39 protein-coding genes and 1 pseudogene (2 of these 40 cut by a window edge) are annotated in these 57671 nt (G+C 68.1%); 27 read left to right on the top strand and 13 right to left on the bottom strand.

Annotation, left to right across the window (positions count from 1 at the left end; translation table 11 throughout):
* Positions 1-834, bottom strand: partial view of a hypothetical protein gene (locus Q0654_RS03525; protein ID WP_298850523.1) — the 5' portion only. 159 nt of this gene lie to the left of the window's left edge; only the first 834 of its 993 coding nucleotides appear in the window; it begins with the start codon at positions 832-834; its stop codon lies beyond the left edge, outside the window.
* A gap of 201 nt (positions 835-1035) precedes the next feature.
* Here Q0654_RS03525 and Q0654_RS03520 point away from each other — a divergent pair, with 201 nt between their 5' ends.
* Positions 1036-1593 carry a glutathione peroxidase gene (locus Q0654_RS03520; RefSeq protein WP_298850521.1) on the top strand — a complete coding sequence of 186 codons (558 nt, stop codon included), beginning with the start codon at positions 1036-1038 and terminating at the stop codon, positions 1591-1593.
* 39 nt (positions 1594-1632) lie between these two features.
* On the opposite strand, the gene Q0654_RS03515 is transcribed toward Q0654_RS03520, so the two are convergent.
* Complete coding sequence (locus tag Q0654_RS03515) at positions 1633-2133, bottom strand: nuclear transport factor 2 family protein (protein WP_298850519.1); 501 nt, start codon at positions 2131-2133, stop codon at positions 1633-1635.
* 60 nt (positions 2134-2193) lie between these two features.
* Here Q0654_RS03515 and Q0654_RS03510 point away from each other — a divergent pair, with 60 nt between their 5' ends.
* The 6 genes from Q0654_RS03510 to Q0654_RS03485 all read left to right on the top strand — a co-directional run bounded on the left by Q0654_RS03510 (position 2194) and on the right by Q0654_RS03485 (position 6674).
* On the top strand, positions 2194-2619 hold the full coding sequence (locus Q0654_RS03510) for a DUF3429 domain-containing protein (RefSeq protein WP_298850517.1): 426 nt from the start codon (positions 2194-2196) through the stop codon (positions 2617-2619).
* A 134-nt stretch (positions 2620-2753) separates the two neighbouring features.
* Positions 2754-3464 carry an FKBP-type peptidyl-prolyl cis-trans isomerase gene (locus Q0654_RS03505; RefSeq protein WP_298850515.1) on the top strand — a complete coding sequence of 237 codons (711 nt, stop codon included), beginning with the start codon at positions 2754-2756 and terminating at the stop codon, positions 3462-3464.
* A gap of 208 nt (positions 3465-3672) precedes the next feature.
* A complete protein-coding gene (locus Q0654_RS03500) occupies positions 3673-5025 on the top strand; it encodes a UDP-glucose/GDP-mannose dehydrogenase family protein (RefSeq protein ID WP_298850513.1) in 1353 nt (450 codons plus the stop codon).
* Entirely contained in the window at positions 5018-5230 is a 213-nt protein-coding gene (locus Q0654_RS03495; protein WP_298850511.1) for a SlyX family protein, read from the top strand. Before Q0654_RS03500 ends, Q0654_RS03495 begins: the two co-directional genes overlap by 8 nt.
* Positions 5231-5261: 31 nt before the next feature.
* Positions 5262-5918 carry a DUF2058 family protein gene (locus tag Q0654_RS03490; protein ID WP_298850509.1) on the top strand — a complete coding sequence of 219 codons (657 nt, stop codon included), beginning with the start codon at positions 5262-5264 and terminating at the stop codon, positions 5916-5918.
* A 114-nt stretch (positions 5919-6032) separates the two neighbouring features.
* Positions 6033-6674, top strand: coding sequence for a response regulator (locus Q0654_RS03485; RefSeq protein ID WP_298850508.1), 642 nt, complete (start codon positions 6033-6035; stop codon positions 6672-6674).
* 92 nt (positions 6675-6766) lie between these two features.
* On the opposite strand, the gene Q0654_RS03480 is transcribed toward Q0654_RS03485, so the two are convergent.
* The gene (locus tag Q0654_RS03480; RefSeq protein WP_298850506.1) at positions 6767-10159 is read right to left on the bottom strand and encodes an Rne/Rng family ribonuclease; all 3393 of its coding nucleotides are present in this window, start codon (positions 10157-10159) and stop codon (positions 6767-6769) included.
* Between the two features lie 690 nt (positions 10160-10849).
* Between Q0654_RS03480 and Q0654_RS03475 the strand changes: the two genes are divergently transcribed.
* Complete coding sequence (locus Q0654_RS03475) at positions 10850-11773, top strand: RluA family pseudouridine synthase (RefSeq protein WP_298850720.1); 924 nt, start codon at positions 10850-10852, stop codon at positions 11771-11773.
* Between the two features lie 6 nt (positions 11774-11779).
* On the opposite strand, the gene Q0654_RS03470 is transcribed toward Q0654_RS03475, so the two are convergent.
* Both Q0654_RS03470 and Q0654_RS03465 read right to left on the bottom strand, forming a co-directional pair.
* The gene (locus Q0654_RS03470) at positions 11780-13369 is read right to left on the bottom strand and encodes a CPBP family glutamic-type intramembrane protease (RefSeq protein ID WP_298850504.1); all 1590 of its coding nucleotides are present in this window, start codon (positions 13367-13369) and stop codon (positions 11780-11782) included.
* A 3-nt stretch (positions 13370-13372) separates the two neighbouring features.
* Positions 13373-13720 (bottom strand): 4a-hydroxytetrahydrobiopterin dehydratase, encoded by a 348-nt coding sequence (locus Q0654_RS03465; protein WP_298850502.1) that lies wholly within the window; start codon positions 13718-13720, stop codon positions 13373-13375.
* A 187-nt stretch (positions 13721-13907) separates the two neighbouring features.
* On the opposite strand from Q0654_RS03465, the gene Q0654_RS03460 reads away from it, so the two are divergent.
* From Q0654_RS03460 to Q0654_RS03435, 6 genes are all read left to right on the top strand, one after another.
* Complete coding sequence (locus Q0654_RS03460) at positions 13908-14489, top strand: NfuA family Fe-S biogenesis protein (protein WP_298850500.1); 582 nt, start codon at positions 13908-13910, stop codon at positions 14487-14489.
* Between the two features lie 731 nt (positions 14490-15220).
* Positions 15221-27655, top strand: a complete 12435-nt coding sequence (locus Q0654_RS03455; RefSeq protein ID WP_298850495.1) for an Ig-like domain-containing protein — start codon at positions 15221-15223, stop codon at positions 27653-27655.
* Positions 27652-28149: a hypothetical protein gene (locus Q0654_RS03450; RefSeq protein ID WP_298850493.1), complete on the top strand. Its 498-nt coding sequence runs from the start codon at positions 27652-27654 to the stop codon at positions 28147-28149. Before Q0654_RS03455 ends, Q0654_RS03450 begins: the two co-directional genes overlap by 4 nt.
* Positions 28150-28753: 604 nt before the next feature.
* Entirely contained in the window at positions 28754-31063 is a 2310-nt protein-coding gene (locus tag Q0654_RS03445) for an RHS repeat-associated core domain-containing protein (protein ID WP_298850491.1), read from the top strand.
* The gene (locus Q0654_RS03440) at positions 31064-31603 is read left to right on the top strand and encodes a hypothetical protein (protein WP_298850489.1); all 540 of its coding nucleotides are present in this window, start codon (positions 31064-31066) and stop codon (positions 31601-31603) included.
* A gap of 157 nt (positions 31604-31760) precedes the next feature.
* A complete protein-coding gene (locus Q0654_RS03435; protein WP_298850488.1) occupies positions 31761-32639 on the top strand; it encodes a hypothetical protein in 879 nt (292 codons plus the stop codon).
* Between the two features lie 174 nt (positions 32640-32813).
* On the opposite strand, the gene Q0654_RS03430 is transcribed toward Q0654_RS03435, so the two are convergent.
* Complete coding sequence (locus tag Q0654_RS03430) at positions 32814-33458, bottom strand: response regulator transcription factor (RefSeq protein WP_298850487.1); 645 nt, start codon at positions 33456-33458, stop codon at positions 32814-32816.
* A gap of 275 nt (positions 33459-33733) precedes the next feature.
* On the opposite strand from Q0654_RS03430, the gene Q0654_RS03425 reads away from it, so the two are divergent.
* The 7 genes from Q0654_RS03425 to Q0654_RS03395 all read left to right on the top strand — a co-directional run bounded on the left by Q0654_RS03425 (position 33734) and on the right by Q0654_RS03395 (position 44299).
* Positions 33734-34072: a P-II family nitrogen regulator gene (locus Q0654_RS03425; RefSeq protein WP_298850485.1), complete on the top strand. Its 339-nt coding sequence runs from the start codon at positions 33734-33736 to the stop codon at positions 34070-34072.
* A 202-nt stretch (positions 34073-34274) separates the two neighbouring features.
* A complete protein-coding gene (locus tag Q0654_RS03420; protein WP_298850718.1) occupies positions 34275-35555 on the top strand; it encodes an ammonium transporter in 1281 nt (426 codons plus the stop codon).
* A 322-nt stretch (positions 35556-35877) separates the two neighbouring features.
* Positions 35878-37743 (top strand): 3-hydroxybutyrate oligomer hydrolase family protein, encoded by a 1866-nt coding sequence (locus tag Q0654_RS03415; RefSeq protein ID WP_343230115.1) that lies wholly within the window; start codon positions 35878-35880, stop codon positions 37741-37743.
* A gap of 504 nt (positions 37744-38247) precedes the next feature.
* Positions 38248-39372: a class III poly(R)-hydroxyalkanoic acid synthase subunit PhaE gene (gene phaE / locus Q0654_RS03410; protein ID WP_298850481.1), complete on the top strand. Its 1125-nt coding sequence runs from the start codon at positions 38248-38250 to the stop codon at positions 39370-39372.
* A gap of 27 nt (positions 39373-39399) precedes the next feature.
* Complete coding sequence (locus tag Q0654_RS03405; protein ID WP_298850716.1) at positions 39400-40464, top strand: class III poly(R)-hydroxyalkanoic acid synthase subunit PhaC; 1065 nt, start codon at positions 39400-39402, stop codon at positions 40462-40464.
* Between the two features lie 18 nt (positions 40465-40482).
* Positions 40483-41040 (top strand): hypothetical protein, encoded by a 558-nt coding sequence (locus Q0654_RS03400; RefSeq protein ID WP_298850477.1) that lies wholly within the window; start codon positions 40483-40485, stop codon positions 41038-41040.
* Between the two features lie 241 nt (positions 41041-41281).
* Positions 41282-44299 (top strand): ligand-binding sensor domain-containing diguanylate cyclase, encoded by a 3018-nt coding sequence (locus tag Q0654_RS03395; RefSeq protein WP_298850475.1) that lies wholly within the window; start codon positions 41282-41284, stop codon positions 44297-44299.
* 46 nt (positions 44300-44345) lie between these two features.
* Here the strand turns inward: Q0654_RS03395 and Q0654_RS03390 are convergent, their stop codons facing one another.
* The gene (locus Q0654_RS03390; protein WP_298850473.1) at positions 44346-44942 is read right to left on the bottom strand and encodes an ACP phosphodiesterase; all 597 of its coding nucleotides are present in this window, start codon (positions 44940-44942) and stop codon (positions 44346-44348) included.
* Positions 44943-45263: 321 nt separating this feature from the next.
* Between Q0654_RS03390 and Q0654_RS03385 the strand changes: the two genes are divergently transcribed.
* Positions 45264-46514 (top strand): M12 family metallo-peptidase, encoded by a 1251-nt coding sequence (locus Q0654_RS03385; protein ID WP_298850471.1) that lies wholly within the window; start codon positions 45264-45266, stop codon positions 46512-46514.
* 32 nt (positions 46515-46546) lie between these two features.
* On the top strand, positions 46547-47659 hold the full coding sequence (locus Q0654_RS03380; RefSeq protein WP_298850714.1) for a DUF1615 domain-containing protein: 1113 nt from the start codon (positions 46547-46549) through the stop codon (positions 47657-47659).
* Positions 47660-47671: 12 nt separating this feature from the next.
* Here Q0654_RS03380 and phbB (Q0654_RS03375) read toward each other — a convergent pair whose 3' ends face one another.
* The 4 genes and pseudogenes from phbB (Q0654_RS03375) to gluQRS all read right to left on the bottom strand — a co-directional run bounded on the left by phbB (Q0654_RS03375) (position 47672) and on the right by gluQRS (position 51029).
* A complete protein-coding gene (phbB, locus tag Q0654_RS03375; RefSeq protein WP_298850469.1) occupies positions 47672-48424 on the bottom strand; it encodes an acetoacetyl-CoA reductase in 753 nt (250 codons plus the stop codon).
* A gap of 212 nt (positions 48425-48636) precedes the next feature.
* Positions 48637-49053 (bottom strand): annotated as a pseudogene (gene phaR / locus Q0654_RS03370) (polyhydroxyalkanoate synthesis repressor PhaR); the annotation flags it as partial.
* 228 nt (positions 49054-49281) lie between these two features.
* Positions 49282-50022, bottom strand: coding sequence for an acetoacetyl-CoA reductase (gene phbB / locus Q0654_RS03365; protein ID WP_298850467.1), 741 nt, complete (start codon positions 50020-50022; stop codon positions 49282-49284).
* A gap of 74 nt (positions 50023-50096) precedes the next feature.
* Entirely contained in the window at positions 50097-51029 is a 933-nt protein-coding gene (gene gluQRS / locus Q0654_RS03360; protein ID WP_298850465.1) for a tRNA glutamyl-Q(34) synthetase GluQRS, read from the bottom strand.
* A gap of 65 nt (positions 51030-51094) precedes the next feature.
* On the opposite strand from gluQRS, the gene htpX reads away from it, so the two are divergent.
* Complete coding sequence (htpX, locus tag Q0654_RS03355) at positions 51095-51973, top strand: protease HtpX (RefSeq protein WP_298850463.1); 879 nt, start codon at positions 51095-51097, stop codon at positions 51971-51973.
* A 78-nt stretch (positions 51974-52051) separates the two neighbouring features.
* On the opposite strand, the gene Q0654_RS03350 is transcribed toward htpX, so the two are convergent.
* Together Q0654_RS03350 and epmB are read right to left on the bottom strand one after the other, a co-directional pair.
* A complete protein-coding gene (locus Q0654_RS03350; protein ID WP_298850460.1) occupies positions 52052-54118 on the bottom strand; it encodes an EAL domain-containing protein in 2067 nt (688 codons plus the stop codon).
* A 250-nt stretch (positions 54119-54368) separates the two neighbouring features.
* Positions 54369-55409, bottom strand: coding sequence for an EF-P beta-lysylation protein EpmB (epmB, locus tag Q0654_RS03345; protein ID WP_298850457.1), 1041 nt, complete (start codon positions 55407-55409; stop codon positions 54369-54371).
* A 94-nt stretch (positions 55410-55503) separates the two neighbouring features.
* On the opposite strand from epmB, the gene efp reads away from it, so the two are divergent.
* The 3 genes from efp to ubiG form a co-directional block, all read left to right on the top strand.
* Complete coding sequence (efp, locus tag Q0654_RS03340; protein WP_091237484.1) at positions 55504-56070, top strand: elongation factor P; 567 nt, start codon at positions 55504-55506, stop codon at positions 56068-56070.
* A gap of 64 nt (positions 56071-56134) precedes the next feature.
* Positions 56135-57472 (top strand): TRZ/ATZ family hydrolase, encoded by a 1338-nt coding sequence (locus Q0654_RS03335; RefSeq protein ID WP_343230114.1) that lies wholly within the window; start codon positions 56135-56137, stop codon positions 57470-57472.
* A gap of 55 nt (positions 57473-57527) precedes the next feature.
* Positions 57528-57671, top strand: partial view of a bifunctional 2-polyprenyl-6-hydroxyphenol methylase/3-demethylubiquinol 3-O-methyltransferase UbiG gene (gene ubiG / locus Q0654_RS03330; RefSeq protein WP_298850451.1) — the 5' portion only. 600 nt of this gene lie beyond the right edge of the window; the window shows 144 of its 744 coding nt (coding positions 1-144); its start codon is at positions 57528-57530; the stop codon falls past the right edge of the window.

The following is a 57671-nucleotide window of genomic DNA, read 5'->3' as shown; positions in this document are numbered from 1 at the left end:
GAAGAAGACCTGCATCAGCGCGGCCATGGCCAGCGGATCCACCAGTGCCGCCTTGAGGCAGATCGCGGTGACGATGGCCAGCGCGAACGTCCAGAAGCCGGCGAGGCCTGGAAAGAAGCTGGCGATCAGCGCCACCGGTCCGATTACCAGCAGGAAGATCACGAGCGTCAGTGCCCAGATCACGATGGTCAGCCAGACCGCGTTCTTCAGCATGGTCTTGTAGTTCTGCGCGTACAGCACCACGGCATCGCGGGCCGAGGCCCAGGCGTTCGTGCTGCCGGTGCGGATGGCGTGCGCGAGGATCACCTCGTCGACATAGGTCAGCGAGGTGTTGATCACGGTGTTGGCGAACTTGACCAGGCCGTCCAGGCCGGGAATCGGCAGGAAGTTCGCGATCATCAGCATGGTGCGGTTGAACACCCGCAGGATGCCCTTGATCAGCTGGTCGACACCGAACAGCACCGAGCTTTCGACGAAGCGTTCCTTGACAACGGCCGAGGCGTGCTCGATCTGGCCGCGGCCGCCGGGAATCTCCTTGCCCTGCAGCAGCTCGGCCAGCACGGCGATGTGCCCGGCCTTGACCAGGTAGAGAAGGTACTCGCGGGCCCAGTACAGCACGCCGCTGATGACACCGAAGCCGATGAAGGCGCCCCAGGCGCTGCCGGCGCCAGGGTCGGCGGCCACCTTGCCGAACAGATAGCCGATGCCGGCGCCACCGCCGGTGGCGACCACATAGGCGAGCGTGATGCCGAGGTACACCGCGAGGCGCAGCAGGAGGAAGGGCAGGGTGCGCAGCAGCAGGCCGAGGATCTGGCCGAGGCTGAAGTCCATCATTGCGGGTGTCTCCGGTGGGCGGGCTGGGGTCGGGCGGGTCAGCGCAGGCGCGCCAACCCTGGTGCAGTGCGGCGCTGCACGCGCGGTTCGGGAGATATACGCAGAGCCGCGGCGCAAAGCGACATCGAGGGCGTTTCACCTCACCCTGACGCCGCCGGCGTAGCCTCTTCGGCGACTTCAGCCACCCGCGGAAAACCGACCATGCGCCCGATGTCCCCGAAAGCCCTCCTGTTGGCGCTTCTCTGCGCTGCACCCGTTCCTGCGCTCGCGGCCTGCGGTCTGCTGGAGGGAGAGAGCTTCCGTCCGCTGGCCGGCAAGGAGCCGGTGAGCCTGTGCGAGCGCTACGAGGGCCAGGTGCTGCTGGTCGTCAACACCGCCAGCAAGTGCGGCTTCACGCCCCAGTACGAGGGGCTGGAAGCCCTGCATCAGGAGCTCGCCGGCCGGGGCTTCGCGGTCGTCGGCTTTCCCTCCGGTGACTTCATGGGCCAGGAGTTCGAGGACGAACAGCAGATCGCCGAGTTCTGCACGAACACCTACGCGGTGAAGTTCCCGATGTTCGAGCGCGTGTCGGTCAAGGGCGAGCAGGCCGTGCCCTTCTACCGCGAGCTGGCGGAGGCGGCCGGCGAGGCGCCAGGCTGGAACTTCCACAAGTACCTCTTGAATCGCGAGGGCCAGGTGGTGGCCAGCTTCGGCAGTCGTACCCGTCCCGACGACCCCGCGCTGCGCGCGGAGATCGACAAGCTGCTCGGCGGCTCCTGACTAGCGCTGCCGGCCCGCGAGCGGGCCGGCAGGTGCCGGCTACAGGCGTCGCTTGATCAGCCGGATCAGGCCGCCGAGCACCGGGATGTGCTCGTACAGCCCGTCGGCGGCGTTCCAGTAGTCCTGCTGGTAGACCACGCGTCCCTCGGCGTCGAAGCGCAGGTGCGACAGGCCGACCGTTTCGGTATCGATGCCGCGGCGGAAGCGCTTGAAGCGGATGCTCATGCGCCAGCGGATCAGGTGCTCGCCTTCGGCGGTGCGGGTGGTTTCCAGCAGCTGCACGCGACAGTCCTCGACCGCTTCGGCGCTGTCGCGCAGGTAGTGCTGCAGGGCGGCGCGCCCTCGCAGCGTCTTCAGGGTGTCGTTGAAGTAGACATCCTCGGCATAGGTGTCCGGCACCAGGCGTTCGATCCGGTCGGGGCTGAAGCTCTGGAAGAATGCGGCGAAGCGGGCGATCGCATCCGCCTCTCCCGGGCTGCCGGCGATCGGCGGCGCTGGATGTCGGCTGCGGATCCGTTCAAGCTCGGAAAGAGTTTCCACTGAATGGGCACCAGGGCAGGGCAGGGTGTCCAGCATGGACCAGACACAGGGAGTATCGAAGTGAAGGTGCGCCGATCGGAGCGGGTCGCGGTGTGGTTGGGGCTGGCAGGGCTGCTGCCCTTCGTGGTGCTGTCGGTGTCGGTCTGGTCGCCGGACTGGCGCGCGTTGGCGCTGCCGGCGCTGCTGGGCTATTCGGCGCTGATCCTGTCTTTCCTGGGCGGTGTGCGCTGGGGGCGCGGGCTGTCGACGGATCGACCAGTCGAATACGTCTGGGCGGTGCTGCCCAGTCTCTGGGCCCTGGCAGCGCTGCAGCTCCCGCAGACCGCGGGCCTGCTGCTGCTCGCCGCCGGCTTCGTGGGCCAATGGTGGCTGGATGGTCCCGGCGACCGGATGCCGGCGCCCGCCTGGTTCCGCCGCCTGCGCAGCCTGTTGAGCGCAGTGGTGCTGGCCTGCCACGTGCTGGCGGTCAGCGCGCTGCTCGGCTGATGCCCGGCCACCGGGGAACCTTTCGCGCCGGCAGCCGTCAATGGCTCCGGCGTTGCGCCCCTGCGGGGGCCACCCCACAATACCGCGCCCCGTCGCCGTCGGACTTACGGCGCCCCATCCGTGTTGGAGAACCCATGAAGCATTCCCTGCGCACCACCCTGCTCGCCGCGGCCACCGCCGCCGCCGTGGGGTTTTCGTCCTTCGCGGTCGCGAACGACAAGCTGGAAACCGAGAAGGACAAGATCAGCTACGTGATCGGCCTGCAGATCGCTGGCTCGCTGGTGCAGATCAAGGATGAGGTCGACCTGAAGGTGCTGATGCGCGGCATCGAGACCGGCCTGTCGGGCGAAGAGCCGGCGATCAGCCAGGAAGAAGCGATGGCCGTGCAGCAGGCCTTCGGCCAGAAGCTGCAGGCCAAGCGCGAAGGCGAGATGCAGGCGGCCGCCGCGAAGAACCGCGCCGACGGCGAGGCCTTCCTGGCCGAGAACAAGACCAAGCCGGGCGTGAAGACCACCGAGTCCGGCCTGCAGTACAAGGTCGTGACCGAGGGCAGCGGCGAGCGCCCGGCGGCCACTGACACGGTCAAGGTCCACTACACCGGCACCCTGCTGGACGGCACCAAGTTCGACAGCTCGGTCGATCGCGGCGAGCCGGCCCAGTTCGCGCTGAACCAGGTCATCCCCGGCTGGACCGAAGCCCTGCAGCTGATGCCGGTGGGCAGCAAGTACACGCTGTGGCTGCCCTCCGAGCTGGCCTATGGCGAGAACGGCACGCCCGGCCCGATCGGCCCGAATGCCACCCTGATGTTCGAAGTCGAGCTGATCGAGATCGTCAAGGCCCAGTAAGCCGCGCAGGCTGCGACAGCACGGACGGCCGGCGGATGCGATCCGCCGGCCGTCTTCGTTTCGGTCGCCACACATGCCGATGAAATGAGAATTTCATCACAATCTGCTACCGTGCCGCCCCCGTCCGCCGCGGCCTGACGGCCACCGCGATCGGCCCGGCGCCCCGCGCAGGGTGCTGTCCCGCCCCATCTGGATCCGGAGTTCGAGCATGAATGTCACCGTTTTCGGCACCGGCTATGTCGGTCTGGTCACCGGCACCTGCCTCGCTGAAGTGGGCAACACGGTCACCTGCGTCGACATCGACGCCGCCAAGGTCGAGGGCCTGCGCGCCGGCCGGGTGCCGATCTTCGAGCCTGGCCTGGAGCCGATGGTGATCGACAACAGTCGGGCCGGACGCCTTCTGTTCACCACCGATGCCGCTGGCGCGCTGGCGGATGCCGACATCATCTTCATCGCTGTGGGCACCCCGCCCGACGAGGACGGCAGCGCCGACCTGCGCCATGTGCTGGCGGTCGCGCGGACGATTGGCCATCACCTGCAGCGCGAGGCCCTGGTGGTCACCAAGTCGACGGTGCCGGTGGGCACCGCGGATCGCGTGCGCACAGCGATCGCTGAGGCCCTGGCGGCGCGCGGGTCGGACCTGCCCTTCGAGGTCGCATCGAATCCGGAATTCCTGAAGGAGGGCGATGCGGTCAAGGACTGCATGCGCCCGGACCGTATCGTCATCGGCTGCGAAAGCCAGAAGGCCGTGGACGTGCTGCGCGCGCTGTATGCGCCCTTCAACCGCAACCACGAGCGCATCGTGGCCATGGACCTGCGTTCGGCGGAGCTGACCAAGTACGCCGCCAACGCCATGCTGGCCACCAAGATCAGCTTCATGAACGAAATGGCGAACCTGGCCGAACAGCTCGGCGCCGACATCGAGAAAGTGCGCATCGGCATCGGCTCCGACCCGCGTATCGGCTTCTCGTTCATCTACCCCGGCGCCGGCTACGGCGGCAGCTGTTTTCCCAAGGACGTGCAGGCCCTGCACCGCACGGCGGCCGCGCGCGGCTTCGACGCCCGCATCCTGCAGGCAGTGGAAGCCGTCAACCATGCCCAGAAGGACAAGCTGCATGCGCTGCTCGTGCGCCATTTCGGTGATCTGCGCGGCCGCCGCATCGCCCTCTGGGGTCTGGCCTTCAAGCCGAACACCGACGACATGCGCGAAGCCCCGAGCCGGCGCCTGATGGAGCAGCTGTGGGCCGACGGCGCCAGCGTCGCCGCCTACGATCCCGAAGCCCGCGCCGAAGCCGGCAGGCTCTACGGCAATCGCGCCGACCTCGCACTGGTCGAGCAGCCCTACGATGCACTGGAGGGCGCCGATGCGCTGGTCGTGGTGACCGAATGGAAGGCGTTCTGGAGCCCGGACTTCCGCCGCATCGCGCGCAGCCTGAAGTCGCCCGTGGTGTTCGACGGCCGCAACATCTGGGATCCCAACCTGGTCGAGGCTGCCGGTCTCGCCTACTACGGTATCGGCCGCGGTCGCAGCGTGGTCCGTGCGGGAGCAGAACATGCGTGAACTCGTCGAGCGTGTCGTCGAGCTGGAGATGCGGGTCGCCTTCCAGGACGATACGATGCAGCGCTTGAACGCGGTGATCACCGACCAGAGCCTGCGCATCGAGCAGCTTGAGCGGCGCCTGGAGCTGATGCTCACCGACCTGAAGTCCCTGCGCGGCCTGCTGTATGCCGACCCCGTGCAGGAACCGCCGCCCCCGCACTACTGATTCTGCGGCGTACCCGATCCGTGACTGACCGATGACCTCTTCCCTGCGCGACCAGTTGACCCAGCTGGGTTTCAAGCCTCCCGAACCCGTCAAGCCGCGCGAGCCGGCGCACAAGGCGCGTCCGCATTCCGGCACGCCGGGCGGCAAGGGCCGTCCCGAGCAGGGCCGCAGCGAGCAGGACAGGCGAGCAGGCGCGGACAAGCCCGGAAGGGCTGGCGCGCCCTCGGCTGCCAAGGGCCGCAGCGGCGATATCCGCAGCCAGGAAGAGATCGATCTCGCCAAGGCCTATGCCCTGCGCCAGCGGGTCGAGCGCGAAGAGCAGCAGCGTCTGGAGCGCGAGCGCCAGGCCGAGGCCGCGCGCCGGCGCGAGGCCAGGCAGAAGCTGCACACCCTGCTGCAGTCGGCGACGCTGAACCAGCCGGCCGCCGAGCTGCCGCGGCACTTCGAGCATGCCGGCAAGATCCGCCGCATCTACGTCACGCCCGAGCAGCTGAAGGCCCTGAACGCGGGCGAGCTCGCCATCGTTGCCGCCGGCGGCCGCTACCACCTAGTCGGACTCGAACATGCCGAGCAGGCGCGTGTGCTCATGCCCGACTGCATCGCCTTGAGGGTGGATCCGAGCGCTGGCGAAGGCGGTGACGATTACGCCGATCCGCGTTTCGTGGTGCCCGACGATCTGGTCTGGTAGCGCCTCGCCGCGCCGGGGGCGCTGACGCCGCGCCCGCGGTGGGACTCGCGCCGCGCGGCCGACTCCTGCAGGGACTCGTGCAAACGCGGCATCGCCCTGGGAGGGGCGTACTGGATGATCCGGATTGTTCTGGTCGATGACCATGGGCTGATGCGCGCCGGCGTGCGCATGCTGCTGGAATCGCAGGCCGACATGCAGGTCGTGGGCGAGGCCGGGAGCGGCGACGAAGCCCTGCCGCTGCTGCGCAAGCTGAAGCCCGACGTGGTGCTCTGCGACTTCCACATGCCCGGCCTGTCGGGTCTTGAGGTCACTGAGCGGCTGGCCCGCAGCCTGCCGGAAATCCGCCTGATCATGGTTTCGGTGCTGAACGATGGCCCCATCCCCAAGCGCGTGCTGGCGGCGGGCGCGCATGGCTATCTCGACAAGGGGGCGCCGGGTGCGGAGCTGCTCACGGCGGTGCGCGAGGTGGCGGCGGGGCGTCGCTACATCGGCGCCGACATCGCCCGGCAGATGGCGCTGGAGGGTCTCAACGGCACGCCTTCGGCCGTGCAGGCGCTGACGCCGCGCGAGCTCGAAGTCGCCCTGCTGCTGGTGCAGGGCCGCAAGATGACCGAGATCGGCGAGCGCCTGAGCCTGAGCGCGAAGACCGTAGCCACCCACAAGTACCGCGTGTTCGACAAGCTCGGCGTGCGCGACGTGGTGTCGCTGGTGCGGATCGCGCGCCAGCACGGCCTGCTGGATCCGAACGCCAGCTGAGGGCGCTCACGCTTCTCGTGCACGGCGGCCCCAACGCAAACGGCCCGGAAGTTCCGGGCCGTTTGCGTGTACGAGCTGACCGATCCGTGGGATCAGATCAGCCGTTCCTGGCGTGGCTGGGCTTCCGCGGCCTCGTCGACCCGGGGCGGAACCGCTGCGGGCTCCGCATCGACTGCGGCAGCCTGATCGGTCTCGGTCTCGGTCTCGGTCTCGGCAACGACAGGCGCATCGACAGCAGCGTCTGCCGTCGGCACCCGCTCGGCCTCCACCGGCGAGGTCTGCGCCACGACGGAATCCACCACAGTTGCCGCCGGAGCTTCGGCGGCCCGGGACTCGATGGGCGGGGCGATGGGTGCTTCGACTGGCGTCGCAGCTTCATCTGCGACCGGCGCCTGGGCTTCGACCGTGGCCGCAACGGCTACTTCGCTTGCCACCGATGCAGGGCTCTCCACCGTCTCGACCGCTGCGATCGGCGTGACAGGTGCGGGTGACGGGGCGGTCGCCTCCGTGGCTGCCGTTTCCTCGACCGATGCCGGAGTCGCCGCCGACGCTGACGCCGCAGCGCTCACGTCAGCGGACTCGGCGGTCCGCGGGTCGACCGGAGCATGCGGCGTGGCCACGACTGGCGTGGTCTCCGCTGCTGGCGCATCCGCGGTTGCCGTCGACGCGGCCTGCGCCGCAGGCTCATGCGTCGCCTCGACGACCACCTCGGCGACCTTCTCGACAGCCGGTTCGGGGGCCGCATCGGCAGGAGCGTTCATCTCCGGCCGCAAGGGGGCGGGCCCATCGATCGGCGCTGCGACGATTGCCACGGCGGCGGCCGCCGAGGCAGCTGCAGCCGCTGCCGGGCGCGGCAGCGGTACCGGCACGAACGGCGGCGCTTCGCCCCGGGCCGGCGCCTCGGGCGCCTGTGGGACTGCACTGTCCTCGTCCTGCGCTTCGGTCGCGCTTTTCATGGCGCGCTCGACGCGCGGCGCGGCTTCCGCAGCGGCGTCGGCCGTGCTGGCCTCAACGCTGCCCTCGGTCTCGTCACCGTCCTCGTCATCGAGCCCCAGAGCCTGATCGCTGCCATTGGCTTCGCCCGCCGCACCCGCTTCGCGACGGCGACGCCGGCCACCGCGGCGACCGCGGCGACGGCGGCCGCCCTCGGCTGTCGCAGCGGCATCGGTAGCAGCGTCGGGCGCGGACTCGGTGTTCTCGCTGACGCTCACTGCCACCGCCGCAGAGGCCGCGGCCACGGCAGCCAGCGCTTCGACCGCCTCTGCAGGCTTGCCGGCCTCGGCTGCCTTTGCTTCGCGACGCTCATCGTTGCGCGCTACGCGCGTCTCCGCATTGGCTTCGCTGCCGCCACGTTCGCGGCGCGCTTCGCCCTTCTCGCCACGCTCGGGGCGCTCGCCGCGCTCGGGCTTGTCGGGGCGCTGCGCGTCCTGCGGCTTGCCCTGCTTGCCGCGGTTCTCGCTGCGTTCCTCCGGGTTCGGTCGCGGGCCGCGCTCCTCGCCCTGCGGCTTGCCGCCCTGGGCCTGCTGGCCCTTCTGCGGCCTGTTGCCGCGGCCGTCCTGGCCGCCGCGCGACTCATTGCGGTTGTCGCCGCGCTGCTCGTTACGCTCGCCACGCTCGTTGCGTCGTTCCTCGCGGCGCTGGTCGCGGTCACGACGCCCGTCGCGGCCCTCGCGCTTGCCTTCGCGGGCGGCCGGTGCGGCCGGCGCCTCGGCGGCGCCGATGCCCAGCATGCCCAGCAGGCGCGACCACAGGCCGGGCTTCTTCGCGCTCGGCGCAGGCTGCGCTTGCGGGCGCGGCTGCGAGGCAACCTGCTGCGGCTTCTGCGGCTGCGGCGCCGGCTTCACGCGGGGTTCTTCGTCTTCGCGGTCCTCGCGGATCGGTGCCGGGCTGGCCGGTTTGACGGCCTTCACCGCCGGCGCCGGCGGGATGTTGAGATTGGCGCGGGTCAGCGCGTGCACTTCCTGCTTGCGCGGCGAGGTGCGGTAGTAGCTGGGCTTCGAGGTTTCCTCGCCGAGCTCGCCCTCGCGGATGCGCTGCACGTTGAAGTGCGGGGTCTCAAGCTGGTTGTCGGCGACGATCACCACCGGCACGTCGTGGCGCTGCTCGATCTCGAGCAGGCCGCGGCGCTTCTCGTTCAAGAGGAAGTTGGCGATCTCGTGCGGGGCCTGCACCAGCACCTGGCCGGTGTTGTCCTTCATCGCCTGCTCTTCGATCAGGCGCAGGATCGACAGGCTCAGCGAGTCGACGCTGCGCATGCGACCGTGTCCGGCGCAGCGCGGGCACACCGTCTGGCTGGATTCGCCGAGGCTGGGGCGCAGGCGCTGGCGCGACATCTCCAGCAGGCCGAAGCGCGAGATGCGGCCGATCTGCACGCGCGCGCGGTCGTGCTTCAACGCGTTCTTCAGGCGCTCCTCGACCTCGCGCTGATGGCGGTTCGACTCCATGTCGATGAAGTCGACCACCACCAGGCCACCGAGGTCGCGCAGGCGCAGCTGGCGGGCGACTTCGTCGGCGGCTTCGAGGTTGGTGTTGAAGGCGGTCTCTTCGATGTCGCCGCCCTTGGTGGCGCGCGCCGAGTTGACGTCGATCGCGGTCAGCGCTTCCGTCTGGTCGATCACGATCGAGCCGCCCGAGGGCAGGCGCACCTGACGCTCGTAGGCGTTCTCGATCTGCGACTCGATCTGGTAGCGGTTGAACAGCGGGATGTTGTCCTTGTAGAGCTTCAACTTGCGCAGGGTGTGCGGCATCACCTGCTCGACGAAGTCCCGGGCCTCCTGGAACATCGGCTCGGAGTCGATCAGGATCTCGCCGATGTCGGCGCGCAGGTAGTCGCGCAGGGCGCGCACGATCAGGCGCGACTCCTGGTAGATCAGGAAGGCGGCCGGCCGGGCCAATGCCGCGTCGGTGATCGAGCGCCAGACTTGCAGCAGGTAGTCGAGGTCCCACTGCAGCTCTTCGGCGTCGCGGCCGACGCCGGCGGTGCGGATGATGATCCCCATGTCGTCGGGGATGTTCAGCTTGTCCATGGCCTCTTTCAGGGCCTGGCGGTCCTCGCCCTCGATGCGGCGGGAGACGCCGCCGGCGCGCGGGCTGTTGGGCATCAGCACCATGTAGCGGCCGGCCAGCGAGATGAACGTGGTCAGCGCCGCGCCCTTGTTGCCGCGCTCTTCCTTGTCGACCTGGACGACGACTTCCTGGCCTTCCTTCAGCAGCTCCTTGATCCCGTGCTTGTTCGGGTCGGTGCCGGGCAGGAAGTAGTCGCGGGAGATTTCCTTCAGCGGCAGGAAGCCGTGGCGCTCACCGCCGTACTCGACGAAGGCGGCTTCCAGCGAGGGCTCGAGCCGGGTGATGCGGCCCTTGTAGATGTTGGATTTCTTCTGTTCCTTGGCCGGCTGTTCGATATCGATGTCGTACAGGCTCTGGCCGTCGACGATGGCCACACGCAACTCTTCCTGCTGAGTTGCGTTGATCAGCATTCTCTTCATGGGTTGTCATTCCTCGCGCGCTCACGCGGGGAACGCCGGAAATCCCGGCCAAGGCACGCGAAGACCGCGCGCCCGAAGCGGAGTCACCAGCGCTGCGACCGTGTAGCCGGGTCCATCCCTGGCCCGCGGGAGCGCCAAACATTGTTCTTTCCTTCCGCCGGCCCACGTCGCGGGAGCCCCGCGGCGTCTGTAGCCGACGACCTTTCCGCGGCGCCCTGCGGCCAGAACCTCGGTGACCGAGGGAAGCGGCGGGTGCTGCGGGTGTCGCGTTGCTGCTGCCGCGCCGGGATCCCTCCCGGCAGCGACGGCTCCACCACTTGCGGCGCACGCGCCGGTGGAGCCCACACGAAACAGGCGGCTGCAGCGCCCCTCGAAGGAGGCACGCCGGCAGCCGCCGATTCCGACCCGGAGCCGGGTCCCTGGCTCCGCGCAGCCCCGGGGCCCATGCCCCTGGCTGCGTTCATCTCGATAAAGCGGTGTGCAGCCGATGCCGCTACCATGCTCGACCCGCCTGCGGCGGATTCGCCTCCGGCCCGCGCATCTGAACAGATCGCGTCGCCGAACGCTTCATGGAAACAGCCCCGGAAACGACAAGGGCGCTGGAAAATCAGGACCTTATCGCGCGTGAAGTCTAGCAAGCCGGGTGCGGCCGCAGCAAACGAAACCGCCAAGTCGCCCACAGCGGGCGGCGTGCGCCTGGTGCAGGTGCCGGCCGACCGCGCAGGCCAGCGCCTCGACAATTTCCTGCTGGGTCAGCTGAAGGGCGCGCCGCGCTCCTTGATCTACCGCATCCTGCGCACCGGCGAGGTCCGGGTGAACGGTGGCCGTGCCAAGCCCGATACTCGGCTTGAAGGCGGCGAGACCGTGCGCATTCCGCCGGTGCGGCTGGCCGAGCCGGCGGCTCCGCAGGAGGCGCCGCGCAGCCAGCTGGAGCGCATCCGCGATTGCATCGTGTTCGAGGACCGCGCCCTGCTGGCGCTGGACAAGCCCAGCGGCATCGCCACCCACGGCGGCAGCGGGATCAGCTTCGGCGCCATCGAGCTGCTGCGCCAGCTGCGTCCGGGTGAGCCGCTGGAGCTGGTGCATCGTCTCGATCGGGACACTTCGGGCCTGCTGGTGGTGGCGAAGAAGCGCTCGGCGCTGACCGAGCTGCAGCGCCTGATCCGCGAGGGCAAGCTGGAAAAGCGCTACCTGACCCTGCTGGTCGGCGATATCGGCCCGAAGCCGTTCAGCGTGAACGCGCCGCTGCGCAAGTTCGAGCTGCAGGGCGGTGAGCGCATGGTCCGGGTCGACCCGGTCGAGGGCAAGGCCTCGCTCAGCCACTTCCGGCGACTCGCCCTGCACGGTGGCCACAGCTATACCGAGGTGCGCATCGACACCGGCCGCACCCACCAGATCCGCGTGCACGCCCAGCACAGCGGCCACCCGGTGGCGATGGACGAGAAGTACGGCGAGCGCGAGGCCAACAAGGCGCTCAAGGCCGCAGGTCTCAAGCGCCTGTTCCTGCACGCCGCGAGCCTGAAGTTCGCGCTGAAGGACGGCACTGAGCCCTATTCCCTGAGCGCGCCGCTGCCGGCCGAGCTGAAGGCGGTGCTGGCTGCGCTTGATCGCTGAAGAGGGTTACAGCGGCGCGAACACGTAGCGGCCGCCGACCTCCAGCGAGCGCAGCAGCGTCGGTGGAAGGAGCGCGGCCGTGGCGAGGCCGAGCGCCGCGTGCGAGGCGATCTGCGGCAGCAGTCGGCCGTGGCGCTCCGCCATCCACGCCCAGACGCAGCCGCCGACGAAGCACAGGCCCATCAGCTCCAGATTCGGCAGGTGCAGGGCGGCGAACAGCAGGCCCGCGAGCAGCAGGGTCCACGGACCCAGCCCCAGCGCGCGCAGGTGCGGAAGCGCGAAGCGCGCCAGCCAGAGCTGCTGCAGCGCGGCCCAGGCGATGTAGCGCAGCAGTCGGTCGGCTTCGAAGGCGCTCGGGTCCAGGCGCAACTCAGGCGTTTCGAGCCAAGCCCATGCTGCGAGGGTCACGACGCCCAGCATGGTGAAGCCCAATGCCACGAGCCAGGCCGTGGCCGCAGAGGGCGTTCGCGACGTGAGCACGGGCTTGGCGGCGTCGCCCTGCGAATCAGGCGTCGCAACCTGCTCCGCAGCCGAGGGCACTCGGGTGTCCTGCGTCTCGACTGAGGGAATGTCCGGCGCAGGCGCATGCGGCGCCTCGACTGTCGCGCGCATCAAGCTGCGTTCGCGCGGCCTCAGCGCCAGCAGCGCCAGCGCCCAGCCTGCCAGCAGCAGGGCGTCCCCGGGCTCGGGGGGAAAGCGCGGCAGACCGAGACTGAGCAGCAGTGCTGGCGTGATCGCTCCGACCAGCAGCGCAGCACTGGCCCGGGTGGGGCCGGCGCCGAATCGCGCGCAGGCCCAGGCCAGCAGGGCCATCAGAGCACCCAGCGTGGCCGCAAGCGAGGGGCTGAGCGCCGTGACGGCAGCCGCGGCGCGCACCAGTGGCTCGCTGGCATTGGCGCCGACGCGCAGCTGCGGCGCGGCGGCGAGCTGTTCGTCACGCACCGCCAGCAGCCATCGCGTCGACGGGTCCGCCGGCAGCGCAAGCCGCGGAGGGATGCAAGGTTCGGCACCGCAGCGCGGCGGCAGCAGTTCGGCGGAACGCAGGGAGAAGCGCTGTCCTGGCTCGGCTTCGAACTCCAGTCTCAGCTGCGCGATCGGGCCATCCAGCAACGGCAGTGTCGGGCCGAGCGCAATCGTCTGACCGCAGGCTTCGGTGATGCCGTCGGTGCGTGCGGGCAGATCGATCCACGCGCCGGGCCGGGTCTGCGGCTGCAGGTCGGCAGCGGCGCGCAGGCGCAGGCGCAGCGGCGCATCGCTGCGGTAGTCGAGCCGCAGGGTCGGCAGCACCCCAGGATCGATGCGCTGACCCGACAGGCGCAGGCCGAAGTCACCGCTGCCCTGCATCAGACTGAGCGTGAGCCCGTCCTCGCCTCCCGATTCTTGCTGGAGGCCCTGCAGTGGACCGACGCGCGCACGCGGGTCGGTGAAGTCCCAGCGGAAGGGCGAGGCCTCGCGTCGATACAGCTCGGCATCGGCCCGCGCGCGCGCTTCGAGCTGGGCGCCGACGCTTGCGGGCGCCAGCCAGACCAGGGCCACGGCCAGCGCCAGCACGAGCAGCGCCGCGAGCTCGGCTGCGCCCTCGCGCTCCGACTGCACGGTTCAGCCTGCGCCGTGCAGGCGTTCGGCTTTGGCCGCGCAGATCAGATCGTTCTCGGACAGGCCGCCCACGTCGTGCGTCGAATAGCGCACCACGCAGCGGTTGTAGTGCACCGACAGGTCGGGGTGGTGGTCCTCGGCGTGGGCAATGAACGCGAGTGCATTCACGAAGGCCAGCGTCCGGTAGTAGTCGGCAAAGCCGTAGGTCTTGCGGATCGCCGCACCGTCTTCGACCAGCTCCCAGCCGGGCAGGGCCTGCAGGGCGGCATGGATGCGGTCGGCATCGGCCTTGTGTTCGGCCCCGCGCAGGGGGCGGCAGCGCTGGGCGGCGAGTTCGGCGAGCGTGGTCATGGCGTGTCACATCCATCGAAAGCAAGGCCGCGGAGTATAGCCAGCGGCCGATTGGCGGCCCGGCTTGCGCGGGACTCCGCGCGGGTTCCGCAGCGGTCGGGACTGCCTCGCGCTTGATCCACCTCAGGAAGCCTCACGGGCCATGCGGTACCATTTCGGTCCCAATTCCCCGGGGTGCCGTCGCGCCATGATCCAGATCACCACCGCCGCCCAGCAGTACTTCGTCCGCCTGATCCAGCAGCAGGGCGGTGACATCGCCGGCATCCGGCTCTCGGCAGTGCGCGCCGGCACGCCCAGCGCCGACGCCAAGCTGGAGTTCGTCGAGGCCGTCGATCTCGACGGCGACGAGTGGGAGGTGCAGTGCGAGGGTTTCATCCTCTATCTGCAGGCGGCCAGCGCCGAGTACTTCACCGACGCCGAGATCGACTTCGTCAGCGAAGCCACCGGCGGCCAGCTCACCGTGCGCGCGCCGCGCATCAAGGGCGTGCCGCCCGGCGCCGAGGCCAGCCTGGTCGAGCGCGTGCAGCACGTGATCGACACCGAGATCAACCCCGGCGTCGCCAGCCACGGCGGTCGCGTCAGCCTTGAGGAAATCACCGCCGACGGTATCGTCGTGCTGCGCTTCGGCGGCGGCTGCCAGGGCTGCAAGCAGGTCGATTACACGCTCAAGAACGGCGTGGAGAAGACGCTCATGCAGCGCGTGCCGGAAGTGCGCGCGGTGCGCGATGCGACGGATCATGCGAAGGGGGAGATGCCTTACTTCGCCTGAGCCTGCGTCCTTTCCCAGGCAGTTCGCGGAGCGCGCGGAGCGCGTTCCTGACGCCGGCTGCTTCATTGCAGAAGTGTGTTCAGTTACTCGCTACTGCCCCATCCTTTTCCCAGAACCGCTTCCGTAGCCCTGAGAGCTTCTCAGCCCCGCGCGACGGGCAGGTGTTCTCGAAGAAACATGGGGTCGTCATCCCCGCGAAGGCGGGGATCCAGGGCTCTTGCGACTGAGGTCACTCCTCTGGGCCCCCGTCCCCGCCTTCGCGAGGACAGGCTCTTCGCGGGGGCGACGAACACCGGGGTCGCGAGACTCGTTTTCGACCGCCTTTCCCCGCCACGCGACAGAGAGGGCGATCCGATACACTCAAATACTTACGTTTCTGTTTCTTGAGAGGGCTATGGGGCGGACGGCGAAGTCGCCCAGGCTTTCGCTCTCGCGCGTCGCCTCGCAGCGTGCGCGCCGGAAATTCGTCGCCCAGCGGTCGCCTAAGAAGTGCGTAGAGCGCCTGCAGTTGCCGCAAGCGTGACCGAAGAGCCGGAGTTAGGCGCAACGCAGACGCCACATGTTTGACACAGTCGCCAGCAAAAGTATGATGCGCCTCGCATTTTAGTGCGGCTCGTTTGTTCACAGCTCGGCTTGACTGAATCGGAAACGGTTCTGCAGGCCACGTCTTTGTTGGGGTTTCCATGAATCGCAGTCGTTGGGGGTTGCAGAGCGCTTGTGCGCTTCTGCTGATGAGCGGTGCACTTTGTCTGTCGGTTGTCGCGTCAGCGACCGCCCCAATTGGCGAAGCGAGTGGACAGCTGTCTTCTTGGCTGGGAGCGTTCTCAGGCTCGCCAAAGACTGACCTGCCCACCGCAGTCAGTGAATGCCCCCTGCTGCCGATCGCCCTGCCCGCGTCCGCCCTGAATGGCGTCGCGCCAGGCGCCCCACTACCGCGCCTCACGCGTGGAACGGCCAGCAACCACTTCAGCTGGCTCAGCTGGACCGGCAGCGAAGACCTGGAGCTGTTCGGCTACAGCCTGAAACCCCCCGGCGACAGCCACACCTATCTCAATCCCGACGACGCCAGCGACCTGGCCGTCGATGCCGGCGACTGGGTGTGGACGCAGTCCGCGGCCATGAACACCTCGCTGGTGCAGACCAAGCTGGATGCCCTGCGCTATGTCGACGTGATCGTGCCGGTGTGGGCACAGGCACGTGATGCCAGCAGTCGCCGCCAGCTCCAGGTGCAGCGTTTCGTCTGGGTTCGCCTGAACAACTTCCGGCTGTCGGCTACGCCCTGGATCGAGCTCACGTATCTGCGCGATGCGAGCTGCGACAACCGTCCACCCCGCTTCATCACCGAGCCGCCCCGTTTCGCTCGTGTCGGACGCCCCTACCGCTACGACTCGGCCGCGCGCGATCCGGACCAGGATCCGGTCACCCTCATCCAGACCCTGGGGCCGGTGGGTACCGCCTTCGACCCAGTCACCGGCCGCCTGACCTGGACCCCGAACGCGGCCCAGCTCGGCCTGCACGCCATGGGCTTGCGCGCCGCCGACCCCAAGGGTGCCAGCAGCGACCAGAACTTCGACGTGCGGGTGGTGCAGGATTTCTGCGCGATTTATCCCATCACCTTGCCTTCTGCGGTGCTGGATGGGCTGTCGGTGGGCGCCACGATCAACCAGCTGCCTCGTGGCACCGGCCCGGGCAACTTCAGCTGGCTGAGCTGGAGTGGCGCCACGGATGCGCCGACGCTGGCCAACAGCCTGCAGCCGCCGGGCGACAGCTACACCTATCGCAACCCGGACAACAGCGCAGATCAAGTGCTGAACATCGCCGACTTCGCGCAGGGCGCGACGGGTTCGATGAATGCCGCCGCCGTTCGCGAGGCGCTCGATAGACTCAAGCAGCAAGACATCCTGCTGCCGGCCTGGAGCGAACGCCGCGGTCAGGGCAGCCGTTTCGACTATCGCGTGCACCGCTTCATACGTGTGCGCCTGCTCGACTACCAGCTGACCGACCAGGGTTGGCTGAGCTTCGAATACAAGGGCGAGGGGCAGTGCTACAACACGCCGCCGGTGGCCCAGCCGCAGCGCCTCACTACCCCGGAAAACGTGCCCTTGCCGCTGCAGCTGCAGGGCAGTGATGTTGATGGACAGGCACTCAGCTTCAGTGTGCCGAGCGCGCCTGCGCATGGTCGCCTTGAAGGCGCAGCGCCCAATCTCATCTACGTGCCCGACGCCGACTTCAATGGCGAAGACGCGTTCGAGTTCACTGTGTTTGACGGCATTGACGAGTCCGTGCCCGCGCGCATCGAGATTCTGGTCACGCCGATCAACGACGCACCGATCGCCCAAGCGCAGCACCTCGAGACCGCCGAAGACACGCCGCTTGCCCTCACCCTTGAGGGCAGCGATCCCGAGGGTGCGGTGCTCAGCTTCCGCGTCTTGCGTGGCCCGCTGCACGGCAGCCTGCAGGGCAGCCCGCCTGCGTTGGTCTACCAGCCGGCGCCCGACTTCCACGGCATCGACAGCCTCGAGTTCGTGGTCAACGACGGTGAGATCGACTCGGCGCCGGCGACCGTGCGCATCACGGTGACGCCGCGCAACGATGCGCCGATCGCGCAGCCGCAGCAGCTGAGCACGCCGACCGGCGTGGCCCTGCCGATCACGCTGGCCGGCGACGACCCTGACAACGACCCCCTCGAATTCCGCGTGGTGCAGGCGCCCGCCAACGGCAGCCTGAGCGGCAGTGGCGCGACGCTGGTCTACACCCCGCAGGCCGGCTTCCGCGGTGAGGACAGTTTTGACTTTGTCGCCAACGATGGCGAGCTGGACTCTGCGCCGGCGATCGTGCGCATCGAGGTGGTCGGTAGCAACAACGAGCCGCCGCGGATTGTGAGTGAACCGGTCACGGCCGTCGATGAAGGTGCCAGCTACAGCTATGACGTCGACGCGATCGATCCGGATGGCGATGCGTTGCGCTACGTTCTCGAGCATGCCCCTGCGGACATGCAGATCGATCCCAACACTGGCTTGATCGGCTGGGCGCCGACGCAGGATCTGGTCGGCCCGAACCTGCAGCCGAACCTGCTTTGCCTGCGCCCTGGGGTATCGGTCAACAGCGCGCCACCCGCCGCGGATGTCGTGTTCGTGGTCGACGAGTCAGGTTCAATGTCGGGCGAACATGCATGGCTTGCCGACGTGGGGCTGCCCCTGGAAGCGCACCTCGCCACCAATGGCGTGGGCGTGGGCGCAGCGATCAACCGCTATGGCGTACTGGGCTACGACCCAGTCCCTCGGCCGCTGCCTGTCGAAGGAGCGAACCTTGGCTCAATCCGCGGCTTCGAGGCTGCCGCAGCACTCCTGCGAATCGCGGGGTCCGGCACCGAGGACGGCTGGCGCGCGGTCCGCTATGTGCTGCAGCAATATGCGCTCAGGCCCGAGGTCGCGAGAAACATCATCCTGGTCACCGACGAAGATCGGGACAACACGGACGCGACGATCACCTACGACTCGCTGCTGGCGGAGCTCCTCGCCGAGCGGGCAACGCTGAACGCTGTGGTTGATGTGCAGCTGCGCTGTGGCGACAACTCGGTTGCCGTGGGTCTTGCCGCCGCTGGCGTGGGATTCAAGGCGGACGGTCGAGGCGGCTATACGGTGTGCTCTGGCGCACGTGCGCAGGGCGGCTATGGCACCACCATCGCCGACTACGTCAACCTGGCGCTCGCCACCGGCGGTGCCGCCTGGGATCTCAATGCATTGAGGCAGGGCGGGCTGCAGGCGCAGTCCTTCACCAACGCGCTGATCAGCGTGAAGGTGCGTGAAATTCTTGAGCAGGTTCCGCCCACACCGCAGGCCGATCTGTTTGTGGCCGACCTCGTAGCTCAGCAGGCTGGCCAAGTGCAGGTGCTAGTCGGCAATCGCGGCCGTGCAGGGACCGCACTCGGCAGCGAGCTCGTGCTGCTGGCCGATGGCCAGGAGCTGGCCCGCCAGCCGGTGCCCGCGCTGGCGGTCGATACAACGCACGCGCTCAGCTTCGCAGTTGACCTGATCGCACTACAGCCGGAGCGTCTGCAGGCACGGATCGAGTTCCCGACGCCGGTCGAGGAATGCAAGACCGACAACAACTCGGTGGATGCGCGCTGGGTGCGAGCCAGCGCAACCGATCCAGCGGGTCTGTCCGATCAGCAGAGCTTCTCGATCCAGCTGCGCGACAGCAACGCAGCGCCGAGCATCGTCTCGCAGCCACTGCTGGCAGCCTCGGTGGGCGGGCGCTACCAGTACCAGATCGAAGTGCAGGATCCCGATCGAGGCGATGCCCACGAGCATCGGCTGCTGCAGGGGCCGATCGGCTTCAGCGTCGACCGCCTGAGCGGCCGCGCCAGCTTCGTGCCGTTGATCTCCCAGGCGGGCACGCACCCCGTCGACATTGAAGTGCGGGACCTGGCCGGCGCTACCGTTCGCCAGCAGTTCCAGCTCGAAGTCGGCAGCACGTACATTGCGCCGCGCTTCGTCTCCGAGCCTCCGCTCAGAGCGATCCAAGGCACCCAGTACGACTACCTCGCGCAGGTACAGTCCGATCCTTCCGCTACGTTGCAGTACGACGTGTTCCTTGGCCCTCAGGGCATGAGCATCGATGCCAACGGCGCAGTCGCATGGGCGATACCTGGCGACTTCTACGGTAAGGTCCATCGAGTATTGCTGCGCGTGCGCGATCAGTACGGCAACTACGACCTGCAGATGTTCGTCCTGCAGGGCGATCGTCCCAACGTGGCTCCGACCATTACCGGCACGGCGGCGGTGACGGCGCCGTTGGGGGTCAGCTACTCGTTCGATGCGAACGTCAGTGACCCCAATGTTCTCGAAGCCCATGTCTGGCGCGGCTTGGCCCTACCGGCTGGCGCCACCATCAATGCCGGTACGGGTGTTGTGCAATGGCCCGCCGCTGCGGTCGCGGCGTCCAGCCCCGGTGCTGAGATCGGCGCGTACAACGCGCAGTGCCTTGCCATCGATCCGCAGGCGGCCAGCCTGTCGCTGGTTCCACTGCAGACCGCTGCCTTTGCCACTCGGGTTGCGCAGCCTCTGGTTGGACCTCTGGTCGACCGCAACCGCGACGGCCGCCTGGACCACCGAGACGGCGTGGCCGTGGTGGCCATCTCGCAGCGCGATACCGAGGTCACAACGGCGCGCATCCACGCGTTCGACTACGAAACCCTGACCCGCCGCTGGAGCTACAACGGCCGCGTGCCTGACTGGTACGTCGCGCCGGCCATGGGCGATCTGAAGGGTGACGACCAGGTCAGCATCCTGTTCGTCGACACCCAGGCGCGTCTGGTCGCGCTGGACGGCGAGGGCAGCCTGCGCTGGGTCAGCGAGGTTCCAGTAGGCGCGGGCTCCCTGCGCCATGTTTCGATCAGCCTGGCTGATCTGGACGGTGACCGTGAGGCCGAGATTCTGGTCGGGCCCTCGGTCTTCGATGCTGACGGGCGCCTGCTTTGGCAGTTCCCGACGTACTCCTCTTCGCAGAGCACACCCCTGGCAATCGATCTGGACGGTGATGGCCGCATGGAGGTCTTGCATCGTCACCAAGCGCGCAGCCACAGCGGGCAGCTGCTGTGGACCACGCCAAGCGGCAGCACCACCAACGTCATGTACAGCGTGTTCGCGCCCATCACCCTGGCCGATGGCAGCTTGGGCATCGTCGCCAGCGAGCAGACCAGTCCGGGCGTGCGCCTGTCTCTGCTGCGCGCCGACGGTACTCAAGTCTGGCGCCGTGAGGGCACTGAGGCAGGACTGGTCGCGACGCCGCTGGTGGCGGACTTCGACGGCGATGGCGTGCAGGAGATCTTTCTGCCCTCCAGCGGCGCCCTGTATGGCTCTGACGGGCAGATCCGGTGGACCGCCGGCGGTACGGCTTGGCCACGGACGTCCTTCCGTGCGGCGGTGGCGGGCGACTTCAACGGCGATGGCGCCATCGAGATCCTTGGCTTCAGTAGCAACGGTCTGACTGCACTCAGCGGGGCCAGTGGCGCCCTCCTGGCCAGAGACGCCGGTTGGACCGACAACGCCAGCTATCACATGGTGCCGGGTGTGCTTGACGTGCGCGGCGACGGCGATGCGCGCCTGTTGGCCGCGGGCGCAGGTGGCCTGCGCAGCTACCGTCCGCTGAGTGGCCGCTGGCGCTCGCAGGTGCGGGTGTTCCATCAGCAGGCCTGGGCGGCGGATCGCGTCACCCCACAGCTGTTGATTCCGCCTGCGCAGGCCGGACGCGCGCATGCGCCGATGCAGCTGTTGGCAGTGGCCGAGGCGACCGGTGATGCTGGCCTGCTTTCCGACCTGCACCTGCTGGCGCCGTCGGCGGTGCCACAGGGCACAGGCCTGCAGCTGCGCAGCACCATCACCAATCGAGGCACGCTGGCCAGCCGCGGCTTTGCGGTCGAGTTCCGACGCGGCAGCCCAAGTGCGCCGGGAACGCTGCTCGGCCGCGTCGAGCAAGGGCCACTCGCGCCCGGTGCGAACGTGGCGGTCACGCTCGATGACATCAGCCTTGATGTGGTGGGCCGAGAGGAGTTCTACGCTGAGCTGGTGACAGACGCGACCGAGCTGGAATGCGAAACGCGCAACAACCGCGCATCGGCACGCGTGTTTGAAATCGCCGTCGTCGACTACGGTGGTCTCGAAGCGCAACGCGCGTGGGCTGCAGGTGTTCTGGAGCGGCGCGATACGCCGCGCTTCACCAGCATCGCGCCCACCGTTGGCGTTGCCGGTGAGCTCTACCGCTACCATGCTCAGGCCGTGACAAGTCACGTTGGCGACAGCCTGAGCTACACCCTCAGCTCCGCGCCTGCCGGCGCCCGTCTGGATCCGGTCAGTGGCGAAATTGAATGGCGACCGGGCTGGAGCCAGACCGGCAGCTTCCGCTTCACGATCACGGTGAGCAGTCTGTCCGGACGGGCCGGAGCGCAGAGCTGGAACGTGGTCGTCGGCCCCGCCACCGCCCCCAACACAGCCCCGGTCATCACCTCTACCCCGGTCCTGCAGGCCAGCATTGGCGAGCCCTGGTCCTACCTGATCGAGGCCGAAGACGCCGAGGGCCACGCATTGAGCTATGCGCAGGTCAGCGGCCCGGTCGGCCTGAGCATTGATGCAGCTGCGGGCTATGCGCGCTGGACACCGACCACTATCGGCACCGCGAGCGTGGAAGTGCGGGTCACCGATGAGCGCGGCGCGAGCACTACCCAGAGCTTCCAGATTCAGGTCACTAGCACGCCCAACCGCGCCCCGGCGTTCGACTCTGTGCCGCAGGGCATCGCCTATGTGGGTGAGACCTGGACCTATGCGGTGCAGGTCTCGGATCCGGATGGCGATGCCGTCCAGTTGGCACTGAACGCAGCGCCCTCAGCCCTGCTGTTCGACGCCTCACAGCAAGTGCTGAGCTACACGCCCACCGCGCAGGACATCGGCGCCCAGTTCATCGAGCTGGAAGCCAACGATGGTCGCGGCGGCAGCAGCCAGCAGCGCATCCAATTGCCGGTGGTGCAGGTGGTTCCGGGCAACCAGCCGCCGGGCTTGAGCGGCAGCCCCGTCACCAGCGCGATGGTCGGCATCACCTACAGCTACCAGCCCACGGCGAGTGATCCTGATGGCGACAGCCTGCTGTTCTCGCTGAGCACTTCCCCAGCCGGCGCGCAGATCGACCCGACGAGCGGGGCTCTGACCTGGACGCCTCGCGTTGCGCAGCTTGGAGCCCAGGCGTTTGTTGTGCGCGTGGACGACGGCCGCGGCGGCTGGGCGACCCAGAGTTTCAGCGTCGATGTTCAGCCCAACAACAACGCCACCCCGGTGATCACCAGCCTGCCCGGCACTCAGGGCAAGTCAGGGCGCGAGTACCGCTACAACGTCTTCGCCAGCGATGCCGATGGTGATGCGCTGATCTACAGCCTCATGGAGGCCCCTGCGGGCATGCAGATCGCTGCGGACGGCCGCATCACCTGGACGCCCGCCGCGGCCGGCAGCGTGCCGGTGCGCGTACGCGTGCAGGACGCTCTGGCCTGGGTCGAGCAGAGCTGGACGATCGACGTGGCCGCGGCGGACGTGCCGCTGCAGGCGCAGGTGAGCGTCAGCCCGAATCCGGCGCAAGCCGGCGCGCCTATCACGATCAGTGTCAGCACCAGCGGCGCGGCGGCGGCGATCACCGCCAGCGCGACCTTGAATGGCCAGCCGGTGGCGCTCGACCCGGACGGCAGCACCACGATCAACGCCCCCAGTCAGCCCGGTAACTACGCGCTGGTGGTGACCGTCAGCGACGGCTACGACACAGTGCAGACTACCGCCACGGTGAGCGTCGCCAATGCCGGCGGCAGCGTGCCGCCGACCGTAAGCATCCTGAGCCCGAGCGAATCGGCGAACGCAGATCTGCTGGTGGTCACCCAGCGCCTGCCGGTGCGCGCTTCGGTCAATGACGACAACTTGCGCAGCTGGGCGCTGGTAGTGGTGGAGCGCGGCGCGCGCCCGGGCGAATTCATTCCCGTCGCCAGCGGCAGCAACACCTTCAGCGATGTCGAGATCGGCACGCTCGATCCGACTCTGCTGCAGAACGGCCAGTACGCATTGCTGCTGCAGGCCGAAGACCTGTCCGGCAACAGGGCCACCGATCTGGTCGCCCTGTCGGTCGAGGGCGAGATGAAGATCGGCCACTTCTCGATCAGCTTCGAGGATGTGTCGGTGCCGGTGGCTGGGATCCCGGTCAGTGTGACCCGCACCTACGACACCCGCGTCCGCCACAAGCGTCAGGACTTCGGCCACGGCTGGTCGCTTGACTACCAGAATGTGCGCGTGCAGGAATCGCGCACTCCGGGCTTTGGCTGGAGCCTCAACACCTATCCCTCCGGCCCGCTCGGCCTGATCCCGAACTACTGCGTCGAGTCGGCGCTGGGCAATGTGGTCAGCATCGTGCTGGGCGACGGCCGCGTCGAGAAGTTCAAGGTCAAGGCCAGCCCGGCCTGCAACCAGGCGATTCCGTTCCTCGACGTCACTTTCGCGTTCGAGCCGACCGACGGTGCCCGCGGTCGTTTGGAGACGGTCACCCCCGTAGGCGGTCGTCTGGTCAACGGCAGCATTGCCGACCTCGCCGATGGCGGCCAGATCGCCGACCCCAACAACTATCGCTACATCGATCCCGAGGGTCGCGAGTACCGCATCGACCAGGGCTTTGGCCTGCGCGAGATCTTCGAGCGCGAGGGCGGCAACCGCGTCACCTTCGACCGCAGCGGCATCACCCACTCCAACGGCTTCGCTCTGCAGTTCACCCGCGATGCGCAGGACCGCATCACCCGCATCACCGGGCCCGGCGGCATCGACCTCAGCTATGCCTACAGCACTGAGGGCGATCTGGCGAGCGTCGAAGACGCCGAGGACAACCTGACCCGCTTCGAGTACCAGTCGGGCCACTACCTGCGTGACATCATCGATCCGCGCGGCGTGCGCGTCAGCCGCAACGAGTACGACGCCGACGGTCGCCTGGTCGCGGTGATCGACGCCGACGGCCACCGCGTCGAGTTCAGCCGCGACATCGACGGCCGTGTAGAGCAGCGCCGCGACCGCAATGGTCGCACCACCGTCTACGTCTACAACACGCGCGGCGACATCATTAGTGAGACCAATGGCGCAGGCGAAACCATCACCCGTACCTACGACGACATCGGCAACACGCTGAGCGAGACCGATGCGCTGGGCCGCACGCGGCGCTGGACCTACGACAGCCTCGGCAACGTGCTGACTGAAACCGACCCGCTGGGCGGCGTCACGCGCAGCGTCTTCGGCCAGTTCAACCAGCTGCAGACGTTGACCGACCCGCTCGGCGTGGTCAGCCTGCGCCAGACCTACCGCAACATCCTCGTGCAGGGCGTGCCGATCTATCCCGGGCCGCTGGTCAGCCTGACCGACGCCACCGGCGGTGTGACCGGCATGGGCTACGACCCGAGCAGCGGTGAGCTCACAAGCATCACCGATGCCAGCGGCGCGACCACCCGCTACGAGTACGACGCCAACGGCTTCAAGACCGCTGAAGTCGATGCGCTCGGACACCGCACCACCTACGTCAATGACGCCCAGGGCCGCCTCCTCGAAGAGCGCCGCAGCCGCACGCGCGCCGACGGCAGCACGGAAACCCTGGTCAGCCGCTACACGCTGGACGCCAACGGCAACGTGATCGCCACCGAGCACCCCGACGGCAGCATCAGCACCACGGTGTTCGATGCCAACGGCAAGCCGATCGAGAGCTGCGACCCGCTCAACCGCTGCACGCTGACCACCTACGACAACCGCGGCAACGTGGCGCGCGTGGACTACCCGGACGGCACCCGCGAGGCCAGCAGCTTCGACCCCAACGGCAACCTCATCGCCCACACCGATCGCGGCGGCCGCACCACGCGGCACGTGTACGACGAGGCCAATCGTCTGATCGAGGTCATCCATCCGGACGCCACGCCGGCAGATGACAGCGACAACCCGCGCTCGCGCAAGGCCTACGACGACGCCGGCCAGCTGATCGCCGACACCGACGAGAACGGCCACACCACCGAGTACCGCTACGACGCGGCCGGGCGCATGGTGCGCACCCTGTTGCCGGCGGTGGACGGCCAGGTGGCCGAGATCGTGGTCGAGTACGACCTCGCCGGCCGCAAGATCCGTGAGACCGACCCGCTGGGCGCGGTGACGCGCTACACCTACGACGCCGCCGGCCGCCTGCTCAGCACCGAGGCCCCTGCGGTGTCGGGCGAGCCGAACGCCATCGTCCGCACCGAGTACGACGCGGTCGGCCGCAAGACCGCCGAGATCGACGCCAGCGGTCGCAGCACGCGCTTCGGCTACGACGGCCTGGGCCGACTGATTCTGGTCGTGCTGCCCAACCCGGCCACCGGCGCCAACCCGGCCTTGGTCAACGGAAGCAGTCCGGATGCCGGCACGCTCACCACCCGCTATGCCTATGACGAAGTCGGCAACAAGATCCGCCAGACCGACGCCGAGGGCCGCGAGACCCGCTGGGAATTCGACGAGATGGGTCGCGAAACCGCGCGCATCCTGCCGGGCGGCGAGCGCGAGGAGAAGCGCTACAACGCTGCCGGCGAGCTGATCGAGCACACCGACTTCCGCGGTCGCGTGACCCGCTACACCTACGATGCCGCGGGCCGGCTGCAGACCATCGACTACCCGAGCGATGCCGATCACAGCTTCGTCTACAACGCCGCCGGTGAGCGCATCGAGGCCGTCGACGAGCGCGGCACCAGCCGCAGCGAGTTCGACGCCCGCGGCCGCCTGCTGCGCCTGCAGGACGCCGACGGCGGGGTGATCGACTACCGCCATGACGCAGTCGGCAACCTGCTGGAGCGCCGCAGCCCCAGCCAGACGCTGCTCTATCGCTACGACGCCCGCAACCGCCTGATCGAAGTCGAGCGCCGCGTGCAGGGCGAAGCGCCCGCGCTGACGCGTTACAGCTACGACGCCGCCGGCCGTCGCAGCACCATGGAAGGCGGCGACGGCACCCGCACCGAGTACGCCTTCGACAGCCGCCACCGCCTGCGCGGCCTGGTCAAGCGCAGCGCACTCGGCGCCCTGCTGATGGGCATGGGTTACCAGGTCGATGCCGACGGCCTACGCACCCAGATCAGCGAGTCCGACGCGACCGGCCTGGTGCGCACGGTGCAGTACGACTACGACGCGGTGAAGCGTCTGGTCGCCGAGCGCATCGATCACCGCATCGACCTGCAGGATCGTCAAGCGAGCTGGAGCTACGACCGCGTCGGCAACCGCCTGCGCCAGAGCGTCAGCGAAGCAGGTGCGGCGGCCGAAGTCATCGACTACGTCTACGACAGCAACGACCGCCTGCAGAGCGAGCGCGGCGCCGACATCGCCGACTACGCCTACGACCCTGCCGGCAACCTGCTCAGTCACGGCACCCCGACCGGAACCACCGAGTACGTCTACAACGACGCCGGCCGCATGCGCGAGGCGCGCAGCGCGGGTGAGGTGAATGCGTATGTCTACAACGCGGATGGGCTGCGGGTGCGCAGCACACGCACCCAAGGCGCCGACAGCGAGACGACCTGGATCCTGCAGGACCCGAGCTTCGAGTACGCGCAGTCACTGGAGCACTGGCGCAGCCAGAACGCCGGCCCGCGCCACGTCAGCGCCGTCTTCAGCTTCGGCGACGAGCTGCTGAGCCAGACCCGCTTCGACGCCAGCGGCGCACCCAGTACCGTCTGGCTGCAGACCGACGGCTTCGGCTCCACCCGCGCGGCGACAGACGCCAGCGGCAGCGTGATCGACCAGATCGACTACGACGCCTTCGGCAACGAGATCGGGCGCAGCGGCAGCACCGCGATCGAGCACCTGTACCGCGGCGAGGCCTTTGACCCGAACGTCGGCTTCTACTACCTGCGCGCGCGCTGGATGGATCCGCGGGTGGGGCGGTTTACGCAGCAGGATGCGTTTGCGGGGTTTGGCAGCGATCCGATGTCGCTGAATAAGTACCTTTATGCACACTCAAGTGCACCTAACTTCTCGGATCCTAGTGGGTATGTCTCGCTCGCGGAACAGTCCGCAGTATCGAACATCCAAGGGATCTTGCAGGTTATTGGGCGAGTCGACTCGGCCTTGAGACTCTATGGTCGAGTGAACTCTGCGGTAGATTTGGTGATGGGCCTGCGGCAGCTGCTCCTAATGTTCGAAGGGGACCTCTCCGCAAGCGTTCCCAGAACCTTCCCGCCGAGGGTGAATTTTGCCGACGCGGCGCAGACGTTTGTTGCAGGGGGAGCACGTGCCTTCGGAATTGGCAGTCCCAATTGGCTGGCGGGATATGTCGCTGATTATACGAAGGGTAGAAGGATGACCGCATACGTCATCTATCTGCCAGTATTGATCCCACAACTGCCGAGTCTCGTTAACGCAGGCGGTCGCAAAATAAACGGCAAACCTGTAAGGATAGGGTTGGGTGCGCCCGGTGGAAAGACTGGATCGCTAGGAGGGGTTGGTGTAGTGATGGGGAACGAGCGAATGCTATTCCGCATGGACATAGGAACGACTCCAACTGGACACATTACGGGTAGAGGCAATGAGCTGACAACCTTTGATGATGCGCCATTTAGCTTTCATGTCTACAGCTGGCGCGGTGGGCCACGATGATGGTATCCCGAAACCATAATGATGGATCAAGAATAGCCCTCCAGGCACTGCGGTTCTTCGCGTCAGAAGGCGATCTTCAGGTTGTTATTGCAGAGCGAGCTGCCTCGAAGTCCATTCCAGCTTTCTTCGAGGGAATTGATGGGGCTTGCGGAATGGAGAACTACCTGCTAGGGGTTGCGTGCATATTTGTAACCTACAGGGGGGCACTACTGGATGAATCGTTGGGTGAGGAGGGAATCGATGCGCTGGAAGATTTCTCCCACAGACTTCTCGTTTTAATGGGAGAAAACCGTGTCAATGCATGGGGCCGCAGCGAAGTCGTCGAGGGGAGAATCTGGTGCAGTCTTCGGAGGGATGCTGTTCGAGCGTACGAGCAGCTGCGTACCGAATGTGTTGTCGATGATTGCTGCCTAGAGTTCAAGATTGATGAGCTGATTGACCCAGATGAATTCAGGACTACGCCAGTTGCAAAGAAGTTCTTGAGCGAAAACTGAAGAGCGAGGAACTAGGGAAGCGCTAATCTCCGCGGACGCCCGGTCAATCGTCGAAACCTAGTCTACGCTTTCGAAGCTGGTGCTGCGGATGCTGCACAAGCCGCTTTGCTCCGTCAGGTTGCCCAGGAAGTGAGGGCGGCATATCCTCATGTGAAAATTGCTTTCCAGTGGATACCCTGATGAATCACAGGTTTTGTGGTGTCTTTAGATTCCAACGGCAGATGTATATACAGCGACAGGCCGATGCGAATGGGCCGGGTGTGGCCATCTTCCCGCCTAAGCCTCTATACAAGGGGCTTTCGGTACAGGGCTTCGCTGATGAAATCGAAAGCGCGCTCCGAGATTACACATCGCTTGGGCGGTCGATCTATTCCGATGAATGGGAGGAACTGAACCAAAAGCTGCTTTCATACTTTGGGGAAAGGTCCGTCTCGTCCTTCGAGCGAAACAAGAAGGAAGTCACGATTCGATACGAAGACAGGAGCGGAACATACACGCTCTTCGTCGGCAATAACGGTCGTGTGCTAGCGGAGGTGAGGTCAGCTCAAGATGCGGCCTGGGCGATCTACGAGTACCTTGGGGAGCCCAGTACAGTTCCAATCGCGTGACACTCGTCGAGCTCGATGACTCGATCAATGGCGAGCTTGACAGTCCGACTGACCTCAAGGCCGCAACGGTGCATTGCGAGTACCGCGACGCAGTCGGCCGCAAGACCGCCGAGATCGACGCCAGCGGTCGCACCACGCGCTTCGGTTATGACGGCCTGGGCCGGCTGATCCTGGTCGTGCTGCCCAACCCGGCCACCGGCGCCAACCCGGCCCTGGTCGACGGCAGTAGCCCCGACGCCGGCACGCTCACCACCCGCTACGCCTACGACGAGGTCGGCAACAAGATCCGCCAGACCGACGCCGAAGGCCGCGAGACGCGCTGGGAATACGATTCGATGGGTCGCGAAACCGCGCGCGTCCTGCCGGGCGGCGAGCGCGAGGAGAAGCGCTACAACGCCGCCGGCGAACTGGTCGAGCACACCGACTTCCGCGGTCGCGTGACCCGCTACACCTACGACGCCGCAGGTCGCCTGCAGACCATCGACTACCCGAGCGATGCCGATCACAGCTTCGTCTACAACACCGCCGGCGAGCGCATCGAGGCCGTCGACGAGCGCGGCACCAGCCGCAGCCAGTTCGACGCCCGCGGCCGCCTGCTGCGGCTGCAGGACGCCGACGGCGGCGTGATCGAGTACAGCTACGATTCGGTCGGCAACCTGCTTGCGCGCAGCAGTCCCAGCCAGACGCTGCTGTATCGCTACGACGCCCGCAACCGCCTGATCGAAGTCGAGCGCCGCGTGCAGGGCGAAGCGCCCGCGCTGACGCGTTACAGCTACGACGCCGCCGGCCGTCGCAGCACCATGGAAGGCGGCGACGGCACCCGCACCGAGTACGCCTTCGACAGCCGCCACCGCCTGCGCGGCCTGGTCAAGCGCAGCGCACTCGGCGCCCTGCTGATGGGCATGGGTTACCAGGTCGATGCCGACGGCCTACGCACCCAGATCAGCGAGTCCGACGCGACCGGCCTGGTGCGCACGGTGCAGTACGACTACGACGCGGTGAAGCGTCTGGTCGCCGAGCGCATCGACCACCGCATCGACCTGCAGGACCGCGTTGCCAGCTGGAGCTACGACCGCGTCGGCAACCGCCTGCGCCAGAGCGTCAGCGAAGCGGGTGCGGCGGCCGAAGTTATCGACTACGTCTACGACAGCAACGACCGCCTGCAGAGCGAACGCGGCGCGAGCATCGCCGACTACACCTACGACGCTGCCGGCAACCTGCTGAGCCACGCCACGCCGGGCGGCACCACCGCGTACGTCTACAACGACGCCGGCCGCATGCGCGAGGCACGCAGCGCGGGTGAGGTGAACGCGTATGTCTACAACGCCGATGGGCTGCGCGTGCGCAGCACACGCACCCAGGGCGCTGACAGCGAGACGACGTGGATCCTGCAGGACCCGAGCTTCGAATACGCGCAGTCACTGGAGCACTGGCGCAGCCAGAACGCCGGCCCGCGCAGCGTCAGCGCCGTCTTCAGCTTCGGCGACGAACTGCTGAGCCAGACTCGCTTCGATGCCAATGGCGCACCCAGCACGGTCTGGCTGCAGACCGACGGCTTCGGCTCCACCCGCGCGGCGACAGACGCCAGCGGCAGCGTGATCGACCAGATCGACTACGACGCCTTCGGCAACGAGATCGCCCGCAGCGGCAGCACCGCGATCGAGCACCTGTACCGCGGCGAAGCGTTTGATCCGAACGTGGGCTTCTACTACCTGCGGGCTCGGTGGATGGATCCGAGTGTGGGGCGGTTCCTGACCCAGGATCCCTTCGAAGGCTTGCTATGCATGCCTATGAGTCTTCACGATTACGTCTACGCACATAACGATCCGGTGCAACATGCGGATCCGTCAGGCTTGTTCATCGGGCTTGTCGGGATGACTCAGGCTGACTTCACCACCATGTACAACCGCGTGCAGGACGGACGACGTGCGTACAAAACGTTTGACCACATCCGGTCGACGTTGTGTAAAGGGCCCAGCACCATCGCAACTCGTTTGAATGGGCACCATGCCTTGCCAAAGTTTGCAGGCGGCGCGCCGGGACAGGTTCTGGCCGATATTCCGGAAGACGTGCACCATGCACTTCACCAGTTGCTCCACTACGCGTCGATTATCAATGGCTTCACGCCACCCAGCAGCAAAGCTTACGCTGGTCTGTTCATTGCGGATCGAACGCATCGAGCGGACTTCCTTAAGGTCCTCAGAAACGTGACTCGGTTCGTCGACACGGCCTGCGCAGGAAAGCCAGGAATTCCGATTACCCCCAAGATTCGCCAAGCGATCCGGCAGTTTGGATGGTCGTTCTAGATGACCGTGCCGGAGTGGTTGATTGAAGACGCGCGCCAGTTTCGGTGCCTCAAGTACGTCGCTAGCTCGAAGACTGCGCTCACAACGCCCTTCGGTTCGTTGAGGGCACGAATCGTCGCGAGTGGCGAGTTGCTCATGTTCGTGAGTTCAGGGGTGGAGAGCGAACTGGCCACGCTCGGCATTGCGAGGTTGTTGGGCGTGCGCGCCGCTGTCTGGCGGGCAGAGGTGAAGAGCGAAGAAGATCTCGATCGACTGTCCAAGAACATGCGACGGCTGCCCTGCAGCGCATTTGCTATGGCGATGCCAGCCGGGGAACTGTGTGAGCTAGTGCGTGAGTTCTCCAGCGCGGCAGCCATCACCAATCCGAGCGCTGGATTCGGGAGTAGGGCCCAGAGCTTCGCTGCGCACATCGCGAAGCAGCCGAACGAGCCAGTCCTGCTTACGTTCGATTCGCGAGATGACGGGGCGCGCGTCTACTACAGCAATGCCGCTGTTGAAGTAGTGATTCAATCTCTCGAGGGGCTCACTGACTATCGATAGAGCGAACCAGCTCCGCATGTCAATTGTGGGGGCGATCGGGCGTGACCTGTCCCTGACCTGCCCCCACCCAGCCGTACCAGCCGAAGCTAGGTAGAGTCCGTCACCCTGAGCGGACGGACATGCGCAAGCACCGTTCGGATTTTGTAGGGGAGGGACCATGAGCAAGCGAGGCGATCGAGGCAATGCCTACTTCATCTGCTGGGAGCACAAGGCGGGCGGCCTGCGCGCTTGGCTGCGCGACCGTCCTTCGTTGTCCGTCGAGGCAGAGGATCGCGAAGAGGCCGAGGAGGAGCTCGGCATGCAGGTCATGGAGTGGAATGGCGATGGCGAGGCCTGCTTCGAATGGGAGATCCACGACAATGCGCTGATAAACGAGTACCGAAGCCTGTCGTACAACGACAGCGTGGAGGTGTTGAATCCGCGCGAGGAGCTCTTTGCACAGGGGGTGTGCGGACGCTGTGGCAGCGGTATCGGCTCTCGCAACGAAGTGGCCGCGGTGCTGGCGCGCAGCCCGATGTCCGACATCTTTTGTCTAGAACGCCCGTTTCCCAAAGACATCTACCCCACCCGCACCTGCGTCTCCGAGCGCTTTCTGGAGCTGTTGAGCGCTGACGAGGTCGCAAGGTTGGAGCCTCGTGCGGTGGTGGCACCACCACGGGTGCGCATGCGCTACTACGAGATCTGCGGAAAGCCCGTAGCGCAGGCGCGTGCTCTGGTCGGCTGCCCCTTTCTCAACCAGGTGCACCAGTCCTGGCAGTGCACAGCATGTGGGCAGCACGCCTTCATGCAGGCCACTCCTCACAAGTCCGGCACGATCATTCTGTCCGAACAGGATCTTGGCTCTCAGTCGGGCGAAATGTTCCTCTATTGCAAGGGCGGCACGCGCGGCCCCGCCCCGGTGTTTTCCCTGACGCGCTGGAAAGCACTGCAGCAGGCTGCAGGCAAGCGGCTGAAGGGCCTGCTCAGTGGGCCGGCACTGGTGGTGCCCGAGGCGCTCTGCATGAAGGAACTGGACCTGCCGGACTACGTGGTTTAGACCTGCAAGGCAGCCACCAGCCCTTGCGTGAGCTCAGGCTGAGCAGCCACCTGCGCCTGATCGCGAAGCGCCGCAATCGTCGGGTTCCGAAGCCCTCGCCGAGCGCTTCCGGACGCTGGACTCTTCGCGCGACTGACCGCAGCTCCAGCGGCTGCAGCCATCCTCCTTGGCTTGCTACCGCCCCAACTCCAGCGACCCCAGCAGCACCCCCGCCTGCGTCCGGTTGCGCACGCCGAGACGCTCGAAGATCGCGCTGACGTGGGCTTTGACGGTGCGCTCCTGAATGCCGAGCGTGTCGGCGATCTGCTTGTTGAGTCGGCCCTGGGCCAGCAACTGCAGCACGCGGATCTGCTGCGGGGTCAGCCGCGCCAGACGGCTGGAAATGTCGCGGTCTTCGTCGCGCGCGGGCTGGGCTTCGACGGCGGATTTCAGCGCGGGCGGCAGCCAGGTCTCACCGGACAGCACGGCATCGAGTGCCGCGCGGATGCCTTGGAGGTCGAGGCTCTTCGGCACATAGCCGGCGGCGCCGTAGGCCAGGGCGCGGCGCACGATGTCGGGGTCGTCCTGCGCGGACACCATCAGCACCACCACGCCGGGGAACTCGCCGCGCAGTGCGGCCAGGCCCATCAGGCCCTGGCTGCCGGGCATGTTGAGGTCGAGCAGTAGCAGGTCGATTTCGGGATGCGCCAGCAACTGCGCGCGCGCGGCATCCAGGCTGTCGGCTTCCAGCACCAGGTGCGAACCGTCCAGTCCGCGCACGGCCTGGGCCAGCGCAGTGCGGAACAGCGGGTGGTCGTCGGCGATCAGCAGGGTGCTCATGCCCGCGATGGTAGCCATCGCCGCGGCGAGCGTCGGTAGGGCAAAGGTCCAGTGCCGGCCGCGGCGATTCGCCCCAGTACGGTGAACCAGCCGCGCGGCTGCACCAGATCGGGGCGTTTTGCTGCTGCGCCCATCCGGTCATAAGCAGCAAATTCAGAAGGTTGCCGGATTTCATGGTGCATCGCACGAGCTGGCACGCCCTGTGCTGACGCCCTCATCGGGGATTCACACACAAGGGGAGCGCCCATGCGCAGGCAGCATCAGGAGATCCGCCGATGAAGCTGATCACCGCCATCATCCGTCCATTCAAGCTCGACGAAGTGCGCGAAGCGCTGTCGCAGGCCGGCGTGTCCGGCATCACCATCACCGAGGTCAAGGGCTTCGGCCGGCAGAAGGGACACACCGAGCTGTATCGCGGCGCCGAATACGTCGTCGACTTCCTGCCCAAGGTGAAGATCGAAACCGCCGTGGCCGAGGACCGCGTCGAGGTGGTCATCGAGGCGATCAGCCAGGCCGCCCGCACCGGCAAGACCGGCGACGGCAAGATCTTCGTCACCCCCATCGAACAGGTGGTCCGCATTCGCACCGGTGAAACCGGTTCGGACGCGGTCTGAACAGCGCGCACAGGAGAAACGCATGACTACGAGCTACCTGTCCGCCCGCCTGCGCCGCGCGCTGTCGCCATTGCTGCTGGCCGCGCTGCTGTCATTCACCCACTTCGCCATCGCCCAGGACGCTGCACCCGTTGCCGAGCCCGCACCGGCAGCGGAACAGGCCGCACCCGCGGAAGTCCCGCCTGCGCCCGTTGCAGAGGCGGTGGCGACCGAGCCCGCGCTGGCTGAAGCTGCCGAGGAAGCTGCCCCCGAGCCCACCGTCGACAAGGGCGATGTCACCTGGATGCTGGTCGCCACCCTGCTGGTGGTGATGATGGCCGTGCCCGGGTTGGCCCTGTTCTACGGCGGCCTGGTGCGCTCCAAGAACATGCTGTCGGTGCTGATGCAGGTCACCACGGTGTTCTCGCTGATCCTGGTGCTGTGGGCGGTGTACGGCTACAGCCTCGCCTTCGTCGGCGGCAACGCCTGGATCGGCAGCCTCGACGCGCTGTTCCTGAAGGGCATCACCACCGAGTCGCTGGCGGCCACGTTCACCGATGGGGTGATGATCCCCGAGCTGATCTTCGTCGCCTTCCAGTCGACCTTTGCCGGTCTTACCTGCGCGCTGATCGTCGGTGCGTTCGCCGAGCGCATGAAGTTCCTGTCGGTGCTGGTGTTCGCGGTGCTGTGGTTCTCGTTCTGCTACCTGCCGATCGCGCACATGGTCTGGGCCGGCGGTGGCTACCTGTTCGAGAAGGGCGCCCTCGATTTCGCCGGCGGCACCGTGGTGCACATCAATGCCGGTGTGGCCGGACTGGTCGCGGCCTACATGGTCGGCAAGCGCCTGGGCTACGGGCGTGAGCATCTGACCCCGCACAACCTGGTGCTGACCATGGTCGGTGCCTCCCTGCTGTGGGTCGGCTGGTTCGGCTTCAACGCCGGCTCCAACCTCGAAGCCAACGGCGGCACCGCGCTGGCCTTCATCAACACCCTCATGGCCACCGCCGCAGCCGTGGTCGCGTGGTCGGCGGCCGAGGGCATCCTGCGCGGCAAGGCCTCGATGCTCGGTGGTGCCTCGGGTGCGGTGGCGGGCTTGGTCGCCATCACTCCGGCCTGCGGCAGCGTCGGCGTGATGGGGGCGATCGCCATCGGCCTGATCTCCGGCGTGGTCTGCTTCTGGGGCGTCACTGGACTCAAGCGTCTGTTGAACGTGGACGACACCGCGGACGTGTTCGGCGTCCACGGCGTCGGCGGCATCGTCGGTGCGCTGCTGACCGGCGTGTTCGCAGCGCCCAGCCTGGGCGGTGGCGGCGCGGACGACTTCTCGATTGCCTCTCAAGTGCTGATCCAGGCCGAGGCCGTGATCATCACCATCGTCTGGTCGGGCGTCGTCACCTTCGTCGCGCTGAGCCTGATCCGCGTGGTGCTGGGTCTGCGCGTCAGCGATGACGAACAGCGTGAAGGCCTGGATCTCAGCGCCCACGGCGAGTCGGCCTACAACTGAGTCAAGGCGCTGCGCTGGCCGGTCGGGGGATTGGGCCAGCGCAGCGCTCAAGGGGAGGAAGCGGAGCGGGCAGGGATGCCCATGACCACGGGAAGCCGGCACTGGGCGCCGCGCTGTCCCACCCAGCACGACTGTCGTTCGCGGGGGCTGCGACAGTCTGGCCAGAGGGCGAAGCCGGGGAACCGGCTTCGCCCTCACTTTTTGGGGCCGGGATTCGGGATTCGGGATTGGGGATTCGGGAGAGCCGGAGCGGCTCGCCGCGTGTGCTCAGGTCTCACGGAGCGCTTGGCCGATCCTCGCGCCACTGCTGTACCAAAGTACGATGGCCGGACGCGCGCTGCGCAACGAGCATCCGGGCATGTCTACGATTCGTTTCTCTGCCGGCATCGCCTGCTTTCTGCTCGCTGCGTGCGCCACTGTTCAAGCGCCGAACGAGGCTGTGCCCATGCGTCAATCCGACGTCCGCGAAAGCGTGCATCGTGCGCCTGACGATCTGCTCAGCGCGGGTCTCGGACTCGCGGGTCTGCAGCAGGTCAAGCCGCCTGCGCTGGCCGATGCGAGCGCGCCCACTTCCGCAGAACTGCGCCGCCGGGCGATCTGGGCCAACTGGCGCGGCATCGCCGATCTCGCGCCCGGCGGTGGCTTCGGCGAGGTCTATGGCGCTGTGCCGAGCGTGCCGGGGCGCGAGTTCCACGCCCTGGCCTGGCTGCCCGAAGCGCGGCATCCGCATCGGGTGCTGCTGCAGCTGCCGGATGCTTTCGATGCCCGCGCGCGCTGCCTGGTCGTCACCGCCTCCTCGGGCTCGCGCGGCATCTACGGCGCGATCTCGCTGGCGGGCGGCTGGGGCCTGCCGCGCGGCTGTGCGGTGGCCTACACCGACAAGGGCGCGGGTTCGGGTTTCTTCGATCTGGTGAGCGGGCAGGGCGCGGGGCTGTCGGGACTCGCCGAGGGTGAGCCGGAATTCGCGTTGGAAGCCAGCGGTGAGCCCCTGCTGGCGGTCAAGCATGCGCACAGCGGTGACCATCCCGAGGCCGACTGGGGCCGCCACCTGCGCCAGGCTGCCGAGTTCGGCTTGCAGCAGCTGAGTCGCGCGCTACCGGCGCAGGCGCCCTTCACCTTCGAGAACACGCGGGTCATCGCGGTCGGCGTGTCCAACGGCGGTGCGGCCGTGCTGCGCGCCGCGGCGGACGCCGAGGCCTGGTTGGATGCCGCGGTGGCGATCGCGCCGAACGTGCACGTCGCGAACCACGGCCGACCCGCCTTCGACTACGGCACCGAGGCCGGACTGCTGATGCCCTGCGCCCTGCTGGATGCGCGCTTCGATGCCATGCCATTCGCACGCACGCCGCAGGGCGCAGCGCCCGATTGGCGACGCGCCTGCGCGCTCGCGCACGAGGCCGGCCTGTTGGCCGCGACCACGTTTGATGCGCAGGTCGCCGAAGCCCTGCAGCGTCTTCATGAGGGTGGCTGGACCGACGCGGCGATCGCTGCGGGCGCGCTCAGCGTCAGTTTCGAAATGTGGCGTGCAGTCGGTGCCACCTATGCCTCGGCCTACCTGCGCCGCGGGCCGGCCGACATGCCCTGCGGATTCCGCGTCGCCGCGCTTGATGCGCAGGGGCAGCCGCGCGCTACGACGCCAGCTGAGCGCGTGCTGATCTGGAGCGATGGTTCGGGCATTCCGCCGACGGCTGGCGTGCAGCTGCTGTCGCCGCCGGAGCCCGACGTGCCGCCTGCACTGGCCGGCCTGCGCTGCCTCGCTGATCTTTGGGACGGCGACAGCGCAGACGCGCGCAGCCTGCGCGCAGCGGTGTCGCAGACGCAGGCAGGCCCGCCGCGCGCCGGCCTGCCGCTGACCGTGCTGCATGGGCTTGATGATGGCCTGATTCCCGAAGCCTTCAGCAGTGCGGCCTACGTCGCCCAGGCCGAGCACGCAGGACGCGCGCTGCGCTACTGGCAGCTTCCGCATGTGCAGCACTTCGACGGCTTCCTTGGTGCGCCGCCGCTGGCTGCACGCTACCTGCCGCTGATGCCGTATGCGTATCGCGCGCTGGACCAGGCCTGGGCCGATCTTGAGGCCGGTCGCGGGCCGCGCAGCGAGCGCGTGCGCGTGGCGGCCGAGCCGCGCGGCATCGAAGGCGCGGGCGCGGCGCCGCTGCGGGCTGAGCATCTGGCGCTGCCGTCGGATTGAGTTGCCGCGGCGGTTCGAGCTTGCCGCGCGGCTCTGCCCTTGCCCGCGCTCGCCGTTCGCACAGGCAATCGAGGTCACGTTCGCGATCGGCAGTGTGCGAGGTGTTTCAAACGCTTGGTGTGCAGATCAGTGTGGTCACAGCCTGCGACGGGTGTGGGCGACCGCGGGGTCGAGCTCATGGTGGGCCAGGGCCCACCCTATGCGGCGTTCGGCCGTGAGGCGGTGTTGGAGATCCAATGGCGGCTTCGCGTCCTGCGCCGACGTCGGGTTTCGCGGGGGACGATACCAAGCGCTTCCGATCGCATAGGGTGGGCCCTGGCCCACCATGGCCTTCGTACCGCCCCGGTGCCGGGATGCGAGCCCTTGCGACGGCGCCAAGCGCCCGCCACGCCGTCGGCCGCGACATACCCCTGTGCTAGCATCCCGGCGCATTGACGCAGGGCCCGCCGCGCTTGTTTCGCGGGCTCTGCGAACCGCGGTTTCCCTTGCGCCACGAGGCTTGCGATGAGCGCCAACACGCCTGATTTTTCCGCCTTCGATCCTGCCCGCATGGCCGAGCAGGTGATGGGCTTCTGGAACTCGATGGCGAGGCCGCAGCCGGCGCCGCCGCCGTCGCCCTTCGCCGCCTTCCAGCAGATGTTCGGCGCACAGCCGCAGCCGATGCCCGGCGCCGACCTGTTCGCCCAGGCCCAGCAGATGTACGGCCAGCTGCAGCAGGCCCTGCTGCCTGCGCTGGAGGCGCCGAACTTCGACGTCGACAGCCTGATGCAGCTGTGGCGCAAGACCTTCGGCGATGCGCCGGCGATCCCGCCCGCTCTGATGGTGCCGAGCTTCCTCGCGCCGATGGCTGGCGGCGGCTCGCCGGGCTTCGCCGCCGAGATGCGCGGCGCGCTGGGGTCGGCACCGCTGGGCCTGATGCGCGAGCACCAGCAGCGCTGGCAGGCCTTCGCGCAGGCGCAGATCGATCTGCAGTCGGTGATGGAGCGTTACAACACCCTGATGCAGAAAGTGCAGCGCGAAGGCATGGCCCGCTTCGAGGCCAAATTGCGCGCGCACAGCGAACCCGGCAAGCAGCTCGCTTCGGCGCGCGCGCTGTTCGATCTGTGGATCGACGCCAGCGAGGAAGCCTTCGCCCAGATCGCGCTCGGCCCCGAGTACCGCCACGTCTACGGCGAATTGGTCAACGCGCAGATGCGCGTCCGCCAGTGCGGCATGGCGATCGTCGAGGAGCAGCTGAAGGCCCTGGGCCTTCCCTCGCGTACCGAACTCGACTCCAACCACAAGCGCACGCACGAGCTGAGCCGCGAAGTGCGCGCGCTGAAACAGCGCATCGCTGAGCTGGAGCTGGCCGGGCAGGGCGCCTCGAGTGAGGCGCGGCGCAGGCCCGAGTCGGCCCCGCGCCCGACCGAACCCGGGTTCCGCGCCGAGACGTCCAGCGCCGAGACCCAGCCCAAGCCCCAGAGCGAGCGCACCAGCGCCAAGCCCAAGCCGCGCGCCAAGGCCGCGAAGCCCGCCGCCAAGGCCGCTGCCAAACGCGCGGTCAAAGCCAGCGCCAGCCGCAAGAAGGCCCTGCCGCCGCTGGCGGCGGTCACGCCGAAAGCCCCCGCCCGTGCACGCAAGGGACGCTGATCCATGCAGCCGATGAACTTTCCCTCGATGACCGGCCCGCTGGGCTTCACCCCCGCCAAGCTGATGCAGGATCTGCTCGACGCCCAGCGCAAGCTGCGCGAGGGCTTGGACAGCCTGCAGCGCGCCGGTGATGTCGACTACGGCGCGACGCGCAAGGAGCTGGTGTGGCAGGACGGGCGCGTCTGCCTGTACCGCTACCGCGGCGAGCGCGAGCCCACGGCCGCGGTGCCGATCCTCATCTGTTACGCCCTGGTCAACCGCCCCTACATGGTCGACCTGCAGCACGACCGCTCGCTGGTACGCCAGCTGCTGGCCCGCGGCGAGGACGTCTACATCATCGACTGGGGCTACCCGGACCGCAGCCACCGCTTCGAGACGCTGGACGATTACATCAACGGCTACCTGCACGCCTGCGTGCTTGAGGTCTGCCGGCGCCATCAGCTGGCCTCGATCAACCTGCTCGGCGTCTGCCAGGGCGGCGCGTTCTCGCTGTGCTACACCAGCCTGCACCCCGAGCGCGTGCGCAACCTGATCACCATGGTCACGCCGGTGGATTTCCACACGCCCGACAACATGCTGAGCAGCTGGACGCGCAGCATGGATGTCGACCTGTTCGTGGACACGCTCGGCAACGTGCCGGCCGACCTGATGAACCTCTGCTACCTCACGCTCAAGCCCTACCGCCTGTTCCTGCAGAAGTACGTCGGTTTCGTCGAGCAGATGGACGATCCGGTCGAGGTCGAGAACTTCGTGCGCATGGAGCGCTGGATCTTCGACTCGCCCGACCAGGTGGGCGAGGCCTTCCGCCAGTTCATCAAGGATTTCTACCAGGGCAACAAGCTGATGCGCGGCGATGTCTTCATCGGCGAGCAGCGCGTCGACCTGCGCAACGTGCGCTGCCCGGTGCTGAACATCTACGCCGAGCAGGACCACCTGGTGCCGCCGGACGCCTCGCGCGCACTCAAGGCCGTGGCCGGCACCCGCGACTACACCGAACTCAGCTTCCGCGGCGGCCACATAGGCATCTATGTCTCCGGCCGCGCCCAGCGCGAGGTGCCGGGCGCGATCGAGGAGTGGCTGCGCAAGCGCTGAGGCGCAGGGGAAGCTGGAATGATGGAGCAGGAGAAGGTCGTCGCCCGCGACGACCTGAAAGGCTGGATGTGGCTGCTGCTGGGTTTGCTGGCCGGGGCTGTGGCCAGCGCGATCGTGATGATGGTCGTGGTGTTCCCGCTGCAGCTCGCGGCGCAGCGGGATGCGCCGATCTGGACCGAGGCCGCCCCGGCCATGAAGCGCGGTCTGCAGACGCGCGCCTACCGTGACCAGAGCCCCTGTCCGAAGTCGACGCTGCAGATGCACGTGGGAACCTGGGAGGGTTCCGCCCAGCTTGAAGGCGGCGGGACTTCGCGCTGGCGCAATGTGCGGCGGGCGGACGGCCGCTTCGAGATCGCTTTCCTGGCCGAGGACGGAACGGTGCAGTCGGAGGAGCGCGGCTACTGGGCGATCACCGGCTGCATTTACGCCAGCCTGATCACCGAGGTCGACGGCGAGCCGGCGCTGTTCCAGGAGGTCTATCGCGTGCACGAGATCAGCGGCGACCACCTGGTCTACTCCAACTACCGCACCGGCAGTTCCTTCCAGCAGCGGCGGGTTTCCTCGACCGAGGAGTGAAGGACAAACGCGCGGCGCACGCCTCAGCGTTGGCTGCCCGCAGCGATTTCCAGGCCGGTGCCCGCCGCGGCGCTCGCGCCCGCGGAAGCAACCGTCCCCGCGTCTTCGCCCTGTCTCCTCCGGCTCGCACCTGTCGAGGTTGCGGCCGGAAGCCCGATCGCCCCCGACGCTGCCCGATGACCCTTGCCACCGGCCGAGCGCCTGCGCAGTATCGCGCCAGCCCACGCCCTGCCTCGCCCGAATGAACGACCTCCCGAGCCGGGCTCGCCGGCTGCTGTGCCGCCTGTGCGTGCTGCTGGTGCTGGCGGCGCCCCTGCTCGGCCCGCGTGGAGCCGTCGCAGCGCAGCGCTACGACCAGGAGGCGGGCCTGCCGAGCGCGCAGGTGCAGTCGCTGGCGATGGACGCGCGCGGCTTCCTGTGGGTCGGCACCCAGGATGGCGTGGTCCGCTTCGACAGCCATCGCTTCCTGCCCATCGATGTCGACGCCGGCTTCCGCACGCCCGATCCGCATGTGCGCCGCATGCTGGCCGTGCCCGGCGCGGTTTATCTCGCGACGCGCTCGCGTCTGCTGCGCTTCGATCTGGAAAGCGAGCGCCTGGATGAGCTGCGCTCCGGCGAGGAGGAGATCGTCGGTGTCTATGCGCTGAAAGCCGATGCCAACGGTTCGATCTACGCGGGCACCGAGGCCGGCCGGCTCTTCCGCTGGCGGGACGCCGACTGGCGGACGCCGCTGCAGCCGCTGCGCCTGCTCGATGCTGAAGGCCAGCCGTGGCGCGAGCCGCTGGCCATCAATGACCTGGCCGTCGGCGCGTCGACACTGTGGCTGGCCACCCTCGGCGGCATCCATGCCCTTGATCCGGAGAGTTTGCGCCTGCGCTTCCAGCCGCTCGACCTGCCGCAGGTGCAGGGCGGCCGCGCGCACGTGTCGGCGGTACACGAGGACGCCCAGGGCCGGCTGTTGGTCGGCTTCTGGAACGATGGCCTGGCGCGCTTCTCGCCCGCCACCGGGCGCACCGACTGGTTCCATCCCAGCCTCGGCAACAGCGGCGCGCTGCGGGCGACCAGCCTCTACAGCTTTCTCGAACGTGGCGACCGGCTCTACATCGGCAGCAACCGCGGGCTGGTCGTCCATCGCCGGGACTGCGACTGCCTGCGCGGGCTGAACCTGCCGGAATGGGAGGCCCGCGAAGGCAGCGGGGTGATCATCACCAGCCTTGCCGCGGAGTCCGGCGAGGACGGCCTCTGGGCTGGCGTCTGGGGCTCGGGCCTGGCCCGCTTTTCGCGCTTCGACGAAGCCATCGAGCGCCAGCAGCCGATCGACGGGCGCAGCGATGCGCTGGGCCATCCGATGGTGTCCTCGCTGCTGGTCGACCGGCGTCAGCGGCTGTGGATCGGCACCTATGGCTCCGGCGTGCACTGGGTGGACGCGGACCAGCGCCGTGCGGGCCTGCACTGGCCGCTGCAGCGCCTGCCCTTCGGCGAGCGGCGGGTGGAGTCGCGCTTCATCTGGCATCTGCGCGAGCTCGGGGATGCGATGCTGGTCGGCAGCGGCTACGGCCTGTTCCGCTGGAACGGTGCGCAGCTGCAGGACGTCGACGCCGCCCTGCAGAGCCTGCGCAGCAGCTTCGACCTTGGCGATGGCCGCCTGCTGATCGGCACGGGCTGGGGACTGTTCCTCGATGCGCGTGGCGGTCGCGGGCCCGTGCAGCGGGTTGCGCTGGAGGGCGTGGACGGCCGGCCGGTGTGGTCGATCCAGCGCTGGCGCGACGAGATCTGGGTGGGCACCGACCGCGGCCTGCTGCGTCTTGATGCGCAGCTGCAGCCGCGCGCGCGGGTGGCAGTGGGTGCTGACGAGAACAGCCTGCCGGGCGCGGTGGTGTGGGCGCAGAAGTTCGACGCCGCAGGGCGCCTGTGGCTGGCGACCTCGGGCGGGCTGGTCGTCGTGCCGGCCGAGGCCGGCGAGCCGCGCTTCCTGCGCCAGACGGCGCTGATCGAGGCCGGCATTCGCAGCGTCAACAGCATCGAGTTCGATGCCGCGGGCAGCCTGTGGGCGGGCTCGCCGCGCGGCTTGCTGCGCTACTGGCCGCAGACGGGCGCGCTCGATCTGCTCGAAGCCCGCGACGGCCTCTTGAGTTCGCAGCAGAACAATGGCGCCAGCGCCAATGATGGCGAGCGGCTCTACTTCGGCGGCATCGGCGGTTTCATCGCCTTCCGCCCCGAAGACATTCCGGCGCGCAGCGCGAACCTGCGGCCGAGCGTCGTGAAGTGGCGGCTGGGCCAGGGCGAGTGGCGGCCCGGCAATGGCGAGATCGCGCTGGCGCACGGCCATGCGCCGCTGCAGGTCGAGTTCAGCGCCTTCCACTATGACCACCCCGAGCGCGTGCGCTACGCCTATCGCTGGCATCCCGCGGAAACCGAGTTCACGCCGCTGGGCGACGCCCACAGCGCGGTGTTCAGCCGCCTGCCCGCCGGTCGCCATCGACTTGAGCTGCGCGCCCAGCTGGAAGGCGTGGCGCCCGCCGCGGCCGAGGGCGTGGTGCTGCAGGTGGCGGTCGCCCAAGCCTGGCACCAGAGCCTGTGGGCGCGACTGCTGATGGGCTCGGCCCTGGTGCTGGCCTGGATCGGCTTCCACCGTCTGCGCCTGCGCCAGGCCAGGCGCTATGCGCAGGGCCTGGAGCGCGAGGTCGGCGAGCGCACCCGCGAGCTGCGCGTCGCCAAGGAGGCCCTCGAACAGGCCAATGCGCGCCTGCGCCGGCAGGTGGCGATGGATCCACTGACCGGGCTGGCCAACCGACGTGCGCTGTTCGATGCGGTCGAGGCCCGGCAGGATCGCGCCCGCGCTGCCGGCGTGCTGCTGATCGATCTCGATCACTTCAAGCGCATCAATGACCGTCATGGGCATGACGTCGGCGACGCCGTGCTGGTCGACTTCGCCGGCGTGCTGCAGCGTGAGGTGCACCGCGACTGCCTGTGTGCGCGCTACGGCGGCGAGGAGTTCCTGGTGCTGCTCGACGAGGCCACGCCTGCCGCGCTTGCTGCATTGGCCGAGCGTCTGCTGACGGATGTGCGCGCACGCAGCCTGCGGCTGGAGGGTCATCCGCCGGTGCACTACACCATCAGCATCGGCGTGGCCTTGGCCGCGCCTGATGAGCCGGTGGTGGCGGCGATCCAGCGCGCCGACCGCGCGCTGTACCAGGCCAAGCACGAGGGCCGCGACCGCTGGGTGCTGGCGCCCGAGGCGGCGAATCTGGGCCGCTGATCCGCGCGTCAGCGCGGCCCTTGCCGCGCGCGGGTCGTGTCGGATGTCAGTTGGACAGCAGCGCCGCGCGGGTCTCTTCGACGAAGGCGCGCACCTCGGGAAAGAAGGCCTCGAAGCCGGCCTCGGCCTCGGCTTCGTGCTGGCGCAGGGTCGGCAGGCAGGCGACCAGGCCCTCGCCGCCGCGCGAGAGCCGGCGCGCGATCCGCGTCACCGCGCGGTCGACGGTGTCGCGGTGGCGGTAGCTGCCCAGCCAGTCGCCAGAGGCCATCAGCGGGGCGATCGCGGCGAGCCGCGGCGGCAGCTCGGCCGCGGCCTCCGCGAGCACGCGGTACGCGCGCTGGCTGAAGTCATGCAGCGGCGGGTCCGCATGGCGCGGCCAATCGCGCGCCAGCAGGTGGTCGAAGTACACGTCGATCAGGATCCCCGCATAGCGGCGCTGGCCCTCCGGGAACGTCGCCTTCAGGGCGAGCACCTGCGGATGCCGATCGGTGAATCCATCGATGCGGCGATGGATCAGGATCTCGCGCCGCACGATCGCGGGCCAGGCTTCGAACGCGCTGCCGGCCACGAAGTCACCGAGCAGGGCGCCGAGCAGACCTTCGTCGCTGTGCTCGGCCAGCAGCAGGTGGGCGAGGTAGTTCATGGGCGGCAGTATCGGCCGACGCGCGCCCCGGACGCAGTCATGCCGAGCACGGAATGGGCTGCGCCTTCATGTTCGCGCAGGGCAACGCTGAAGAGTTCAGCGTTGTCGCGCGCCATGGAGGGCGCGCCCGTGGATCCAGCGCGTAAGCGCTTGATCCAGCGCGACCGAGCGCAGCGAAGGCGTCGCCGCGTAGCGGCCGAACGAGTCCGGACCTGCGCCGGACTCGCGATCCTTGATCAAGGCCAGGATGGACTTGATCAGTGTTGCCCTGGACAGATTCACTAGAATCCGGCCCATTCGAGACGAGCGGAGCACCCTTCGATGCGCACGCACAGCCTGCTGATGGCGACGACCCTGGCCCTGCTGCCGGGCCTCTCGATGGCGACCGATGGGCAGGAGGCCTGGCGCCTGATGCCGGCTGAGGCGCGTCGCGCGCCGACCGAGCTGCCGGCACGGAGCGCGTACGCGGTGGCCACCGCTCCGGCGGTCCTGGCCGCTGCACCCGCCACCCTGCGCCTGCCGTTTCCGCAGGGTGAGCGCGAGGCGCTGACGCTGGAGATCGAGCGGCATGCCGAGGACCGCTACACCTGGCGCGGCAGCCTCGACGACGCCGGCGACTATCCGGCCGTGCTCAGCGTCGCCGGCGACGCGGTGGCCGGCTTTATCAGCGCGCCCGAGGGCATCTGGGAGCTGGTGCCTTCGACCGTCGCCGGCGAATCCTGGCTGATCGAACTCGATGGCGATCGTCTGCCGCCGTGCCGCGGTCCGGTCGATCCCGGCCCTGATGGCCCCGCGCATCCGTCCGCCGGCGCGGTGTCCGCGCTCAGCGACAGCGGCGACCAGGTGGACGTGCTGCTGATGTACTCGCCGGCCGCGCGCGACGCCGCCGGCGGCGTCAGCCAGATCAGCGCGCAGGCGCAGGCGGCGGTCGATTCGGCCAATACCGTGTTCGCCAACAGCGGCATGCGCATGCGCTTCCGCGTGGTCGGCATCGAGCTGCTGGAGGGCTGGGTCGAGGGCACGTCCTCGGCCAGCACCGAGCTCGGCCTGTTCCGCTCGAATGCAAGCCAGCAGGCGCGCCGCAACGCACTCGCCGCCGACATGGTCAGCCTGCTGGTCGCCAACCTGCCCGGCGCCTGCGGCATCGGCTACGTGATGCGCAGCCCGGGTGCAGGCTTTGCCAGCAGTGCAGTGCAGATTACCGATCGCGACTGCGCGGTCGGCAATCTGAGCTGGGTCCACGAGCACGGCCACAACATGGGCTTCGAGCACGATCCTGCCAACGGCACCTCGCCGACCAGCGCGTCCTACCCGTGGTCCTTCGGCCACTATGTCGAAGGCCAGGGCGCTCAGTCCTTCCGCACGGTCATGGCCTATCAGTGCCCGGCTGGCGGCTGCACGCGGCGGCCCTACTTCTCCAGCCCGCGGGTCAGCTTCAACGGCTTCCCGACCGGCGTGGTCGACCAGCGCGACAACGCGCGCAGCGGCGATCTGGTGGCCGACATCGTTGCCAACTTCCGGGTGGCGCAGACCTGGCAGGGCTTCGCCAACGGCTTCGAGGCCTCGCCCTGATCGGCCTTCGGATCCTGTGCAGCGGGTGGCGACTGCCGGCCTGTTGCCTCGCCCTGTGCATCGCCGCCCTGGTCGGCTGCGCCAGCGCCCCCGAGCGCCGGCACCCGCAGCGCAGCGCCGATGAGGTCCGCGCCCAGCTGGTCGATCTGCTTCCCCCGCGTCTGGAGCAGCGCGAAGGCTGGGCGCGGGACATCGAGGCGGCGTTCCGCCACCTTGACCTGCTGCAGAGCACCGACAACCTGTGCGCGGCGCTGGCGGTGATCGAGCAGGAAACCGGCTACCGCGCCAACCCGACGGTGCCCAACCTGCCGCGGATCGCCCGCGCCGAGATCGAGCGGCGGGCGGCGCGGCTGAAGATTCCGAAGGTAGCGCTCTCGGCAGTGCTGCGCCTGCCCTCGGGGGATGGCCGCAGCTTCGAGCAGCGGCTGCAGGCCCTGCGCACCGAGAAGGACATGAGCGATCTGTACGCCGAGCTGATCGCCCGCGTGCCGCTGGGTGAGACCCTGTTTGACGCAGCCAACCCGGTGCGTACCGGCGGCTCCATGCAGGTGTCGATCGCCTTCGCCGAAGCCCACGCGAAGCAGCACCCCTATCCCTATGCGGGTGCGCGGTCGATCCGCGACGAGGTGTTCAGCCGGCGCGGCGGCGTCTATTTCGGCATCGCCCACCTGCTGCAGTACCCCAGCAGCTACGAGCGCCATCTCTTCCGCTACGCCGACTTCAACGCGGGCTGGTACGCCAGTCGCAATGCAGCCCTCCAGCAGGCGCTGAGCGCGCTCAGCGGGGTCCGGCTGGCGCTGGACGGCGACCTGATCCTGCCGGATCCGGGGCTGTTCGAACGCAGTCGCAGCGAGACCGAGCGGGTGGCGCTGTCGCTGTCGACGGTTCTGGGCCTGAGCGAGGCGCGGATCGCGCGCGACCTGCGCCGCGCGGATCGGTTTGACTTCGAGCAGACCGATACCTGGCGTCGCGTGTTCGAGCGCGCCGATGCGCAGGCCGGCGCGCCGCTGCCGCGTGCACGCGTGCCGCAGATCCGGCTCAGCAGCCCCAAGATCACGCGCAACCTGACGACCGAGTGGTTCGCCGAACGGGTCGAATCGCGCTACCGGCAGTGCATCAACCGGGCCTATCGCGGCGCCGGCTGAGCGTGGCGCCGCTCAGAAGCTGATGAACAGCCCGCCGTTGACCGGAACCAGCGCGCCGGTGATGTAGCCCGAGCCTTCGGCGGCGAGGAAGTCGACCACGCGGGCGATCTCGCCGGGCTGGGCAATGCGGCCCACCGGGATCTGTTCGAGGATCTTCTCGCGGATCGGCGCTGGGATCGTCTGCACCATCGGCGTGTCGCAGTAGCCGGGGGCGACCGAGTTGACGGTGATGCCCTTGGCCGCGACTTCGCGCGCCAGCGCCATGGTGAAGCCATGCACGCCCGCCTTGGCGGCGGCGTAGTTGGTCTGGCCGAACTGGCCGGTCTGGCCGTTGATCGAGCTGATGTTGACGATGCGGCCGTAGCCCAGCGCGATCATCGGCTCGATGGCGGGCTTGCAGAGGTTGAACAGGCCGTCCAGGTTGACGCCCAGCACCGCGTCCCACTGGTGTTTGCCGAGCTTGCGCAGGGTGGCGTCGCGGGTGATGCCAGCGCTGTTGGCGAGCACGTCCAGACGACCGTGGCGCGACACGATATCGGCCACCGCCTGCTGGCAGGCCTCGAAGTCGGCGACGTCCAGCGCGATCGCCTCCAGCGAGGCCAGTCCCGGGCGGGCGCGCAGCTCGGCCAGACGCGCCTCGGGCAGATGGATGTCGGCCGCGATCACGTGGTGGCCGCTGGCCGCCAGCGCTTCGCAGATCGCCGCGCCGATGCCGCCGGAACCGCCGGTGACGAGGGCGACGCGCTGGAATATTGAGTTCGTCATGCGATGGCGATCGGGCACAGTGGCAGGTGCCGGCGGTGCTGCGCCGGCAGCAGCGTTTCAGGAGGCAGTCGGTTCGACCGCGAGGGCAGAACTCAGCGGTTGCGCGTGCGGCCGGTTGGCGGCTCGGCTGCCGCCGGCGCTTCGGATTCGCCGGTCTTCTCGGTCGGTTTGCCGGCACCGGGGTTGAAGCCGCCGGGCCGCATCACGCCTTCCTGGAAGCTCTTCCACAGGTCGAGGTTGCGTTCGGTCAGCTGGTTCAACATCGAGAACGGCGTCTTGCCCAGCAGGCTGTTGAGCTGATTGCGGAACTGGTGCTGCTGGTCGAGAAACAGCTGCATGCTGCGCTCGAGGTAGCTGCCCATGAAGCCCTGCAGGCTGTCGCCGTAGAAGCGGATCACCTGGCTCAGCAGCTGCGTGCTGAACATCGGATTGCCCTTCTCCTCGTGCTCGGAAATGATCTGCAGCAGCACGGAGCGCGACAGGTCCTCGCCGCTCTTGGCATCGCGGACTTCCACCTCTTCGCCGTCGACGATCAGCTGCCGGACGTCCTCCAGGGTGATGTAGCTGGAGATCTCGGTGTCATAGAGGCGACGGTTCGGATACTTCTTGATGACCCGGGGCTTGGGCATGGGCGTCGATGCTCTCGGTGTGGCGACCACTGGATGCGACAGCCTGGAACGGCATATCGCCGTGCGGAAGCGGTGGAAGATGGCACAGGCCCGTCCTGGGCATCCCGGGGCGATGGTCACGGTATGAAGCAACGTCTGCAGTGCATGCGTTGCCCGCGGCGACCGGTTCCCGACGCGTCGTGCGCTTCGGCGGGCAGCGTCAGCGCCGCCCGCCGATAGTTTCACATGTTACCAGCCCATGTGGTGGCCGCCGTTGATGTCGAGGTTGGAGCCGGTGATCCACGCGGCTTCCTCGGAGACCAGGAAGGCCACGGCATAGGCGATCTCCTCGGGCTTGCCCAGGCGCCCGGTCGGGATGTCGGCGACGATCTTGGCGCGCACTTCCTCGGGCACGGCCATCACCATGTCGGTGGCGACATAGCCCGGCGAGACCGTGTTCACGGTGATCCCGAGCTTGGCGTTCTCGCGCGCCAGCGAGATGGTGAAGCCGTGCATGCCCGCCTTGGCGGCGGCGTAGTTGGCCTGGCCGTACTGGCCCTTCAGGCCGTTGATCGAGCTGATCTGCACAATGCGGCCCCACTTGCGATCGCGCATGCCGTCGATTACCGGACGGGTCATGTTGAAGCACGAATTGAGATTGGTGTTGATGACGTCGTGCCACTGCTCGGCGCTCATCCGGTGGAAGGTGCCGTCGCGGGTGATGCCGGCATTGTTGACCAGCACCTCGATCGGCCCCAGCGCGTCGGCCACGGCACGGGCGATGGCGGCGCCGCCCTCGGGGCTGCCGATGTCGCCGGGCACGATGGTGATGTCGAAGCCCTCGGCCCTCAGCGCGGCCTGCCACTCGCGGGCCTTGGCCTCGTTGCGGTAATTGGTGGCCACCTTGTGGCCGGCCTGCGCCAGCCGCTTGCAGATTGCCGTGCCAATGCCGCCCGTACCGCCCGTCACCAGCGCAACGCGTGCTGTCATGCTCCCTCTCCCGTTTTCAGCCGGCTTGTCGTCAGGCAGTCGCCCAGGCCGGATCCGGGCGACAGCCCCCGAGTTTATACAGGGCTTTCGACCGTGGTTTGACGATCGGCAAACTGTGGTTCGGAAGTCACACAGCTGAATTCGAATTCAGCGGCCGCGCGCGTCAGCAGGGTGGCGACACTGCCGGCATCGGCGAGCACCGCGGGTGGCTGGCCGAGCGCTGTCCAGCACCAGCGCAGCGCCGGCAGCGGATCGCGCGGATCGATCGGCAATGCCGACAGCGACTTCGACAGCTTGCGGCCCTCGCTGTCGACCACCAGCGGCAGATGCGCGTATACCGGCGTGGCAAGGCCCAGCGCGCGCTGCAGCAGGATCTGCCGCGGCGTCGAATCCAGCAGGTCGGCACCACGCACCACGTCGGTGACGCCCTGTTCGGCGTCATCGACCACGACGGCGAGCTGATAGGCCCAGCAGCCGTCCGCGCGCTTCAACACGAAGTCGCCGACTTCGGCATCCACCGACTGCTCGATCGGACCATGAACGCGGTCGATGAACCTCACCCGGGCCGCTGCATCACCCGGCACCCGCAGGCGTATGGCCTCGGCGTGGCCGGACGGCCGCGGCACGCAGGCACGGTGGATGCCGCCGCTGTGTGCAAGGTCGCTTCTGCTGCAGCGGCAGGAAAAAGCGAGTCCGCGCTCCAGCAGGCTGGCGATTGCCGTCCGGTAAAGTTCTCCGCGGGCGTGCTGCCAGACCACGGGGCCGTCGCCTTCGAGTCCGAATGCGCGCAGGGTGTCGAGCTGGCCGGCTGCGGCACCGGGCATTTCCCGCGCGGGGTCGATGTCCTCGATGCGCAGCAGCCAGCGCCCGCCAACGCTGCGCGCCATCAGCCAGCTGCCAAAGGCCGCCAGCAGGGAGCCGAGGTGCAGTGGCCCGGTAGGCGAGGGCGCGAAGCGTCCGGTGTAGCCTGAATGCGGGTTCAGGCGCTGGCTTGAACTGGCCTGCACAGGCCCCACTCCATGCTGTCAGTCGCCCGAGCCGGGCTTTCAACGTCGCTACGAGGAACCGTCCAATGAAACGCATCGCCCTGTTTCTGGCGACCAATATCGCGGTCCTGCTGGTTGCCAGCATCGTACTGAATCTGCTGGGCGTCGACGCCTACATGGCCAGCCGCGGCCAGAACCTCGGCGGTCTGATCGTGTTCGCCGCCGTGTTCGGCTTCGCCGGCTCCTTCATCTCGCTGGCGATGTCGAAGTGGGTCGCCAAGCGCGGCACCGGCGCGCAGGTCATCGAGCAGCCGCGCAACGAGATGGAGGCCTGGCTGCTGCAGACCGTGCAGCGGCAGGCGCAGATGGCCGGCATCAAGTGCCCGGAAGTCGCGATCTACGATGCGCCGGAGATCAACGCCTTCGCCACCGGCCCCAGCCGCAACAACTCGCTGGTGGCGGTGTCGACCGGCCTGCTGCGCGGCATGAGTCGCGACGAGGCCGAGGCCGTGCTCGGCCATGAGGTCGCCCACGTCGCCAACGGCGACATGGTCACGATGGCCCTGCTGCAGGGCGTGCTCAACACCTTCGTCATCGTGCTCTCGCGCCTGATCGGCAGCTTCGTCGACCGCGTCATCCTGCGCAACGAGGAGGGCGGCGGCATCGGTTTCTTCGTGGTCAGCCTGATCGCCCAGGTGGTGCTCGGCATCCTCGCCTCGATGATCGCCATGGCCTTCTCGCGCCATCGCGAGTTCCGCGCCGACGAGGGCGGCGCAAAGCTGGCTGGCCGGCAGAAGATGATCGCCGCGCTCGAGCGCCTGCAGGCCCAGCACGGCGAGAACACCCTGCCGCGCGAAGTCGCCGCGTTCGGCATCAGCGGCCACATGGCGGCCGGCCTGCAGCGCCTGTTCATGAGCCACCCGCCGCTGCCGGAGCGCATCGAGGCCCTGCGTCGCGCGGCCTGATCCTCGCGAACGCCCGCCGAATACCCGAAAGGCCCGGAGCGATCCGGGCCTTTCGGGTATTCGGTCGATGCTCTGGCTTCAGATGTTGAAGTCGTAGTTCATCTCGGGCGAGGGCGCGGCAAGGAAGTTGCCCTGCACGAAGTGCACCGAGCTGGTGAACAGCACGGTCATGCTGGCGGCATCCTGGACGAACTCGGCGATCGTGGACTTTCCGAGCTCGGTCGCCCGCGCGGCCAACTCGCGCACCTTGGCCTGGTGCTCGGTGTTGCGGCCCAGATCCTCGGTGAAGCTGCGATCGAGCTTGAGCATGGTCGGATCGAGGTGCTTCAGCACGTCCAGCGAGTGCGTGCTGGCGCCGAACTGCTCCAGGCACAGGCCGCAGCCGAGCTTGGCCACCGCGCGCTGGAACTCCTTGGCGCCCTTGAGATAGGTCATGACCCGGGTCTCGGGCACGCCGAACACCAGCTGTTCGCCGCGCACCCCGGTCTGCTTGAGCAGGTTGGCGATCCAGCCGGGCAGGCTCGGGTCCTGCATGCTCTGCGGGGTGATCTTCACCAGCAGGCGGCGCTCGTGCTCGGACTTGACCTTGGCCAGCACCGCGATCGCGTGCGACAGCACCCAGCGATCGACCTTCTCGATCAGGCCATGCTCCTCGGCGATCGGCAGGAAGGCCAGCGGCGGTGCGATCTCGCCGTCGCCCACGCGCATGCGCAGCAGGGTCTCGTAGAACTCGACCGCCTCGCCCTGCAGGCTGATGACCGGCTGGTAGTGCAGCATGAAGTCGCCGGACTTGATGGCCTGCTGGATGCGCGCCACCCAGGTGCGCACGCGTTCCTCTTCGGCGCGGTCGCGGGCGGCCGGATCGAACAGCGAGAGGCGGTTGCCACCCTCGGAGATCGCCGCCTGCAGACACTGGCCGGCCTTGCCCAGCACCTGCTGGGCCGGGCCTGATTTCTCGCTCATCTGCACGCCGCCTATGCTCACGGTGAGCGTCGCTGAGCGGCTGCCGATTTCCAGGATGTGGCCCTCGAAGGCCGTGCGCAGGCGTTCGGCCAGCTCGCGCGTCTGCGCGTGGTTGCTGCCGCGGCAGAGCAGGCCGAAGGTGTGGTCGGCGAAGCGCGCCAGCAGCATTTCGTCGCCGAGCGTATGGCGCAGCAGGTGCGCGGTGTCGGCGAGCAGGGTGTCGGCGTGGCCGAGGCCGATGTCGTTCAGCAGGGTGCTGAAGTTGTCGACTTCGATCAGCAGCACCGCCTGGTCCTTGGCGCCGTTTTCGGCGCGGGCGGCCGCGGCCTCCAGCTCGGCCAGGAACACCTGGCGGTTCAGCAGGCCGGTGACCTGGTCGCGTTCGCGCAGGGTCTGCAGCTCCTCGCTGTCGACGAACTGCTTGCGGAACACGATCTGCAGGCAGGGCTCGCCCTCGTAGCTGGCGCGGGCGAACTCCATGACCGCATCGAAATCGATGCCGTCGGCGCGCATCGCCTTCAGTTCGAGCTTGTCGGGCGGCGGCTCGCCCTTGCCCAGACGCTTCAGCAGGGCTTTGAACTCGGTCGCATGGCTGGGCGCGATCAGGTCGAGCAGGGGCATGCCCTCGACTTCCTCGAAGTCGGTGTAGCCGAACATCTCGAGGTAGGCATGGTTGGCACGGATGTGCATGCCCTCGTGGGCATAGGCGATCGGGTCGCGCGAGGAATCGATCAGGGCGTCGCAGCGGCGCGCGGTCTCGCGCAGCGCTTCTTCCAGGCGCTGCTGGCTGCGCCGCGCCTCGTTGCTGGCCCAGGCGTGCTTCAGCGTCGGCAGCACCTGCTCGGGCCGCTGGCGCAGGACGACATGGAATGCGCCCAGCGCGCTGGCCTCGATCAGCAGTTCCTCGTTGATCGAGGTGTGGCTGGCGACCAGGGCGACCGGCTTGCCGGAGCGGCGGATCGCCTGGGCGACGTCGGCAAACGGCAGCCGCTTGCAGGCCCATGCGGCGACGACCAGGTCGGGCAGCTGCTTGCCCAGCTGCTCGTTGAGCTCTTCGATGGTGTCCGGGCGCGAGGTGCGCACGGCGATGCCACCGTTGCGCAAGGCATTGATGACGGATTCCGCGTCTTCGAGGGTTTCCTCGATCTGCGACAGACGGATCACGGTTTCCTGCTTGGCCATCGAACTCCCTTGAAACTGCGATTGCGGCCGGCGCGCAGCCCACGGCCGCACCCGGCCGGACCCGCCCCCCAACGGACCCTAGGCTGGTGTTGTGAACGGCGACCCGGCGATGCCTTCCATCGACCCTGGACCGCCGCAGGTCGGCCAAAACCCCACGCTGACGACCTGTTCTGCAAGGGCACGGAGTGTGGCCAAAACGGCCGACATCCGCAAACGCAAGCCGCGTGCCAGAGCGTCTCTGCGGGCGGCGTCACATTTCCGTCGTGAGTGCGAGCGGCAGTTTGCTGGCGGCCCCGGCCACTTCGCGCACCAGACGCGGCACGAGGTAGCCGGGCAGCCGCTTCCGCAGCGCGGACTCGATCGCCAGGGCGTCAGCATCCGGCACCTCGAAATGCGCGGCGCCGGCGACCCGGTCGAGCTGGTGCAGGTAATAGGGCAGGGAACCGGCGGCAAAGCTGGCCTCGGCCAGTTCGACCTGGGCCGCGACCGAGTCGTTGACGCCGCGCAGCAGCACCGCCTGGTTCAGCACGGTCAGGCCGGCGCCGCGAAGGTCGGTCAGTGCGCGCGCGACGGATTCGTCGAACTCGCGGGCGTGGTTGGCGTGGATCACCATCACCTTCTGCAGGGGCAGGGCGGCCAGCCAGTCGAGCAGTTCGGCATCGACGCGCTCAGGCAGCACCACCGGCAGCCGGCTGTGGATGCGCAGGCGACGCACCTGCGGCAGGGCGAGCAGGCGCTCGCCCAGCTCGCGCAGCTTGGCGGTCGACAGCGACAGCGGATCGCCGCCGCTCAGGATCACCTCGTCGACGCTGGGGTCGGCTGCGATGGTGTCCAGCGCGGCCTGCCAGGCGTTGGCCGCGGCGCTGTCCTCGCCATAGGGATAGTGCCGACGGAAGCAGTAGCGGCAGTGCACGGCGCAGCTGCCGGTCGCAACGAGCAGGGCGCGCCCCCGGTATTTCTGCAGCACGCCGCGGCCGCTGCGGGCGGCCGCGTCGCCCACGGCGTCGAGGCCGAAGCCCTCGACCTCGAGCGTTTCCAGATCCAGCGGCAGGACCTGGCGCAGCAGTGGATCGGCCGGATCGCCGTGGCGCATGCGCGCCACGAAGCCGCGCGGCACCCGCAGCGGAAAGCCGGCGGCGTCCGCGGGCAGGCGCTCGGCCAGCGCCTCCAAACCCAGCATCCGAAGCAGTTCCAAGGGATCGGTGACAGCTTCCCGCCACAGCCGACGCCAGTCACGAGCGGGCTCCGCGGCCGCGGCGGGCTGCGCGATCCGCGGGTTTGCGCTTATCATTTCGCCTCTTTGGCCGGCGATTCGCCGGCGATCACCGCAAACCCCATAGTCTAGCCGCAGCCCGCGGCTCGCACCTCAATCCCCCGGAGCACGCATGGCGACCTACGGCCTGAACGACGTCAAGAACGGACTCAAGATCATCCTGGACGGCGACCCCTACGTCATCGTCGAAGCCGAGTTCATCAAGCCGGGCAAGGGCCAGGCCTTCACCCGCATCCGCGTGCGCAACCTGAAGAACGGCCGCACCACCGAGAAGACGCTGAAGGCCAACGAGACGGTCGAAGGCGCCGACGTGGTCGATACCGACATGCAGTACCTGTACACCGACGGCGAGTTCTGGAACTTCATGCAGCCGGACAGCTTCGAGCAGTTCAGCGCCGACGCCACCGCCATGGGCGACGCGGCCAAGTGGCTGAAGGGCGAGGAGATGTGCGTGATGACCCTGTGGAACGGCGCGCCGCTGTCGGTGGCGCCGCCGAACTTCGTCGAGCTGCAGATCGTCGAGACCGACCCCGGCGTGCGCGGCGACACGGCGTCCGGCGGCGGCAAGCCGGCCAAGCTGGAAACCGGCGCGGTCGTGCGCGTGCCGCTGTTCATCGAGAACGGCGAGGTGATCCGCTGCGACACCCGAAGCGGCGAATACGTCAGCCGAGTCAAGTGAGACCCTCCGACCCGGCCCTGCGCCGGGTCGGTGCTATTGGGCACCAGGAAACCGTCAGGGAGGCATGGAGCGCATGCGTGAGATCGACCTGCTGATCGAGGCCGGCTGGGTGGTGCCGGTCGAGCCGCACGCGGTGGTGCTGGAGCAGCACGCCGTGGCGGTGGACGCCGGCCGCATTGTCGAGCTGCTGCCGATCGCCGAGGCCCGCACGCGCTACGCGCCGCGCGAAACCGTGAGCAGGCCCAAGGCCGCTCTGATTCCCGGCCTGGTCAACGTGCATGTGCACAACCCGATGACCCTGATGCGCGGCCTCGCCGACGACCTGCCTTTGATGACCTGGCTGAACGAGCACATCTGGCCGGTCGAGGGCGCGGTGATCGGCTGCGAATTCGTCGGCTGCGGCGTCGAGCTGGCGGTGGTCGAGATGCTGCGCGGCGGCACCACCACCTGCAATGAGAACTACTTTTTCCCGGATGCCGCGGCGGCGACTTACCGGCGCATGGGCTTCCGCGCCTGCGTCGGCCTGCCGGTGATCGATTTCCCCACCGCCTGGGCGGCCTCCGACGACGAGTACTTCGACAAGGCGCTGGAGCTGCACGACGCCCTGCGCGGCGACGCGCTGGTCAACACCGCCTTCGTGCCGCATGCGCCCTACACGGTGAAGGACGCGAGCTTCGAGCGCATCCGCCTGCTCGCCGACCAGATGGGTCTGGTCGTGCACTGCCATGTCCATGAGACCGCGCAGGAGGTCGAGGACTCGCTGAAGCAGTACGGCCAGCGCCCTCTGGCGCGCCTGCAGCGGCTGGGCCTGGTGAACTCGCAGCTGCTGGCCATCCACATGACCCAGCTGACGCCGGCCGAAATCGAGCTGTGCGCGGCCAATGGCGTGTCGATCGGCCACTGCCCCGAGTCCAACCTGAAGCTGGCTTCGGGCTTCTGCCCGATCGAGGCCCTGCGTCGCGCCGGCGCCAACATCGCCCTGGGCACCGACGGCTGCGCCAGCAACAACGATCTCGACATGTTCGGCGAGATGCGCACCGCGGCGCTTCTGGCCAAGGGCGTGGCCATGGACGCTGCCGCCCTCGATGCACCCAGCGCCCTGCGCATGGCCACCCTCGGCAGCGCGCGGGCGATGGGCATGGAAGAGACAGTCGGTTCGATCGAGCCCGGCAAGGCCGCGGACCTCGTGCTGGTCGATCTGGATCAGCCCGAGTCGCAGCCCTTCTACAACGTGATCTCGCAGCTGGTCTACGCCGGCGCGCGCCAGCAGGTCAGCGATGTCTGGATCAACGGCCGCGCGCGCTTGCGCGATCGCCAGCTGGTCGATGTCGATCTCGAAGCCTTGATGGCGCGCGTGGCCGAATGGCGTACGCGGATCGCCGCGATCCCGCGGCGCCACTGAATTTGCGCGGGCGAACGGGTCTGAGCCCTGCTCCGATCGCGCACTGGAGTCACTGATGAACCTCCCCGCTGCAAATCACAGCTCGCGCCGCGAGAACGTCGACCCCGCCGAGCTCGCGCGCTTCGGCCAGCTGGCTGCGCGCTGGTGGGACCCGAACGGCGAGGCCCGCCCGCTGCATGACCTGAACCCCGCGCGCCTG

Origin of the sequence: uncultured Aquimonas sp. (assembly GCF_937888285.1) — a bacterium.
GTDB lineage: Bacteria > Pseudomonadota > Gammaproteobacteria > Xanthomonadales > Xanthomonadaceae > Aquimonas.
Note: the sequence above shows the minus strand (reverse complement) of the source record. Positions and strands in the feature narration are given on the sequence as shown.

Bases quoted from the DNA above. Each gene is read 5' to 3' on its own strand.
- Q0654_RS03520 (WP_298850521.1), top strand. From the start codon at position 1,036: ATGCGCCCGATGTCCCCGAAAGCCCTCCTGTTGGCGCTTCTCTGCGCT.
- Q0654_RS03505 (WP_298850515.1), top strand. From the start codon at position 2,754: ATGAAGCATTCCCTGCGCACCACCCTGCTCGCCGCGGCCACCGCCGCC.
- Q0654_RS03500 (WP_298850513.1), top strand. From the start codon at position 3,673: ATGAATGTCACCGTTTTCGGCACCGGCTATGTCGGTCTGGTCACCGGC.
- Q0654_RS03495 (WP_298850511.1), top strand. From the start codon at position 5,018: ATGCGTGAACTCGTCGAGCGTGTCGTCGAGCTGGAGATGCGGGTCGCC.
- Q0654_RS03490 (WP_298850509.1), top strand. From the start codon at position 5,262: ATGACCTCTTCCCTGCGCGACCAGTTGACCCAGCTGGGTTTCAAGCCT.
- Q0654_RS03485 (WP_298850508.1), top strand. From the start codon at position 6,033: ATGATCCGGATTGTTCTGGTCGATGACCATGGGCTGATGCGCGCCGGC.
- Q0654_RS03480 (WP_298850506.1), bottom strand. From the start codon at position 10,159: ATGAAGAGAATGCTGATCAACGCAACTCAGCAGGAAGAGTTGCGTGTG.
- Q0654_RS03465 (WP_298850502.1), bottom strand. From the start codon at position 13,720: ATGACCACGCTCGCCGAACTCGCCGCCCAGCGCTGCCGCCCCCTGCGC.
- Q0654_RS03460 (WP_298850500.1), top strand. From the start codon at position 13,908: ATGATCCAGATCACCACCGCCGCCCAGCAGTACTTCGTCCGCCTGATC.
- Q0654_RS03455 (WP_298850495.1), top strand. From the start codon at position 15,221: ATGAGCGGTGCACTTTGTCTGTCGGTTGTCGCGTCAGCGACCGCCCCA.
- Q0654_RS03450 (WP_298850493.1), top strand. From the start codon at position 27,652: ATGATGGTATCCCGAAACCATAATGATGGATCAAGAATAGCCCTCCAG.
- Q0654_RS03440 (WP_298850489.1), top strand. From the start codon at position 31,064: ATGACCGTGCCGGAGTGGTTGATTGAAGACGCGCGCCAGTTTCGGTGC.
- Q0654_RS03435 (WP_298850488.1), top strand. From the start codon at position 31,761: ATGAGCAAGCGAGGCGATCGAGGCAATGCCTACTTCATCTGCTGGGAG.
- Q0654_RS03430 (WP_298850487.1), bottom strand. From the start codon at position 33,458: ATGAGCACCCTGCTGATCGCCGACGACCACCCGCTGTTCCGCACTGCG.
- Q0654_RS03425 (WP_298850485.1), top strand. From the start codon at position 33,734: ATGAAGCTGATCACCGCCATCATCCGTCCATTCAAGCTCGACGAAGTG.
- Q0654_RS03415 (WP_343230115.1), top strand. From the start codon at position 35,878: ATGGCCGGACGCGCGCTGCGCAACGAGCATCCGGGCATGTCTACGATT.
- phaE (WP_298850481.1), top strand. From the start codon at position 38,248: ATGAGCGCCAACACGCCTGATTTTTCCGCCTTCGATCCTGCCCGCATG.
- Q0654_RS03405 (WP_298850716.1), top strand. From the start codon at position 39,400: ATGACCGGCCCGCTGGGCTTCACCCCCGCCAAGCTGATGCAGGATCTG.
- Q0654_RS03400 (WP_298850477.1), top strand. From the start codon at position 40,483: ATGATGGAGCAGGAGAAGGTCGTCGCCCGCGACGACCTGAAAGGCTGG.
- Q0654_RS03395 (WP_298850475.1), top strand. From the start codon at position 41,282: ATGAACGACCTCCCGAGCCGGGCTCGCCGGCTGCTGTGCCGCCTGTGC.
- Q0654_RS03390 (WP_298850473.1), bottom strand. From the start codon at position 44,942: ATGAACTACCTCGCCCACCTGCTGCTGGCCGAGCACAGCGACGAAGGT.
- Q0654_RS03385 (WP_298850471.1), top strand. From the start codon at position 45,264: ATGCGCACGCACAGCCTGCTGATGGCGACGACCCTGGCCCTGCTGCCG.
- phbB (WP_298850469.1), bottom strand. From the start codon at position 48,424: ATGACGAACTCAATATTCCAGCGCGTCGCCCTCGTCACCGGCGGTTCC.
- phbB (WP_298850467.1), bottom strand. From the start codon at position 50,022: ATGACAGCACGCGTTGCGCTGGTGACGGGCGGTACGGGCGGCATTGGC.
- htpX (WP_298850463.1), top strand. From the start codon at position 51,095: ATGAAACGCATCGCCCTGTTTCTGGCGACCAATATCGCGGTCCTGCTG.
- Q0654_RS03350 (WP_298850460.1), bottom strand. From the start codon at position 54,118: ATGGCCAAGCAGGAAACCGTGATCCGTCTGTCGCAGATCGAGGAAACC.
- epmB (WP_298850457.1), bottom strand. From the start codon at position 55,409: ATGATAAGCGCAAACCCGCGGATCGCGCAGCCCGCCGCGGCCGCGGAG.
- efp (WP_091237484.1), top strand. From the start codon at position 55,504: ATGGCGACCTACGGCCTGAACGACGTCAAGAACGGACTCAAGATCATC.
- Q0654_RS03335 (WP_343230114.1), top strand. From the start codon at position 56,135: ATGGAGCGCATGCGTGAGATCGACCTGCTGATCGAGGCCGGCTGGGTG.